Genomic DNA, 48,076 nt, shown 5'->3' with positions numbered 1-48,076 from the left:
CCTCCGGGCTGAGGGGCGCTTGGCGCGCCTGACTGGATTCGAACCAGTGACCGTCCGCTTAGAAGGCGGGTGCTCTATCCAACTGAGCTACAGGCGCTGAGGCGGGAGATCTTAACAACCTGTCACACACAAGTCAAAATCCGCGTGGCAATTCCGTCGATTTGTTTTTTCAGGCTGTAAATAAGGGTTTCGGTCCGGGAAATTCCCCGCTAGTCTGCCGGGCATGCGCACCGCGGTTTACGCCGGCTCCTTTGATCCACCGACCAACGGCCATCTTTGGATGATCGAACGGGGGCTGGAAATGTTCGACCGCTTGATTGTCGCGATCGGCAGCAATCCGTCAAAAAGCTATTCGTTCTCGGTCGAGGAGCGGCTGGAGCTGCTCCATGCCTCCATCGAAAGCCGCGACCACTTGGTCATCACCCATTTCAACAACCGCTACCTCGTGGACTACGCGAAAAAGATGGGTGCCAAATACGTCCTGCGTGGCATCCGCTCGCCGAACGACTATGAATATGAGCGGGTGATGCGCCACATCAACGCCGACATGGCTCCGGAAATCACCACGGTTTTCCTGATGCCGCCGCGCGATATCGCCGAGCTCTCATCAAGCATGATCAAGAGTCTGACCGGGCCGACCGGCTGGGAGGAAACCGTCCGCCGCTATGTGCCGGAGCCGGTTTTCAAGGCTCTGGCAGCACGCGGCGGCGCGATCTGAGACAGTGGCTCAGATGCCGGCTTTCTTGAGAAGCGCCTGAATGTCGAATTCCGCGCGGCGCGGGGTGCGGGTGCGCAGCGCGTTCGCCTCGTCGTCGCCGATGAAGGATTCGCTGGCCACGTCCCAGTTGAGTTTGCGCCCGAGTTTCATGCCGATCCATGCGACGCAGCAGGTGGACACGCTGCGGGCCGCTTCTTCGACGGGGGCGATCGGATCGCGGTTGGCGATGATCGACTCGATCCAGTTGAGCTTGTGGTCCTTGCTGCCCGCCAAGCGTTTGGCATCGGCGCCCAGAGGCGCAAGCAGGCTTGGCTTGCTGGCACGCAGCGCGCTTTTGCCGTTGCCCTTCGCATTGCCGTCACTGGCAGTGACTTTGACCGCGCCGCGGGTACAGAAGATCGAGCCTTCCTCGCCTTCGAATTGCAAACCGTTCTCGAACTTGTCGTCGAGAATGACCTGGACGTTGTCCGGATAGAGCATTTCCACATGATAGCCGTGGTGGACGGTCCAGACATCGTCGGTCATGAAATCCGCCTTCGCCTCGACGAGCGACGGTCCGCCTAACTGCTGGCCCATCGCCCACTGCGCGATGTCGATGTGGTGGGCGCCCCAGTTGGTGATCATGCCGAGGCCGAAGTCCTCGGTGGTGATCCAGCCCGGTCGGCCGCCGAAGTTGTCCTGCGGGTGGCAGCGGCCTTCCATGTATTTCTGCTGCGGCGCAGGGCCCAGCCATTGGTCGTAGTTGAAAGTCGGAGGGACCGGCATCGGCGCGGGCTTTTTACCGCTGAGTTTGTCGATCCCCACGCCGATCTTGACGGTTTTGAGCTTGCCGAGACGGCCGTTCATCACGGCCTCGACGGCGGGACGGAAGGCGGTGAACGGGCTCTCCGAGCGCTGCTGGGAACCGGTTTGCAAGATCACCTTCTTGGCGCGCACGGCGGTGCGCAGGGCAACCGCCTCAGCGATGTTATAAGTGAGCGGCTTTTGCACATACATGTGCTTGCCGGCCAAGGCGGCCTCGACGGCGATCAGGCCATGCCAATGATCCGGCGTGCTGATGACGACGGCATCGATTTGCGGGTCGGCGAGGAGTTCCCGGTAGTCGCTGTAAACCTTGACCTCGACAGCGGCCTCGCCCTTCTTCTTGTAGAATTCCTCGATACGGCGTTTGCCTTCCGCGGCACGCTTGGTGTCGAGTTCACAAACGGCGACGACTCGTGCGAGCGGAACGCTGAGCACATTGGCCATGTCTTCGAGCCCCATCCGGCCGCAGCCGATCTGGGCGACTTGGATGCGCTTGTTCGGCGAATCCGCGGCAAAGAGCGAGCCGGAGAAGATGTTAGGAAGAGCGATCAGCCCGGCGGTGCCACCGAGGGTGGTTTTCAGGAAATGACGACGGTGGTGCATGGCTGTTTTGTTAAACGGGTTGATTATTTTTTCGAAAAATCGCGGATCTTGATGTTTCGATAGAACACCTGGTTGCCGTGATCCTGGAGCAGGATGTGGCCTTCCGCGAGTTCACCGAAGTTCGGCCAGATCTTGTATTTGCTGATCGCCACGAGATCGCGCCACTCCTTGCCGCCGCGTTCGATATCGATGGTTTTTTCGCCGTTGAGCCAATAGGTGAGGCGCTTGTTGTCCGACAGGATGCGGGCGTGGTTCCATTCACCGACGGGCATGAGCTTCTTGGTGGCCGGCGCGGTTTTCATGTCGTAAAGCGAGCCGATCGTGCGATTGCCGTCGCGGCCGAGCTTGGCGTCCGGGTGGCGCTCGTCGTCGAGGATTTGGAATTCCGGCCCGATGGCGGATCCGGGGCCCTTGTTCAGCTCGGGATCGACGAAAGTCTTGATTCCGCTGTTCGCGCCGGGGGTGATCTTGAAGTCCAGCTGTAGCTCGAAGTTCGAATACTTGGCCTTGGTGATGATGTCGCCTGCGGAGGCTGATTCGGCGCCGCCGGTCTCGTTGATGATCAGCACGCCATCCTTGATCTCCCAGCCGCCGGTGGGGAATTCAGGACGACGGACACTGCGCCAGCCTTCGCTGGATTTACCATCCCAAAGCAGACTCCAGCCCGCCGCCATTTCCTCGGCTGAAAGGGTGTTGGCAGCAGGTGCCGCCACTTCCTGGATGCGCAGATTGCGCCAGCGGACTTGAGTGCCGTCCTTGTCCTTCTCCTTACCGATCGAATGGACCTGAAGCCCGATGAATCCGGATTTCGTCAAAGAATCCTTGATCGAGGCGCAAGGCGTGCCGTTGAGGGTGGTTTTGAGGGAATCCCCGATAGCTTCGACGCGGACCTTGTTCCAATCGCCCTGTTTGAAAATCTTGCGGCCCTGATCGGTGAATTGCTTGGCCTCGCCGCCAAGCGCACCGGGATAGAGCCAGCCGCGGCGGGCCTCGTCAAAGATTCCGGCGCTCCACCAGCGGTCCTTTTTCGGCTCGGGGTCGATTTCGATCTGATAGCCATGAACGCGGCCTGGCTCGATGGTGGTTTTCTTGCCCTGCCAGGTCAGCTCGGTCTTTTCATCGAAGCTGTTGCTGCGGATCTGCACGCCGGAGTTGAGCAAAGAATCGACCTTGAATTCGTACTCCAGGATGAAATCCGAATAATCGCGGCCGGTGCAAAGGAAGGTGTTCGGGGTGTTCAGCGCCGAGGTACCGACGATCGCACCGTCTTCGATCTTGTATTCCGCCTTGCCGCCGCGCTTGACCCAGCCGTCCAGGTCTTTGCCGTTGAACAAGTCAGTCCAGCTTTCGGCAGCCAGGGCAGAACCGCAAGTCGCGATGATCACAAATGAGTTTAAGAGATATTTCATAGGGTTCGTTGTTTTAGGATCGAATCAAAATTTGAGATACGAAGTGATCTCCGTGATCTTGCACCTTTGGTCGAAATTGGCGTTGCCCACGACCCCCATCAGCGGCGAATCGGAACATCGTCATTTCCGTGGGAAACCTGTTTCAAAGAACTTTTCCGGTCCAGAACGAATCGCGGGTTGACGTAGATTCCGGCACCGGCGTTTGACACGAAAAGCCCCGCACGAGCCGGACTCGGGCGGGGCTTTGGTGATGAATCGGGACGTCAGACTCCGGCTTCGCTGACTTCCTGCTCCGGTTCGGGGCGGGTGGAGACGAAATCGAGTTCCTCGCTATCTGCTTTTTTGACGACGTTGACGGCGTCTCCGGGTTTCACGTCGCCGCGCAGGAGAGACTCGGCGAGCGGGTCTTCCAGGAATCGCTCGACGGCCCGGCGCATCGGCCGGGCACCGTAGGCGGGATCGAAGCCTTTGACGGCCAGCAGATCGCGCGCTTCATCGGTGAGCGTGAGGGCGATGTCCTTGTCCTTGAGACGCTTGACCAGCTTGGCGACTTCGAGATCCACGATCTGGTTGAGATCGGCTTTTTCCAGCATGTGGAAAACGACGAGGCTATCGAGACGGTTGAGAAACTCCGGTTTGAAGTAGCGTTTCGATTCCTCGATGATCTTGTCCTTCATGCCGTCATGATCGGCCTCGTCCGCAGTCATGGCACCGAAACCGAGCGTGGTTTGACGCTTGATGGTGGAGGCACCGACGTTGGAAGTCATGATGATGATCGTGTTACGGAAGTCGATCTTGCGGCCGAGCGAGTCGGTGACGGTGCCTTCCTCCAAAATCTGGAGCAGCAGGTTCATGACGTCCGGATGCGCTTTTTCAACTTCGTCGAAAAGGACGACCGAGTAGGGACGACGGCGAACGGCTTCGGAAAGCTGGCCGCCTTCCTCGTAGCCGACGTAACCCGGAGGCGAACCGATCAGACGGCTGGCCGTGAACTTCTCCATGTATTCCGACATGTCGATTTGGATCAGCGCGTCCGCGTCGCCGAACATGAATTCGGCGAGATTGCGGGCGAGGTAGGTCTTTCCGACACCGGTCGGGCCGAGGAAAAGGAACGAACCGATCGGGCGGCGCGGATCCTTGAGGTCGGCACGGGAGCGGCGAAGAGCCTTGGAAATGGCGATCACCGCTTCGTTCTGACCGATGACGCGGCTCTTGAGCTCGTCCTCCATCTTGAGAAGTTTTTCGGTTTCCTTCTCCTCCATGCGGCGGAGCGGAACCCCGGTCCACTTGGAAACGACGGCCATGATGTCGTCATCGGTGACGGTGACGACGGTCTCTTCCGAGGAGGAGCGCCAGGTTTTCAGGGCGTCTTCGAGACCCTTCTTGGCGTGCTTTTCGTCGTCGCGGAGTGAGGCGGCTTTTTCGAAATTCTGCTCGGCGATGGCGGCCACCTTGTCGCGGTTGATCTGCACGATCGCGGCTTCGAGTTCCTTGATAGAAGGCGGACGGGTCATCGTGCCGATGCGTGCGCGGGCGCCGGCTTCGTCGAGAACGTCGATGGCTTTGTCCGGCAGGAAACGAGCGGTCAGGTAGCGCGCGGTCAGCTTGACCGCGGCCTCGATGGCTTCCGGAGTGAACTTGGCCTTGTGGTGGGATTCATATTTCTCCTGGAGACCTTGGAGAATCTTGATCGCGTCATCGACGGACGGTTCGTCCACTTTCACCTGTTGGAAACGGCGTTCGAGCGCGGAGTCCTTTTCGATGTATTTGCGATACTCGTTGAGCGTGGTGGCGCCGACGCATTGCAACTCGGCTCGGCTGAGAGCGGGCTTGATGATGTTGGAAGCATCCATCGCGCCTTCCGCTGAACCGGCCCCGACGATGGTGTGAAGCTCGTCGATGAAGAGGATGACGTTCTTCACCTTGCGGATCTCGTCCATGACCGCCTTGATGCGCTCTTCGAACTGGCCGCGGTATTTCGTGCCGGCGACCATCAACGCGAGGTCGAGGGTGATGACTTTCTTGTCGCGGAGGATTTCCGGGACGTTGCCGGTGGCGATTTCCTGGGCGAGTCCTTCGACGATGGCGGTCTTGCCGACACCCGCTTCCCCGATGAGAACCGGATTGTTTTTGGTGCGGCGGCAGAGGATTTGAATGACGCGTTCGATTTCGCTCTCGCGGCCGATCACCGGATCGAGTCCGCCTTCACGGGCGACTTTGGTGAGATCGCGGCCGAAAGCCTTGAGAGCGGGAGTCTTGGATTTCGCTTCAGCAGCGGCGGTCGGAGCTTGGGCTTGCTCTTCCTCGAAGGGGCCTTCGCCTTCTTCCATTTCGTCATCGTCGTCCTCGTCATCTTCCTGATCGTCAGGCGAGAAATTCGGGTCGATTTCCGCGAGGATTTCGTTGCGGGTGCGTTGGATATCGACGTCGAGGCGCTTGAGCACACGGGCGGCGACTCCTTCGCCTTCGCGCAGGAGGCCGAGGAGAAGGTGCTCGGTTCCGACGTAGGAATGGTTGAGCGCCTTCGCTTCCTTGTTGGCGAGCGCCAAAACTTTTTTCACCCGCGGGGTGTAGGGAATATTTCCCACGGATTTCTGAGGAGGGCCGGAGCCGACTTCTTTTTCCACTTCCATGCGGACAGCTTCGAGCTCGAGGCCCATGCGCTCGAGGACGTTGACGGCAACGCCTTGGCCGAGCTTGATCAGGCCGAGAAGCAGGTGCTCGGTGCCGACATAAGAGTGGTTGAATCGGTCCGCCTCTTTGCGGGCGAGAGCGAGAACTTGTTGAGCGCGTGGGGTGAAGTTGTTCATAAGTCGCCTGGATTAGAAGGTTCGGATGAGTTCTTTTCGTCTTTTGATGACATACGATTATCAGGTGATTCGAGAGAATGCAAACGGGAGCGCACGATTTCTGCGCGAATTGAGTCTCTTTCTTCCGGAGAAAGTTTCCGGCCCGAGTGGAGCTGGAGATGCGCCGGCTGGATATCCATCAGCAAGGAGTCACAAAGCATCACCGTTTCCGGCGCGAAAAACCCGAGAGTGCCGCCGAGACGCAGCAGCGAGAGGTGGTTGAGAGCCTCCTTGGAATCGATGATGTGGGAGTAGCGGAGGACTCCGTAAGCGCGGCCAATTTTGTCGGCGACCATCTCCGGATCGTCTTCAAGCAGCTTTTCGCGGGCGTTCTGTTCGTGGTTCGAAACCTGGGAAATGACCCGCTCCAGGCGGCGGATGATGGTTTCCTCGCTCTCGCCAAGCGTCGATTGGTTGGAAATTTGGTAGAGATTTCCGAGCGATTCGGTCCCCTCCCCGTAGAGCCCGCGGACGGCGAGGCCGATCTTGTTGACCGCTTGGAGGACTTGGCCGATCTGGTCGCTGAGCACCAAGCCAGGCAGGTGCAACATGGCGGAGGCACGCAGGCCGGTGCCGAGATTCGTCGGGCACGTCGTCAGGTAGCCGAGCGTCGGGTCGAAGGCGAATTCGAGCGAGGTTTCCAGCTCGGTATCGAGTTCGGAAAGCGCGGCAAAAGCGGCGGAAAGCTGCAATCCGGGACGGATCGCCTGCATCCGGAGATGATCCTCCTCGTTGAGCATCAGGCTGAAAGTCTGGCGGCGCTCGATGACCGCGGCCGAGCCGTCACCGCGGGCGGCGTGCTCGCGGGAAATCAGGTGGCGCTCAACGAGAACCTGCTTTTGCACCGATGTCAGGTCGCCGAGTTCGTGGGAAAAAGCGCCTTTCATCGCCGGCAGCGCCTCCACCGCCGGGCGCATCAGATCGAGGGCCGCGGCGCGTTGGTCACGCTTCGCCCAACCGGGGAACGGATGGCGGCGCAGGTTCCGCGCGAGGCGGATCCGGGAAGTCAGCACGGCGCCATGCTCCCCCTGCCCGCCTGTCATCCAGTCGGCGGGATGTTTGATGAGAGTGCTGAAACGCATCATGGCTTGGTTTCGCTGAGGTTGTGGATTTCGTCGCGGATGCCGGCGGCTTCCTCGTAGCTTTCGGAAGTGATCGCCTGGTCGAGACGCGAGCGGAGCTCCTCGATCCGCTGGTTGCGGAACTGGATCGCCATCAAGCCTTCCGGCACTTTCCCGATGTGCGAGGTGCCCTTGTGCATGCCGCGGACCATCTGCCCGACTTCCTCGCTGAAGGTGGCGTAGCAATCGCTGCAGCCGAAACGCCGGACCCGTTTCAAATCATCGAGCGTAAATCCGCAGGTGGCGCACTTTTTGCCGTTCCCCGGTGTGGCCTGCGAGGTGCCGGCGCTGACCGTGCCCGGACCGCCCGGCAGGCCGCCGAGTAACAGGTCTGCCAGCGAAAATCCGGTCGGGTCGGTGACTCCGCGCTCCTTGGCGCAGTGGTCGCAAAGGCACACTTTCTTCATCTGCCCCTCGACGAGTTGCGTGAGGAAGACGGTGGCCTTTTGATCGCAGAAATCACACTTCATGTTTTCGGGAACTTATCAATTAAGCAAAAGGAGTGCCAGTGCTCATTGCGAGCTCATGGAACGCCTTGTGAAAGAGAGCGGTGAACGGTCCGGGCTTGCCGGTGCCGATGGTCCGGCGGTCGAGCGCCACCACTGGAATCACTTCCGCGGCGGTGCCGGTTAGAAAACACTCGTCCGCCGTGAAAATGTCGTAACGCGTCAGCGAGCACTCCTTGAAGGGCACGCCGAGCGACTCCGCAATCTCGATGATGACCGCGCGGGTGATCCCGTCGAGCGCGCCGTCGCAAATCAGCGGCGTGAGCAGCGTGCCGTTCTTCAGGAGGAACAAATTATCCCCCGTGCACTCGGCCACGTAGCCTTGCTCGTTGAGCATCACGGCTTCGAGCGCGTTCGCCTGGATCGCCTCGACCTTCGCCATGATGTTGTTCAAATAGTTGAGCGATTTCACCTGCGGCATCAAGGCGCCGGGCGCCGGACGACGGGTCGCGCAGGTGATGATCGAGAGCCCCTCGATGTAGGTCTCCTCCGGATAGAGCTGGATTGTCGAGGCGATGATGAACATCGACGGCGCGGGGCAAAGATAAGGATTCAGCCCGAGACCGCCCTTCCCGCGGGTGACCACGAGGCGGATGTAGCCGTCCGTCAGACCGTTCGCGGCCACCGTGTCGCAGGTGAACTTGCAGACTTCCTCCTGCGTCCACGGCAGATCCAGGATGATCGCGCGCGCCGAATCGAAGAGCCGGCGGATGTGTTCCTCCAAGCGGAAGATACGTCCGTTATAAAATCGAATGCCTTCAAAAACACCGTCTCCGTAGAGAAGGCCGTGGTCAAAGACCGACACCTTCGCTTCAGATTCGTCCACCAATTTACCGTCGAGCCAGATTTTCATGTGAGATTCTGGGGCAAGGGTAAGTGGATGAACGCCGCTGGCAAGCGGGAGATTGAAGATTATCCACTCTCTCTGGGAAACCAGTCATTTCCTGAACGGCAGCGCCGCCAGACAGGAGCTGAAATAGCGCGCGTCAGACGAGACCTCCGCATCCTCATGCGGGCCTACCGTTGAGACGTTAGGCGACAGGGTCCAATGTCGCCCTATAATGCCATGTCCCTTTTTCGGGCCGGGCTTCCAGGAGGCTGCGGAGCCGGGATCGGAGGGGGTGCAAGGTGAACTCGCTACCGGAACCGCTTTCGGAGCCGCGCCCGGAACCCAGGACGGTCACCTCGTCAATCCAGTCTCCAAGCCCTTCCGTCCTGAAGTCGTAGGACCGGCCGCCGGAGTGGAAGGTAATTCGGCAGGCCCCGTCGTCGCCGGGCAGGACTTCGCTCTTGATGTCCTCCGGTGTGATTTGCCCACCGGAAATTCCCGCGAGTTCCTCGATCAGGTCGGGGTAATTCGGCGGGACCTCGTCGGTTTCCAGATCGAACTCGATGAGGCAGCCGCCCGTGTGGAGGATGGCGGCAGCGAGATCGTCGAGGTTCTCGGGCTCTTCGCAAAGCTTTTCCGCCGCCTTGAGTTGAGCCGGCGTCGGGGTGGACGCGAGTAGGCCGCAATCCGCCGCAAGAGTTCCGAGGCGTTCCGCGCTCCAGCCTTCCGACTTGCCGAGAATCCGCAGAACGAGGCCCGGGGCCTTTTCCCCGAGCACAGCACGGACAAGGTCATGCGCCTTCGGGTGGCCACAGTCCCTGATGAGCTCCATGAATTGTTCAAAGTAGCTGCCATAACAGCGGCGGGAGGCTTCGATCAACTTGTCGAGCAGGGCGTCATCAGGCGGTCCCGAGAGCTGCGCCACAAGCGCGCGAGCGGCATGATAGGAAACCGCGGGATTCTCGAGCTTTGCCTCGAGATCAGGAACCGATGGCTCCTCCTCGAGGCGGGCGCGAGCTTCGATCGCTCGCCCTTCGATCACCGTATCGCGTCCGCCGTAGTGGTCCTGAAGCTTGCGGATCGCGGGGAGCGCTTCAGCGGATTTCGCACTATCCAGAAAAGCGAGAGCGGTGGACTGCTCCATGCAAAAGCCGGCTTGGTCGAGGAACGTTTCAATGGTTCGCGAAACGAAGGTCTCGGCCTGTCTCGGCCTGTCTCGCGAGATCGCGAGATCGCGAGATCGCGAGATCGCGACTCTCCGACGCCAGGTGCGCGGCGATGGCATTCCGAACCTTGAAGTGACAATCCTGCGGTGGGTGTTCCTCGGCTTCGGCGAGAATCGCCTCCCAGGCGGCGGCGTGATCCGTATCAGCTCCGAGAATCAGTGCGATCGACAACCGGCGATGACAGGAGGCGGATGCGAACTCATTCTCAAGGAATTGGCGGGAATCAGGATCGCCGATCTTTTTGAGAAGGAGCAGGGCGTGTTTGAGGACATTCCCGTCCGACTTGACAATGTTTTGCTTGAGGGCCGAAGCGACTGCCTCGGTCCGAAGATTCCCAACCAGGCTCTTATCGCACATGGAACTCCAACTGATATTCTCCAACAGTGCCGTGAGAATGGCGTCCCCGGTATTCCCGGTGAGTAGATCCTTGAAACCCTCGGCGAAGGCCTCATCACCGGCCTGGAAAAGGAGAAGGGTCGCATTGGCTCGCTCCTTCGGTGCTCGTTCAGGCGCCAAGAACGCCACGAGAGCCTCGCGGGACGCATTCCAATCCTTGCGAAGGAGCTTCAGCGGCTGGTCATCCGAGAGCGCAATTGTCAGCTCTCCCAGTTTCCCAATGACCTCCGATGCATTCTTCATGGTTTGAGATGATTTGTTCCGGGACCAAGAGTCAATCCACCAATCCCGGCAGCCAGAATGATTATTTGTCTGTCACTTTGTAACGTGGCGGCTCAATGGAAAGAGGAGTTGAAATGACCTCTGATCGAGCCTAGACTCCTTGGGTGTCATGAACGCGGAGATTCCAAATTCCGGGATCGCAACTGGCTCGCCTTCCGCGCTGGTCGGGCTGGGTTTGATAGGTGCCGGAGGATTCGGGCGATTTTGTCTGGATCAATACCGGGGGTTGGAAGGTGTCCGGGCAGTGGCGGTGGCGGATGTGGTGGATGAGGCGGCGGCAGCCGCTGCGGAGGAGTTCGGCATTTCCCATGTGTCCACGCCGGAGGAGCTGATTCAGCGGCAGGAGGTGGACATCATTCACATCGCCACGCCACCGTCCACGCACATGGAGCTGGCGGTGGCCGCGCTGAATGCGGGCAAGCACGTGCTGACGGAGAAGCCGCTCGCGACGCGGCTGGAGGATGGCCGGGCAATGCTGGAGGCGGCGTCCGCAAACGAACGGGTCCTCGGGGTGAACCTGATCATGCGCTACAACCCGCTGTGCCAGTGTGCCCGCAAGATCCTCGAGCAGGGGTTGCTGGGACCGCCGATCCATGCGTTTCACGAAAACTATGCGAGTGATGATACTCTTCCGCCGGAGCATTGGTTCTGGAACCTGAAGACGAGCGGGGGAATCTTCATCGAGCACGTGGTTCATTTTTTTGATTTGTTCGAAATGTTCTTCGGCGAGGGCGAGGTGGTGTCCGCTCAGGAAGGAGTCCGCCCTGGCGGCACGGGGGCTGCCGAAGTGATCGAGCAGGTCCAGTGCGCGGTCCGCTACGGGGACGGGGTGCTCGCCAATTTCTATCATGGATTCCACCAGTGCGGGCAGTTGGACAGGCAGGAAATCCGGATCGTCTGCGAGCGCGGCGACATCCGGTTGTTCGGCTGGGTTCCCACGAGCCTGGTGGTCAACGCGATCGCCTCCACCGATGAACGCGAGATGCTGGAGGATCTGATCCCAAACGTCGAGACCACCACGTTTGAGATGCTATGGAATGAACACACGATCACGAATCGGCATGGTTCGCACGAGGTGGACGGGATTTTCCGTCTCCACGGTGACTTGGAAATGGAGAAACGGGAAGTCTATGGATTCGTGCTTCGTGAATTGCTGAAGGATCAGATCGCCTCGATCCGGGATCCCGCCCACATCAGGATCGTTGATCAAGGAAATGGATACCGGTCGTTGGCAATGGCAGTGGCTGCCGACCGGAAAGCTCGACAGTCCCGCCTGGAGACGGCGCGATGAAACGCACACCATCTCTACCGACCCCACTGATAAAGTTCTCCGCTCGATGGGAATGGCTCTCCAATACGCTGCAACTGGTAGCCGAATTCCTGTTATTTGGTAATGCCGCTGAGGCAGACCCCGAGGCATCCTGTAGCGGCGGCCTGCGACCGTGGATGCCGTTGAGATGAGAACTGAAGCAACCGACCCGCGATTCCACCAAAAATCCGCCTTCTTCGTCATCTCAATCAAAATGGTGCTTGATGTTGGTTAGTAGGACCCCGCCGAGTCGGGGCAGAGGAAGCGGAGGAAGTTGCGGACGGCGGCGACGACGTTGGGGCGGAGCGGGCCGAGGGCGGGGCGGAGCGGGCGCCGGTATGGGATTTAATGGGCTGGGGGAACGTGGGTTGGCTCACGGCAATCTCTATTACGTCCCGGAAATATCCGCCGCGATCACGCTACCCCCACCGCGTGTAAGGCAGCGCCGCCAGGCAGGAGTTGAAATAGCGCGCGTCCGACGAAACCTCCGCCCCCGCCCACGGTGGCAGTTCGGGGCAAATCGACTCGTCGTCGAGCTCGACCTCCGCGATGACAAGGCCTTCGTTATCACCGTGGAAAACATCGATTTCCCAGAGATGTCCGCCGTAGGAAACCTCGTGCCGCGTCTTGTCGATCACCGAGGGCAGGCACATTTCCAACAGCACCTGCGCATCATCCGCCGGAATCACGTATTCAAACTCCGCCCGCGTGATGCCCTCGGTGCGGCCCTTGATCGTGAGCCACGCGTTCTCCCCGGCGAGCCGCACCCGCACCGTGCGATCCGGATCTAGCGAGAGATAGCCTTGGGCGATCCTCACGCCGGCAGTCCCGTCGCGCCACGAATCATCCGCGACCAGGAATTTGCGCTCGATTTCAGCAGCCACAGTGGAAATCCCGGTTCAAGGTTTCTTCCCGGCCGGGTCGGTGATCGATGCCCAATCCACCGCTCCGTGATCGAGTCGCTGGACCTCGCTGGCGTAAACGGCATCCTCGTTTTTAGGGTCCATCTCGGCGGCGAGCTGGATGAAAAACCGCGCCAGCCGCTGGTTTTCCTCACCGCCTTGTTTCAGAAGCAGCTGCCCGCGGGTCAGGATCAGCCGCGCCAACACCGGCTGGCTGTAACTGCTCTCGACGACTTCAGGCAGAATCCCCTTGGAAAGCTGAAAATTCACCACCACCGCCCGTTTGTTGCGCGGCGAAAGCTGGAGCGCCAGCGCGAGCAACCGCCGCGCGTCCGTCAGCGACGCGGGCGATGCCTTGGCCGCCGCCACCTGGTTGGAAGCCAACGTCGCGAGATTCGTGGCGTATTCCTCCCGTTCGGAATCGAGCATCCCGAGATCCGCCGTGAACACGCTGGCCACGACTTTGGGCGCGTCCCAAGCGAACGACCTCTTCGGGTCCTCCGCGCCGAGAAACGAAGCCGTCGCACAAAAAACTGCCGCTACTTGCCAAAAACGCATCATCGGGCGTAAGGATGGGAAAAGTCCGATTGTTGGCAAGTGGCAATTCCCGAATCAGCTCCTGACAAAGCCCAGCTCCGCAACACCATGCGGCGGCTCCTGCGCGAGCGCCAACCCGCTTCCGACAAAGCCCGCGCGGCCTTGCAAACCTGGCTGCTCGCCCACCCCGCGCTCCGCACCATCGCCGTCTATTCGCCACTCCCCGGCGAGGTCGATCTATCGCCCACCCTCCTGCGGCGCGCCGAAACCCGCTGGGTCTTCCCGAAAATCCGCGGCACCGACCTCACCTTCCACACCGGAGCGAATCTCGTTTCCGGCGCATTCGGCATCCTCGAACCCGCCGCCAGCTCGCCCGAAGTCGCGTTGGCTGAAATCGACGCATTCATCTGCCCCGGCCTCGCCTTCGACTCGCGCGGCGGCCGCCTCGGCCGCGGCCGCGGATTCTACGACCGGATGCTCGCCAACGCCCGCCCCGACGCAATCAAACTGGGAATCTGCTTCGAAATCCAGTTAGTAACCGACACTTTCCCCGAACCCCACGACGTCCTGATGGACCACGTCATTTCGGGCTGAGGAAACCTGAGCTCAAGCCCAGTTCGGCACGTCCAGCCGGAACTCCGGAATCCGCGCGAAGATCCAATCGCCCCCGGCGGTTTCGCCGAAAAACGCGCCGGAAACCCGCGCCCCGCGACCGACCACGTGGTAGCTGTTGTAGGAAAAATGTCCGCCCGGCTCGATCGTTGGAGTCTGCCCGACCACCCCGTCGCCCTCGACCACGGTGATTTCCCCCTCGTCCTCCTGGACCACCCACTTGCGGCCGCGGATCGTCACCGGCACCTCCGTCTCGTTGTGGATCGAGATGAAATAGACGAACGGATGCGGCTTCTCCGGCGGCGCGTCGAGGCTGGGCATATACACCACGTCGTCCACCTTCACGCGAAGGCCTTCAAGTTCCCGGATCACACCTGCCATGGCGGCCATCGTTCCGCGAGTTGCGGAAACTGCCAAGCACGAAAGATCGCGGGATTTCCCGACCGGGACAGCCGGGATACCGTCAGGATTCCAGCCAGCCGCACGCTTGCTTCGCGAAATAGGTGAGAATCATGTCCGCACCGGCCCGCTTGATGGCGAGCAGGGACTCGAGGACGATCGCCTTTTCATCGAGCCAGCCACCGGCGGCGGCGCTCTTGAGCATCAGATACTCGCCGCTTACCTGATAGGCGGCGACCGGCAGTGTGGTGGTCTCGCGGACTTTCGCGATGATGTCCAGATAGAGGCCGGCCGGCTTGACCATCAGCATGTCCGCGCCCTCGGCTTCGTCGAGCAGGGTCTCGCGGACGGCTTCGCGCGCGTTCGCCGGGTCCATCTGGTAGGTCTTCTTGTCGCCGTCCTTGGGCGCGGAATCGAGCGCGCCGCGGAACGGACCGTAAAAGGCGGACGCGTATTTCGCGGTGTAGCTCAGGATGGAGACTTGGGTGAAGCCCTCGCTGTCGAGCGCGTCGCGGATGGCGGCCACGCGGCCGTCCATCATGTCGGACGGGGCGACGATGTCCGCTCCGGCGCGGGCGTGGCAAAGCGCCTGCTGGCAGAGGACCTCGACGGTTTCGTCGTTGAGGATCTCCAACTCCCCTCGCCCGTCGCGCCGGACGATGCCGTCGTGGCCGTCGGAGTTGTAGGGATCGAGCGCGACATCGGTGATGACGCAGAGCGTGGGATGCGCGGCCTTGAGCGCGCGGATGGCGCGGGGGACGAGACCGTCGTCGTTGTGGGATTCCCCGGCGAGCGGCGTCTTGAGCGCTTCCTCGATTTTCGGAAAAAGCACGATGGCGGGAATTCCGAGCGCGTGGGCCTCCCCGGCCTCGCGGACCAGGCTGGCCAACGACCAGCGCGTGACGCCGGGCATCGAGGCGATGGCCGTGTCTTCCGCGTCCTCGTGGAAAAACAGCGGCAGGATGAAGTCGCCGGGACTCAGCGTGGTTTCACGAACCATCGAGCGGATGGCAGGCGTGCGGCGGTTGCGGCGAGGGCGGTTCATGGGAGGAGGATGAACACTGAACATTGAACTTCAAACATTGAACGTCGAAGGGAAGAAATTGAAATTCACCTCTTTACTTCAATGTTCGATGTTGGGCGTTCGATGTTCGATGTTCGAAATAGCAATCGCGTTCGCGGCGGCGTAGTCGCGGGCGTGGGTGAGGCTGATCTGGATTTCGGTGATGCCGTTTTGTTTGGCGAACTCGGCGGCGTTTCCTTGGAGTAGAAGCTTCGGCGCGCCCGACGGATCGCGAGTGATTTCAAGTTCCAGCCACCCGGCCTGGCCGCCGATGCCGGTGCCGAGCGCTTTGGAAACCGCTTCTTTCGCGGCGAAACGGGCGGCGTAGTTGAGCGCGGATTTCTTCTGCGCCTCACAGTAAGCGCGCTCGTCCGCGGTGAACAATTTCGCCAGGAACGACTCACCATGGCGCTCGATGGCCGAGGCGATCCGCTCCACCTCGACCACGTCGATACCGATTCCGAAAATACGCATGATCAGGCTTGGTAAGCTGCCATCAGCTCCTTCATTTCCCGCACCGCGGCGGTCAGGCCGACACGGGTGGAGCGGGCGATGATGCTGTGGCCGATGTTGAGCTCGGCGAGGTGGGGAATCGTGAGGATCTGTTGGATATTCGTGTAGTTGATGCCGTGGCCGGCGTTCACCTGGAGGCTGAGATGACCTTCCTTGGCGGCGGCGATAAGGCGGTCCAGCTCGGTTTGCACGGCATCGCCGGTGGCGTTGGCGAACGCTCCGGTGTGGAGCTCGATCATGTCGGCGCAGGCCTCGCCGGCGGCTTCGACTTGTTTCAGATCCGGATCGATGAAAACGCTCACGCGGATGCCGGCGTCCTGCAGGCGGGCGATGACCATGCGGGTCTTGTCGAAACTCGCGAGCACGTTGAGGCCACCTTCGGTGGTGATTTCCAACCGGTTTTCAGGCACGAGACAAACGAACTCCGGCTTCAGTTTGAGCGCGAGTCCGACCATTTCCTCGGTCACTCCCATTTCGAGATTCAAGGGCAACTTGATTTCTTCACGGATTCGATAGGCGTCGGCGTCCTGCATGTGGCGGCGGTCGCCGCGGACATGGATGGTGAGGGAATCCGCGCCGCCGGCGAGGGCGTCGTGGCCGGCGATGACCGGGCAGGGCTCTGCGTTCGGCGAGTCCGGCGTTTTCGCGTAGCGGGCCTGACGCAGGGTGGCGATGTGGTCGATGTTGACTCCGAGAAGCAATGGCATGAGCGGAAATAGACGTTGGCCACGCCGTCGGCAAGACTCACTTGCGGTGCGAAATCACGGCGGCGCGAGCAGCGTGAATGGCCAGCACGGGATATTCCGCAGAATCCAGAACGCGACCACGATCCACACGATGGCCCAGGCTCCGGCCGCGCCCACATTCAGGCGGAATGGCAGCGGCTTGCCCCGGACCCAGCCGAGGATTTCGATCCCGATGCCGACGCACGCCAGCGGCAGCAGGACCATGCCGACCGGATTGAATCGGAACCCCTCGCCGATCCGGCCGTGCAGCGTGGCATGCGCGGCGCGGGTCATCCCGCAGCCCGCGCAATGCAGGCCGGTGAGCTGGTGGAAGGTGCAATCGGGCAGCCAAGGCAAGCCATACGGCCCCCGCTCGCGGAGGAAAAACGCCCCGCAAGCCAGGACCAGAAGCCCCAGCGCCACCCACCCTGCCCGGTCGCCACGCATCGCGATTTAACGGGAAAACACCGTCGCAACGCCCGCAAACAAGATCCACACGACAATCAACCCCAGCCAGATTCCCGCTGAGACGATGCACCAGGTTTTCGCGCTCGAAGAGGCCGCCATCGCACCCGCGATGTCACCGCGGGCTCTCAGGCCATCGACCTTCGCCGCGTAAACGATGGCCGGAATCCCGAGCGGCCAGCAGCAGAAAATCGTCACCACGATCGACTGCCACAAGTAGTTGGGAATGCTCGCCCCGCCGAGCATCGGAGCGGACGAAAACGTTGGCGGTGCGTAAGGTGAATTCACCACCGGCGGAATCACCCGAAGAGAAGCGAGCTCCGCGACATTTCCCGCCGGCCGCCAGTCCGCCATGCCATCCTTCCAAACCAAGTCCGCGGCGGAAACCTCGCCGGAAGCCAGTTTCGCGACAAGCTCCCCTTCCGAGACCGGACCGAGCTGGGTGCCGTTTTTAGAGTAATACCACTGCATGCGGGGAAATTCGTAACAGCTTGTGGCGGACTGACCATCGCAAAAACAGTTGCCACCCCGCCCCGCGCCGATACCCTCCGCCCCCATATGATCATTGCACCGAAGATCCGTGGATTCATTTGCACCACCGCCCACCCGGAGGGCTGCGCCAAACACGTCGCCGAACAGATCGCCGTCGTCAAAAGCCGCGGCCTCATCGAGAACGGCCCCAAGCGCGTGCTCGTGATCGGCTCCTCCACCGGCTACGGCCTCTCCTCGCGGATCGCCGCCGCCTTCGGTGCGAATGCCGCCACCATCGGTGTCGCCTTCGAACGCCCCGGTTCCGCCGACAGCACCGCCACCGCCGGCTGGTATAACACCCGCGCCTTCGAACTCGAAGCCGCCAAGGCCGGTCTCTACGCCCGCTCCTTCAATGGCGACGCCTTCTCGGACGCCGTGAAAAAGGAAGTCATCGACGCCGTCAAGGCGGACCTCGGCCAAGTCGATCTCGTCATTTACAGCCTCGCCTCCCCGCGCCGCACCGACCCGAAAACCGGCGAGGTTTACAAATCCGTGCTCAAGCCCGTCGGCGAGAGCTACAGCAACAAGAACCTCAATACCACCACCGGCGTCGTCAACGAGATCACCATCGAGCCCGCCGAGGGCGATGACGTCGCCAACACCATCGCCGTCATGGGCGGCCAGGATTGGGAACTCTGGACCGACGCGCTGCTCGAAGCCGGCGTCCTCGCCGAGGGCTGCCAGACCGTCGCCTACTCCTACATCGGGCCCTCCATGACCTGGCCGATTTACAAAAACGGCACCATCGGCAAAGCCAAGGAAGACCTCGAACGCGTCCAACGCCTGCTCGACGAAAAACTCGCCCCGCTCCACGGCAAAGCCTGGGTCTCCGTCAACAAGGCGCTCGTCACCCAGGCCAGCTCCGCCATCCCCGTCGTGCCGCTTTACATCTCGCTGCTCTACAAGGTGATGAAAGACGAGGGCACTCACGAGGATACCATCGAGCAGATGGACCGCATGCTCCGCGACCGCCTCTATAACGGAAACCCGCAGCCCGACGAAGCCGGCCGCATCCGCGTGGACGACTGGGAAATGGCCTCGCAAGTCCAGGACGTCGTCGCCGAGCGCTGGGAACAAGTGAACACCGAGAACTTCCAACAGCTCGGAGATTTCTCCGGCTACCAATCCAGCTTCCTCCGCCTCTTCGGCTTCGGCCTCGCAGGCGTGGACTACAGCGCCGACACCGACCCAAGCGTCGGCATCCCATCGCTGGAGAAATAACAGGACTGTCGGACGCCCTGCTCCGCGTGGCCGTGCCACGTGCCTGCCACGTGCCTGCCACGTGCCTGCCACGTGCCTGCCACGCGCTCCAAGTGTCACCCCGCTAGGGCTGGACGACCTTGGCCCGCCCATTTGTCCGCCCGGATGGGCGGTGCGGATGAAGCGGAGATGAGAAGATGAAGAGAAGCCTCCGGCGGGGCTTCCATCCAAGTCGCCCGCCGCGTCCCTGCCGGGTGCACGCGCCGTCGGATGGCGTCGGAGCGGGACGCTCCGGAGACGGTCTGGCGCGGGACGCGCCAGCCACGTTCAATCGCCCGCCGCCGCAGGCCGCCGCGCTTTCAAACGTCGAAGCCGAAATGGCGCTTGGCGTTGCCGAAGCAGACCGCGCGGATGAGGCCGGAGAGCGCCTCGAAATCATCGGGCAGCTCGCCGCGGTCGGCCTCGCCGCCGATGAGGTTGCAGAGGATGCGGCGGAAATACTCGTGGCGCGGGAACGACAGGAACGAGCGCGAATCCGTGAGCATGCCGACGAAGCGCGACAGCAAGCCGGTGGCGGACAGGGCGTCGAGCTGGAGCTCCATCCCGTTCTTCTGGTCGAGGAACCACCAGCCCGAACCGAACTGGATCTTGCCGGCGACCGTGCCGTCCTGAAAGGCTCCGGTGAGACAGGCAAACAGATAGTTGTCCCGCGGGTTGAGATTATAGAGGACCATCTTCGGCATCGCCCCGGCGCTCGTCAGCGCGTCGAGATACATGACGAGTGCCGCGCCCTGGGTCGTGTCGCCGATGGTGTCGTAGCCGGTGTCGGGTCCGAGCTTGCCGGCCATCTGCGAGTTGACGTTGCGGAACGCGCCGAGGTGGAGCTGCTTGGTCCAGCCCTTGGCCGCGTCGAGCTGGCCGAAGAAGACCATCAGGTAGAACGAGAATTTTTCCTTCTCCTCCGGGGTGGCGGCTTTGCCGGCGCGGGCCCGGTTGAAGATCATCGCCGCGTCCTCGTCGGTGCAGCGCAGCGCGGGGAGACGGTCGAGCCCGTGGTCCGACAAGCGTCCGCCGGCCGCGTGGAAATCGTCATGGCGTTTTTGCAAGGCGGCCAGCAGGTCGGAGAAATGGATGATGGCCATGTCCGAAGTGGCTTCGAGTTTTTCCAACCACGGGGCGAGCAGGTCGGGGCGGTCCACCAGCAGGGCCTTATCCGGGCGGAAGGTCGGCAGGACTTGGGTGACCAGGTCCGAGGCGGCGATCCGGTGGTGGTCGTCGAGCGGATCGGCGGGATCATCGGTCGTGCCGACAACGCGCACGTCGAACTTTTTCAACAGGCCGTGGACGGAGAAGTCCGGCTCGGCGAGTTTGGCGTTGGTGCGCTCCCAGATCTCGTCGGCGGTGTCCGGGGTGAGCAGGAGGTCGATGCCGAAATAGCGCTGCAGCTCGATGTGGGTCCAGTGGTGGATCGGGTTGCGCAGGGTGTAGGGTACGGTTTCAGCCCAGGCCTGGAATTTCTCGCGCGGCGAGGAGTCGCCGGTGATCATGTTTTCGTCGATGCCGTTGGCCCGCATCAAGCGCCACTTGTAATGGTCGCCGCCGAGCCAGATGTCGGAGATGTTTTCCCAGCGGTGGTTGGTCGCGATCTCGCGGGGCGAGAGATGGCAGTGGTAGTCGATGATCGGCTGGTCTTTGGCGACTTCATGGAAGAGCCGGCGCGCGGTGGGAGAGTAGAGCAGGAAGTTTTCGTCGAGGTAAGCCATAACGGCAGCATTCCACCGTGAGAAGCGCCGCCGGCCAAGCGGGAAAACACGCTATTTCACCGATCACCGCCCCTCCCAACTTTCCTCGTGGTGCTCGGCAGACTTGGGTTCGAGATGGGAAATCACGCGGCCGTCGGGGCGCAGCAGTTCGGCGACGCTGGCCTCGATTTCCGTGGCGGCTTCGTGCGCCTCGCCCACGGTGAGATCGTCGTCGAAAACCAAGTGGAACTCGATCCAGTGGGTTCTTCCCGAGTGGCGGTGGCGCAGGTTGTGATAGGAAAGCCCGCGCCTGGCCACCTCGGCGTCGAGCAGATCGCGGATGCGCTTCTCGAGGACGGGGTCGCTCTCGTCGAGCAGGCCGCCGAGGCTCTCGCGGATCAACTTGTAACCGACGCGCAGGATGTTGATGGCGGCGAGCATCGCGGCGAGCGGATCCCACCAGACCCAGCCGGTGGATTTGTAAAGGCCGAGGGCGACGAGCACCGCGACGCTCGACCAGACATCGGTGAGCACGTGCATGCCATTGGCGCGGAGCAGCGGCGAACCACTGCGTTTGCCCAGAGCGACGAGCGAAAGCCCGAGGACCAGATTGATGCCCGCGGCCCCCGCGGTGACAGCCAGCCCGAAGCCGAGGTTCTCGATCCGCACGCCGAAAATCATCTGCCGCACCGCCTCGTAGAAAATCAGCAGCGCCGCCGCCGAAATCATCGCGCCCTCGAAGCCCGCCGAAAGAAACGACACCTTGTCATGCCCGAAATGGTGCGTCTCGTCCGCCGGCTTGTGGGCGAGCCGCAGCGCCCAAACCGCGAAACACACCGCGAGGAAATGCACCACCGACTCCGCCGCGTCCGAGTAAATGGCAGAAGATCCGGTCACCACCGCGGCAGTCACCTTCGCCCCGAGCAGCACCACGGCCGCCGCCAGCGAGAAGTTCATCATCCGTTTTTGATCGTCGTAACTCGCCACGCAGGCAGTTTGCACGCCGGCCGGGGCATGGCAATCCCCACGAATCCTCTAATCTTTCACATCCGTGCTTGTTTTCGTTCAAAAACCAGCCATAGCCTCGCCGCCCGGCAAGTCAGATGATCTGCGAGTCCGGAATATTGACTCATATTTGCTCATGGATACGCCTCCTTTTTCTGAACTCGGGTTGCCCGATACTCTGCTCGCCGCCATTGAAACCCTCGGTTACGAGCGTCCCTCGCCGATTCAGGCCATGAGCATCCCCCCTGCCCTGCTGGGCAAGGACCTGGTCGGCCTGTCCGCCACCGGCTCCGGGAAAACCGCCGCTTTCACGCTACCCGCCCTCGCGAAACTCGACGTCAAGGAAGGCTACCCGCAAGTGCTGATTCTCTGCCCCACCCGCGAGCTCGCGGTCCAGGTTTGCGAGGAAGTTCACCGCCTCGGCGCGAAAATGAAGGGGCTCCACGCCACTCCGGTTTATGGCGGCGCGCCGATCGACCGCCAGCTCCGCGCGCTGCGCTCCGGCGCGCAACTCGTCGTCGGAACTCCCGGCCGCCTGCTCGACCACCTCCGCCGCGGCAGTTTCGACGCCTCCCGCATCAAGATGGCCATCCTCGACGAGGCCGACCGCATGCTCGACATGGGCTTCAAGGATGAAATGGACGAGCTGCTCGCCGCGCTCCCTCCTGACCGCCAGACGCTGTTCTTCTCCGCGACGATGAATCCGGGCGTATCCCGCCTGATCCAGAAATTCGGCAACAGCCCGGAAGTCATCCAGATCGAGCAAAAAGCCCGCACCGTTTCCACGGTCGAACAATCCTATTTCGAAGTCCGCCAGCGCTCCAAAGTCGAGGTACTTTCCCGCATCCTCGACATGAACCCGCCGCGCCTCGGCATCGTGTTCTGTAACACCAAGCGCTCGGTCGATGAATGCACCGAGGACCTGGTCAACCGGGGCTACGCCGCCGACCGCCTCCACGGCGACATCACCCAGCAAATGCGCGAGCGCGTCCTCAAGCGCTTCCGCGACGGAGCGGTGGAAATCCTCGTCGCCACTGACGTCGCCGCCCGCGGACTCGACATCGAGGAAATCGACATCGTCTTCAACTACGACCTGCCGACCGATCCGGAAGACTACGTCCACCGCATCGGCCGGACCGGCCGCGCCGGCCGCTCGGGCCGCGCCGTGAGCTTCGTTTACGGCCGTGAGATCTATCGGCTCCAGTCGATCGAGCGCTACACCCGCTCGGTCATCAAGCGCGAGCGGATTCCGTCCGTCGAGCAAGTCGAAGGCCGCCGCGCGGACCTGATTTTCGACGACCTCAAGGAGCGCCTGGAAACCGGCAAGTTCGATACCTATCAGGACAACATCGACCGACTGCTCGAACAAGGCCACACTCCTACCGACATCGCCGGCGCGCTCGTCACGATGATCCGCGAAGCCAGCGGCCGCGAAGGTTCCGCAATCGAGGAAGACCGCGAACCGGAACGCCGCGAACGCCGTGAGGCTCCCCGCCGCGATGACCGCCCGCAACGTGACGATCGTCCGCAGCGCGACGACCGCCCGCAACGCGATGAACGCGGACCCCGCCACGACGGTCCGCGCGACATCATTCCTCAGGAAAGCGGAATGACCCGCCTGTTCCTCTCGCTCGGCAAAACCCACGGCGTCATGGCCAAGGAAATCGTCGGCATGCTCTACCGCGAAGCCGGATTGCCGGACGGCTGCCTCGGCCGCATCACCTTGTTCCCGAAACACTCGCTGGTCGATGTGCCGGAGCAATTCGTCGGCCAGGTCATCGACCGCACCCGCAACGCCCGCCTCCGCGGCCGCCCGTTCCGCATGGACGTGGACCGCGGCCCCGCTTGATCGAGGCGACTAAAACAGTCCGGACTGCGGCACGCTCTGCTGCCGCCTGAGACGGATGGAAGCTCTGCTCCATGCGGTGCTGAGCTCTTCCTCAAGGAGCGGCGATCTCCGAATCGCCGTGCCCATGGAAAGCCAATGATTCCTGGCATTCGCTCATCCCATTGTCATCTCATGGGCTTGGGCGGATCGGAGTCCGCCCCTCCTTGTTTTTTCGACACTTCCACCCGGTTCGCGCAGCTTGGAAGTTCTCCAATCCTTAAAGGCATTGGACTGGAGTCCTCATTACGCCTTGGCAGCGTATTTCGCGAGGAGCTCCTCGGCTTTGCCGGGGGCGATTCCTTCGTGGAAATCGTCGTTCACCATGCAGACCGGCGCACTGCCGCAGGACGCCAGGCACTCGGCGAACTCGACAGAAAACTTCCCGCACGGGGAAACCGTGACCGGGTGGTGATGAGAGTCGCTGGCCGAGCGGTCGATGCCGGTCAGTTCGCAGAGACGCTCCATCAGCTCGTAGCTGCCGCCCATCGCGCAGGAAAGCGTGCGGCAGACGCGGATGTGGAACCTGCCCGGAGCGGACTGACGGAAGCCCGGATAGAAAGTGACCACTTCGAGCACCTTGATCGGCTCGATCGATAGCTTGTTAGCGACCCACTCGATGGAAGGCGCGGAGATGTAACCGAAGTGGTGCTGGACGATGTGCAGCAGCGGCAAGGTCGCGGCGCGCTTGCTCTCCGGGTAGTGCGAGATGCGCTCGTCCGCCTCGGCCTCAAGCGCGGGAGTGACGACGAACGGCGGATAGAACTTGCTGCCGGGCGTCTCGTGCGAGGCGACGTTTTCTTCGAGAGTGGAGTGGGACATCGGGAGATCGTATTAAGATTTTACAGCCTTAAAGAGGCGCAAGAAGAGCGCAAAAAAAATTAAGATTCAGAGTCGAGGTCTTGGGAGAGCGCGTATTTTTTAATCTGAAGGATCGGGGAACCGAAATTGATGAGGAGGCCGTGTTCCTTGCGGGAGGCGCGAAGGTAGCCGAGGAGCTGGGCGATATGCTCGTTGAGAATGGTTTTAACGGCTTTCAGTTCGATGACCAATTCGCCAACGACAAGCATATCAATATCGAGATCACCGAGTAATGTTCCATCATCATCAAAGACTGAAAGCGATGGCTGTTGGACAACCTCGATGCCTCGGCGGCGAAGGCGATTGGCCAAGCCATTTTCATAAATCTTCTCCTTGTGGCCATGACGCAGGAATTTGTGATGCGCGAAGGAACATTCCCTCACCTCGTCACAAACCTGGAATATGAAATCTTTTTGGGCCATTTTTTCGCCTTTTTGCGGCTAAAACTCTTCGTTCTTCACCGGTCGCACTCGCCCATCACGAAGTCCAGCGAGCCGAGGATGGCCGGAATATCGGACACCATGTGGCCCGGCAGGAGCTTGGAGGTGATGGAGAGATTGCAGAACGAGGGGCTGCGGATTTTCAGGCGATACGGCACGCCGCCGCCCTTGGAATGAATGAAGAACCCGAGCTCGCCCTTGGGGTTTTCCGCGGCGAAATAGACTTCGCCGGCGGGGGCGTTGATGCCCTGGGTGGAGACGATGAAATGATGGATGAGCTCCTCCATCGACATCAACACGCGCTCCTTGTCGGGCAGCATGCTCTTGGAATCCGCGAGATTCACCGGACCGTCCGGCATGGTGTCGAGGACCTGACGGCAGATGCGGATGGACTGGCGCATTTCCTCCATCCGGACCTGATAGCGGGCGTAGCAGTCGCCTTCCTCGGCGATCGGGACGTCGAAATCGTATTTCTCGTAGCCGAGGTAGGGGCTGTCCTTGCGGAGGTCGCGGGGGACGCCGGAGGCGCGGAGGTTCGGGCCGGTCATGCCATAGGCGATGGCGGACTCGCGGCTGATCACGCCGACATCGACCATGCGGTCGAGGAAGATCTTGTTTTTATCGAGCAGCTTGGAGATCTCGCCGATGGTGACGAGGCACTCGTCGAGGAACTGGCGGACGGATTCCTCGAAGCCCGGCGGCATGTCGCGGAGCTGGCCGCCGACGCGGGTGTAGGAGGTGGTGAAGCGGGCGCCGGTGAGCTGTTCGCAGAGGTTATAGACCTTTTCCCGCTCGGTGAAAGTGTAGAGGAAAACGGTCATCGCGCCGACGTCCATGGCGCAGACGCCGACTCCGAGCATGTGCGAGGAAAGCCGGGCAAGCTCGCAGCAAAGCACTCGCAAAGCCTGGCCGCGTGGTGGCAGCGTCCAGCCCATCAGTTTCTCCACGGCGCAGGCGTAGGCGACGTTGTTCGCCAGCGGGGCGAGATAATCCAGACGGTCCGTGTAAGGCACGAACTGGTTGTAGTGCATGTTTTCCGCGATCTTCTCGTCGCCGCGATGCAGGAAACCGACGTCCGGATCGGCGGAATCAATGATTTCGCCGTTGAGTTCGAGAATGAGGCGCAACACGCCGTGGGTCGCCGGGTGGGACGGGCCCATGTTCAGCACCATCCGCTCGCCGACGAGATCATCCGTTTCCGCATGATAGTGGTCCGCGGCGCGGGCGGCGCGGGCGATGGTGTCGGGGGCCTCGATTTCTTGGGTAGTGTTGCTCATGCCGGATTTGCCGGCGAAATAAGCGCCCAAAACGGGTCGATTCGCAAGGGGTTTGTGAAAATTTTCACAAGCTTCCGCGACCGTAGCGCTCGCGGAATTGGCGGAGCAAGTCATCAACGCGATCGGTGTCGGCGGCCGCCGCAACGGCGGACTCGGCCACCGGGGAAAGAACCGGCTCAGGGGCGGGTTCCGTCACTGGCGGCGCCACTGCGGCCGGCTGCGGGACAAACGCCGGACGAGGTCTTTGGAAAGGAGCGTCCACCAGCGGTTGGGAAATGACGGGCTCGGGTGCAGTGACGGCAGGCTCGGTTTGAAGCGGCGAGTCCACCGGCGCCTGATAGGTCGGAGGTTCGGAAGGAATCGTCACGGGCGCGTGCTCGGGCGCGGCCGGGACAAACTCGGGAGCGGGCCATGATTCGGCTTCTTTCGTTGGAGCCGGAGCTGGATCCGGCACTTCCACAGCGGCCGCGACAGGCGGCGCGGCATCCATCGCCGTCGCCTTGAGCCATGCGATGCCCGCCGCACGGATGAGACCGCGGGCGTGCGTGCCCGCCGAACCGACGTCGATATGGTCGAGAACACTACGACCCAGTCCGGGGACGCGGGAATCGAGAAGAGCCTCCATTTCCGCCTCCTTGAGAGGTTCAAGCTCCACCACCACTTCGGATAGACGGTCGGCCAGTCCGCCGCTGAGGCGAGGCAGGAAGGCGCTCTCCCAGATGTCCTGGTTGAGCGAGAGAATGACATCGAGCCGGTCCACCGATTGGCGCAGCGCGCCGAGGAAGGCCGCCAGCCTGAGAGCTGCGGATTCGTCCGCGGAAAACCCCTCCAAGTCGTCGGCGACGAGCACGACGCGAATCTGCAAGGTGAGCAAACCAAGCAAGGCTTCCAGCCGCTCCATCGCGACATCGGTTCCGCGGTGGACACTTTCCGCCAGAATCTTCACCCTCTCGGGATTTTCCGACGGCGCGGCAGCGAAGCGGAACAACGCGTCCACCCAGAAGGCGATTTCGCGAACCGGCAGGTCGCAGCGATGCGCGAGTTCGAGGCTGAGCCGCTGGCCGAGCACCTCGAAATTTTCCCGCGCCCAATGTGCGGTGATCGCGTTGGGATGGTGGAAATCGAAGGTCTCCACCGGCCGCGTGCGCAGCGCCGTCAGCGCGCCTTCGCGATCCTGGCACGGCACTTCGCCCGAGCCGACCAGCGGCTGCAAGGCGGCTGCAAACAAGCGGCGCGTCACCAGATCGAGCACGCAGAGCCCGCCGGCCGCCGGCAATTGGCGGACGAGCCGCCGCAAGGTATCGTCGATAACCGTCGTCGCGTCGATCCGGCTGCCGAAAGCCGCATGCAGCGGGATGAATTCATGGTTAGCGCCAAGCTGGTGCTGGATGCGGGACAGCAAATGGGTCTTCCCATGGCCGGCGCGAGGCGCACGCAGCAGGATACAGCGGCCCGGTTTTTCAAGCGGCACCGAGAGAATGTCGGATAGAACCTGATAAGCCTGGCGGTTCACCGAGTCCGCATGAGCGGCTGGCACGCGGCCGAGGGTTTCGAAAAGAAGTTGGAACGGATGCTCGTTGGCCATGGGGGTATTCATTCGAGTTGGATGGAGCCTGAGGGGATTTTCTTCATTCCACAAGACCGGAGGGAATAAAATCCCGCCGCACGAAAAGCCCGGGACTCACCGAAAACCATTGGCATTTCAAGACCACTCTGCTTGCCTCCATTCCATGAAATCCTATCTCGTCATGACGGTGCTCGGCAATGACCGCCCCGGACTCGTCAGTTCGCTCGCCGGCACCGTGGCCAGCCATGGCGGCAACTGGCTCGAAAGCCGGATGGCCCGGCTCGCCGGACAATTCGCCGGCATCGTGCGCATCGAATGCCCGTCGGAAACCGCGGACGCGCTGATCAACGAACTCCAAACGCCCGGCAACTCCGGACTCACCATCCTCGCGGTCCGCCAGCACGCACAGGAACCCCTGCCCCGCCGGACCCTCGTCGTGGAAGTCGTCGGCAACGACCGCCCGGGCATCGTCCGCGAGCTATCCGCCGCCGTCGCCAGCGCCGGCGGCAACATCGAGGAACTCACCACCGGACTCGAAAGCGCGCCGATGAGCGGCCACGAGATGTTCCGCGCCCACGGCGTCATTTCCATCCCTGAAAACGCGGAGCCCGCCGCACTCACCGCCGCCATCGAAAGCCTCGGCAACGACCTGACCGTCGATATCACCGTGTGAAGTTCTTTCCCCCTGATAGCGGGGACCGAGACCTACTCGAAATCAAACGTCTTGCGCCGCGCGGGCAGGAGCCGGAATCGGCCGCCGTTCATCTGGCGGATGGGATCGAAAACCGAGTCCATGCCGACGGATTTGATCTCGCAAACCTGCGCCATCAGCTCGCCGAGGCGGCCCTTGGGAAAGCCGCGTTCCTGGAACCAACAGAGATATTCCGGCGGGAGGTCCATGATGGGAACCCCGGCGGGCGGATAGGACTTGATCCCGAACTTGCCGAAAGGAATCCGTGTCTTGCCGATCTCGATGAGGAGGTTGCGGAAATCCTCGCGGTCGATTTCGGTAATGTCAGCCACGAGGGATGATCAGTTCTTCGCGGTGGCCGGAGTCTTCGGGCTGTTCGCCTTCAACGCGGCCTCGGTCTGACTCTTATACCAAGTGTCGTATTGGTCCTTGGGGACCACTTCCATGGAGCCGACCATGTTGGCATGACCCTCTCCACAAAGCTGGCCACAAACGACGAAGGTTTCGAGAGGTCGGATCGGCGTGAACCACATCGGGATTTCCCGTCCGGGAATGGCGTCCTGCTGGATGCGCATCGGGACGATGGAATAGTTGTGGATCACGTCCTTGGTGCCAATGTTAAGCACGGCAGGCTGGTTGACCGGGAGCTTGAGGATCGGGCTGGTGAAATCGTCCAAGGCGTTAGGATCGGTGTAGTCGATGCCGAGGTCGTTGGAGCCGGAGATGAGATTCGGATCAACACGGCCGAACTTGTTGTCGGCACCCGCGTAGTGATAGGTCCAGCCGAACTGCCATCCAACCACTCGGACCCGCACCGGGTTGAGGTTTTGCACATCCTTCCAGCTGTCCACGCGCTCGGCCCACAGCGGGAAGGCGAAACCGAGAAGCAACACGGCTTCCACGATGATCACGCCGACTTCGAGGTGGCTGGAGAGGTGGCTGCGCACGCCTTCATAGGAAGCCTTCGGGTTGTTCTTATGCCAGAAGCGGAAGATGCAGTAGAAGAAGAACAGCGTCCACCCCACGAACAAGGCAATCATGAACCAGTGGACGACGTCCATCATGTGATCGACCTGACCGCCGTGGGCGGAAAAGTTTTCGGGAATGCCTAGAAACTTGGAAGGACTCATAGTGCTGGAAATTCTAAATCTTAAATTCTAAATCTGAAACGGAGCGGTCAATGCAAACTCGTCGGGGCCACATAGTCATCCGAGAGCGTGGGATCGAAGTGCTCTCTCTGACGCCGGGCGATGCGGATCATGAAGAAACCGATGCAGCCCAACATCGCGAGGATGACGAAAAGCAAAAAGAAGATCGACCAACCGGCCGCATCTCCGCCACCGGCGACCATCGTGACACGGCAACTGGAGCAAGCGAGGAAGTGGGAGATGGGGTTCATGGAATCTTACCGGTTGAGGGGCATCAGATGTGGATGCGGGTGATTTTTCGATAGAAGCAGACGCCATAGACAGGCATCAGCAAGGCCCCGGCGATCCCCACAATCCCAAGCGCCATGGTCATCCCCGACCACTCGGGAGCGAGCAAGAAGGACCACAAGGCCAGAAACACGCAAAGCAGGGTGCTGACTGTCACGAAGACGATGTGAAATCCTTTGAGGGACATGGGATAGTTGGTTTTGGTTTTAAAAGACTAGAAGGACATCAACGGAGCGATGGCGAGGCCAGAATTTTCGGGGTCGTGGATTCCTTGCCGAAAAAAAGCGGATCATGGATCGGATCAAAGATCGCAAGGGCGGTGAGCCCGGCAAGACTGCATACCATGCAAAGCCCGGAGGCGAAGAGCCAGTAAACCGCCTTCTTCTCATGATTGAGGTGCATGAAGATAAACGCAACCAGGGACGCCTTGATCGTCGCGATGGCGAGACCGAGGATACAGTCCCATTTATCGAAGCCGTGTTGACCGACGTCGAGAGCCTCCACCGATGCGACGAGGACGGTGATGATGGTTCCGAGGAACAGAATCCCACCGACGAACATGTAGGTGCGGACGGACTTCTTGATTGCTTCCGGGGTGTCAGCCATTTGATTTGGAATTTGGAATTGGGAGATTGAGGTTTGAACCTTACATCAAATACAGGATCGGGAAAACGAAGATCCATACAAGGTCCACGAAGTGCCAGAACAGGCCGCCGATTTCGACGCGGTTGGCAAGCCACTCGGGATTCTCGAGGTACATCTTCCGGCCGAAGAAGAGGTAGTAGGCGAGGACCAGCGCGCCGCCGATGACGTGCAAGCCGTGAAGGCCGGTGATGGTGAAATAGATGGCGTAGTAGGTGTTCCATGCCGGCGTGAACTTGGCGGCGAAACCGACCTGCTCGCGCGGCAGCGAGAAGTGCGGGAACGTCTCCTTGACATGTTCGCCCTCGGCGTGGGGTTGGTCGCCATGAGGATTCCGGGCGTCGTAGTTCGGCCCCATGAACTCCTCTTTCAAGGCATCCATGGTGGAAAGCTTGATGCCGTGCTGTTGCTCCGCCTTCTTGGCGAAATCCTTCCAGCCGATTCGATAGAGCTCCTTGTGAGTCGGCACGCGTTTCGGTTTGCCGCTCTTGTCGAGGCCGTATTCCTTGATCAGGCGCTCCTCGAGTTTGGCGACCTCGCCCTGGTGCCACTCCCAGGCTTCCTTGGCGAACGGACTGTTCTTGATGAGCCAGGAATTCTCGATCGCCACCTCAGGATCGATCCCCTTCTCCTTCGCCTTCATCACGAGATGCTGGAAGTCGATCGCATCGACGTTGTGGAAAACCATCGGACTGGCGAGCAGCTTGCCGTCAACCACGGTATCGTCGCGGAGGCGGGATTGGCCGTCGGCTTCCTTGATGTCGCGGGGGTGGAAATCCAGCTTTGCCGGCGGTTCGACATTGAAGGCGACGGTGGAAACCTCGGTGAGCAACTTGGGCGCGAGCGCGGCCGTGTCGATGTTGACGCCGGAAGCGATCTGCCAGTCCTTCTTGCCGGGATTGGCGGCGTGGGCTTTGACCCATTCCTCACGCAATGATGCGGTGCGCAGGGCGGAATTGTGACTGCTGGCAGCCAGGCGGGTTTTCTCGATCCGGCGGAGCAACTCCGCGGAGAGAGGCTCGCCGGCCTTGGCGATCACCTCGGCGGGCTGACCCTCTTTAGTGACGACCGCGACATCCGCGGCCAGGACCACCTTCGAGTCGTGATGACCGGCCTGTGTCAGGATTTCCTCAACCCATGGCTGGTTAAAACGGCGGGTGCTGAAAGTGAGCTTTGCAGTCTCGATGAATATGAGGTTCTCCTCGACCTTGTTGCCATTATGGTCGAGTTCCTTTTCATAACCCAAGTGACCTTCCATCACGGTGTAGTCCTTGAGGCGCACCGCTTGGTGATGGAACTTCACGTTATACTCGATGCCTTTGAGCACCATGAAGATCAGCGCGCAGAACACCGTGATGCCCATGAAGAGTTGAAACATCCTCCAGTTCCGCAATTTCAAGGATGCCCATGCGAACACGACGGTCACCGAGGAACCGATGAGGACGAAGGTGTTGATCAGGCCCGGCAGCACCGGAAGCGTCCGCTCCGGCCATGGATAATCCGCGCCGAGGCGGAGGAAGACGTAGGCCGAGAAGAAGCCGCCGAAGAGCATGACTTCGGAAGCAAGGAACAACCAGATCGCGATCTTCGAGTTGAAGAGGCCGGTGTCCTTTCGGGGAGTGACGACGTAGGGAATTTCCATTTGAGAAAGGGAATGCTGTGAGGAGGTGAACCGCGGAGACGGGGTTGAAATTGGGAAGCTTAGTGCTTGTCTGCCGGCTTGTTCGAAGAGTCGAGGTGCTTCGGCTCGATCCACTGCGGAAGGAAATCCGAATCATCGCCCGGGCGGCTGTATTCGTATGGGCCCCGATAGGTCACGGGATCCTTGAGGAAATTGCCATGGCCCGGAGGCGTCGGAGTCGCCCACTCCAGCGTGGTGGCATTCCAAGGATTATCGCTTTCGGCTTTTTTCCCGAACTTCCATGCGAACAGAAGATTGATGATGAAAGGAATTTGGAACAAGGCCATGGTCCAAGCTCCCATCGACATGACGATGTTCATGTCGATATACTCAGCGACGGTGTTGCCGAAAACGTTGACGCTGTCAGCGGCCTTTGCGAGATAGGCGTCGCCCCCGTTATACCAACGGCGGTGGAAGCCGGCCATACCCTGCACGAGCATCGGGAAGAAGATCAGGTTCATGCAGATCAGGCTGGGCCAGAAGTGCAGGTGGTTGAGCGTCTTGCTCATGAAACGGCCGGTGATTTTCGGATACCAGTGGAGAATTCCGGCGAAGAAGCCGAAGAGAATCCCGGGCGCCACGACATAGTGGAAATGGCCGATCACATAGTAGGTGTCGTGCAGGTGAAGGTCGGCCAGGTTGAAGGCCAGCGGCAGTCCGGTGAGGCCACCGATGCCGAACATCGGGATGAAGGCGCACGCCCACATCATCGGTGGGGTGAAGCGGATCGAACCACCCCAAAGCGAGATCAGCATCGCAGTGATGATGACCACTGAAGGAACCGAGATCAGAACCGTCGTCGTTTGGAAGAAGGTGGAAACCGCAGCGCCCATGCCGGTCATATACATGTGGTGAGCCCACACGACGAAGGAGAGAAAGCCGAGCACCAGCACGGAATACACCATCGACTTGTAACCCCAGAGTGGCTTGCGGGTGTTAGCCGGAATGATTTCACTGACACAGGCGAACGCGGGAAGCAGAAGCACGTAAACTTCCGGGTGGCCGAGGAACCAGAACAAGTGCTGGTACAACAGTGGTGAACCACCGCCGGATAGATCGGCCAGCCCCTCGCTCTTGGTGAAGAGTCCGGAAGGCATGAAGAACGAGGAATGCGCGACGCGGTCCATCAGCTGCATGATGCCGGCGGCCTCAAGCGGCGGGAAGGCGAGGAGCAGCAGGAAACCGGTCACCAGCATGGACCAGACAAAGAACGGCATCCGCATCCAGGTCATGCCACGCACCCGCAGGTTGATGATGGTGGTGATGAAATTGACCGAACCGAGAAGTGACGAGGTGATAAGACAGACCAATCCGATCAGCCATTGCGTCTGACCTGCCAGCCATTGGTTGACGACTTGGCCGTCCGCGAAACCGGCGAGCGGCGAGTAGTTCGTCCAACCGGACTTGGCGGACCCGGACTCCAGGAAGAACGAGGCGCACATGATCAGGCCGCCGACCAGATAGACCCAGTAGCTGGCCATGTTCAAACGCGGGAACGCCATGTCCGGCGCGCCAATCTGGAGCGGCGTCACATAGTTGCCGAAGGCACCGAAGCCGAGCGGCACGATGCCGAGGAACACCATGATCGTCCCGTGCATGGCGCCGAACATGTTATAAGTCTCCCCTGTCACCTTGCCGTCCTGCAACCAGCGGGCCTTCCAGCCGTCAGTGAACACCCAGCTCATCCATTCCGGAAGCGGTTGGTGCGGGTAGGCGATGCTCCAGCGCATCACCATCATCAGATAGAATCCAAAGGCCAGGAAGGCCAGGGCCGTGATCCCATACTGGAGGCCGATCATCTTGTGATCAGTGGAAAAGATCCATTTCCGGATGAATCCCGGTTCGTGATGATGGTCTTCGTGGTGGGCGTCGTGCCCGGCGTGTGAGGTAGCGTGAGAGCTCATAATTCCGTCTTGCGGCGTGTGTGGAGTCTGAAAAAAGGTGGTTTGAAAATGGAGTCTGAAGAACCGGCTCAGGGAGCCTTGGCAGGGGCCAAGGTGATTGGATCCAGCAAAGTTTTCGGATCGAGCACGTCGCCCGGCAGCGCCTTGACGTGATCGGCGGTGAGTTCCGCGCTGATCACCGACTTGCCGGCGTTCTTGCGGGCGGCGGAAATTTCAAGGGCGGCCTTGGCCATGTCGATGGTGACGACATCGCCCGTGGCATTGCCGAAGTTGTTGCGGACGTAGGTCATGATACCCGCGAGATCTTCGGCAGCCATGCCGATTCCCTGCGGAGGCATGACCCCATACGTCTTGCCGTCGCTGACAGGTCCCTCAAGACCATTGAGAATGATCATCGCGAAGAGATCGGTCTCGCCGGTCACCCAAGTCGAACCGACCAGCGAAGGGAAAGTCGAACCGTTGCCCTTGGCATCGGATCCGTGGCAGCCGTTGCACTTGGCGGAATAGATCTTCGCACCTTTCGACATGTAGGCGGCAAGAGCTTCCTTGGGCACCGGACCGGCATCCGCGGCACCGGGAGCGGGAGTCCGGATATAGCCCTCGCGGAAAATGCTTCCGTAGGAAAACAAACGTCCGCCAGTGCCGAGAATTCCGCCCGCGACGAGCAGCACCACGCCGCAAGCGACGAAGGCCCACAACGAAATCGGTTCGATGCCATTGTCAACGATCCGCTTTTCGCGGGCGCACGCGGCGGCTTCGCGGACCACTCGCCCGTGGGCCTCGGTCACATTGATCGAGTCCTCGAGGTCTGGTGTTTGGTTAGGCAGGGACATGTGTGAACTTAGGTATTAGGTAAATGATTTCAAGGGGCGGTCTTGGTTTTCGCAGGCGCGAAATTCAGCACCGCCGGGACGGCTTGGTCCTTCTTGAGCGAGAGCAGGTAAGAGACCAGAGCCTTCGCCTCGGAGCTGGGGACCAGTTCGGTATCGCCGTGTTTGCCGAAGGACAGCGTGTCAGACGGATTCCCCGTGACCTTGCGCTTTTCAAACAGAAACTTGTGAGGCGGGCAGGTCGATTTCCAACGCTGCGGATCCCGGCGCGGATTGTAGAGATGGGCGAACAACCACTGCTCCGGATCGCCGCCGGCCGCATACTCGGTCTCCACGCGGCGGCCCAGATTGGAAAGGTCAGGACCCATCCGCGAAACGCCGATCTGCGCGAACTTCTCGCCGAAGAAATCATAGGCGTTGGTCTCACGCCGGGTATCGCCGCGATCCGGATCGGCCTTCAAGCCGCCCCAATCAGACCGATAGAGATCGTTGCCGGCATAGGTCGGACGAATGACCTGCGTGTGGCAGAGGTAGCAGCCGTTTTCCGCATAGACTTGCGCGCCGTCGGCAATCCGGCCGGTGCGTTTGGGGAAGAAAATGCCGGTGCTGCCATCGGTCGCTTCGGAAAGCTGGATGGGCGCGAGGTTGCGCATCTTGATGAAGGGCACGACGACGACCGCCAGCCAAGCGACGCCGAAGCTGGCGGATAAACCGAGAATGAATGTGCGGAGGCTCATTAGGAAAATTGCTGGAAGTTGAACTCTGAAACCCGATGTCAGTGGGCGGGCATGTGGCCCGGACCGGCATTGTCGATATCGCCCTCTTCACCATGCGGGCTGGGGCCGTGGCCGTGCTCGGAAACGAGCAAGGTCGGATGCGAACTGCGGCGGCCGAGGCGCAGCCACATCAGGGTCAGGTGGATGAAGAAGAACACGTTGGAAAACAGGATGAAGCACCAGGCAATGGTGGTCGCCACCGCATACGGATAGGCGCGGGTCGCGGCGCCTTGCCATGGCTGCTGCCATTCTTCCTGACCGATCCCCTGCTGAAGCCCGCCAAACAGAGCGACCAACGCCACCGTGACGATGCCATAGACGGAGAACAGGAAGTGAATCTTGATCAGGCGGCGGGAAAGCCACTCGCGGCGCGTCACCCGCGGCACGATGAAGTAAACCGCGCCGAACATCACGAAACTGAAGAATCCATAGAGTGCGAGAATTTCAAACCCATAACCGGAGAGCGAGAACTGCGTCAGCGGAAGAGTGGAACCCGGCAGGTTCAGCACGACCGCGGAGAATGCCAGAAGCATCAAGCCGCCGATGCCGGCGATGGTGAACCGGAGCGCCGGGCTGCTGGCCACAACTTCCGGAGAAGCGAGCGTCGTGCGGAGAAGATTGATGGCGGCAGCGATCGCAGGCACGAACAGCAACACCGTGGCTGCCGCGCCCACGTAGGGCAGGAAATAAGGAATCGGCGCGCCCGCGAGCTTTTGCATCCCCGCCCATGGAGCGATGATCGCGAGCGACCAGAACCCGAGTTTCGCCAGCGAGTAGCTGTAAACCGGGTGACCGGTCACCTTGGGAGCCAGGTAGTAAGCGGTCCCGAGAGCGACCGGTGTGAAGAAGAGGAAGATCAAAGCCGACTTGTACCAGGCGTTGATTCCAGCAGCCATCACCGGATGGCCCGGAATGCAGTGCAGCAAGGTGTTCGCCGTGATGAAGATCCATGGGAACCAAACCATCGCGGCGAGCAGATACCATTGGGAGATATAGACATGGCCCTCGGGGCGCACGCGGAACTGGATGAACGACCAGATCAGGATCGCGAAATAGCTGAAGAGCAGCACCGGCCAGGTGAAGAAAGGAAACTCCATCCATGGCATTCCCGTGCCGTTGCCCGAGAGGATTCCGACCAATCCGAGAATGACACCGAGATTCCAGATGTGCCCGGCGGTGAGAATGAGTCCGGCCGCCGTGCATTCCTTGCGGGAAAGCCGCGCCATCATCCAGATGATCACCGCGAAAGCCGCCTGGAATCCCCAACCGTAAACGAGCGCGTTGATATGAGCGGGGAAAACCCGTCCATAGGAAAGGTAGGAACAACTCGCTAGAAACTCGGGACTGTGCACCTTGGCGGAAGCGATGATTCCAAGAACGATCGAAACCGCGAGCCACGCGGCGCCGCTGGTCAGGAAGAACATCACCGGGTGACGCAGCGAGCGATCGATGCCCGCGCGAAGCAAGGCGTCCTGGGCAGTGGAAGTTTGGATGGCGGATGACATCGGCTTTGAAGATGAAAAAGGGAAACGAAATTAAGGCTTGGTGAGTTCCGCGGCGGTGACTTGTGGCTTGCCCACTTCACTGCGCAATGCGGCGACCTGTTCGGGCTTCACGGCGGACGCCTTGTTGCCGAAGCTGTTGCGGATATAGGTGAGCACGCCGGCGATCTGCTCGTCGGTCTGATAGCTGAGAGCCGCCATGCCGCCCGGCATGTTGTATTCCTTGCCGGCCACCGTGATCGCGCCCTGCAGGCCGCGCAGCTGGATGCGGATGAGGTTGGAAACCGGGCCGGTCACCCACTCCGAACCCGCAAGCGGCGGAGCGATCGGACCACCCTCGCCATTCTGGCCGTGGCAGGCGCCGCAAATCATGAACGAGGCCTTGCCGACAGCCATCACCACGGGATCGATGGGCTCATCGGTCGCTGCTGGAGCGTCAATCGCCGAGGTGTCCACCGCGGGAGCGGCGGCGAGTTTCTTGGCCGTCGCCGAACCGGGAACGACCTGCGCCGGCGTCTCGACAGCCGCAGGCTTTGAAGCGGCGAGCTGCTTGCCGACCACCCGCGTGGCGGCCTTGATCGCGTCAGGAGAGAGACTCGCAGCCTGCGCGGCGTCGATCTTCGCCTTGGTCTCATAGCGAGGTTTCGCGGCGGCGTCTTCAAGCGTCGTCGGCTCGGACCGGGCGAAAAGCCAGATCACCGCCAGCAGCAGGGCGAAGATGAAGAAGGTGCCGATGCCCCACCAGAAAGTGGTGAAGCGGATGATCGGATTGTCGCGGGATGGGTCCATGTGCAGAAGGAAAGGAAGATCAGTTGGAGACGTTCGCGGATTCGAGGATGCGCGGGTCGCGGTTCGGATAGAGCGAGTGCTGGCCGAGGGCGCGGATGAGGATGAAGATGAAGGCAGCGCCGATGGTCACGAAGGCGAGGATGTCGCCCCAGAACGCACCCGGGATGGCAACCTGGATGTCACCGAAGACTTCCGGCTTGATCTTGCCGAGGGAGACACCGCGCTCGGGAATGACGATCAGGTAGTGATCCAGCGCGTGCATGCACAAGGTGTAAACCGCGACGATCGAGAGCAACTTGGGATTCTTCTTCAGCCAGGCCTGGAGCAGGACGACGAAGGGAACCACGAAGTGACCGAAGACGAGGAAATACATCGCGGTGTTCCAGTTGCCGGTGTTGCGGATGAGGAAGTAGGAGGTTTCCTCGGTGATGTTCGCATACCAGATGAGGAAGAACTGCGAGAACGCGATGTAGGCCCAGAAGGTCGTGAAGGCGAACATCAGCTTGCCCATGATGTGGAAATGCTCGGGTCCGGTGACGTGCTTGAGGTGGCCCATGCTCTTCAACCAGGTGCAGACGAGCACGATGACCGCCATCGAGTTGAGCGCGGCGCCGGCGAACAGATAGACACCCCACATCGTGGAGAACCACTTGTAATCCAGCCCCATCGCGAAATCGAAACCGGTAAACGTGATGGTGAGGGCGAAGATGATCAGCGGGTAGTTCGAGTGGTAGCGGGCTTTCAGCAAGCGGGCAGTTCCGGGATTCGGATCGGTGTCCTGGTCGGTGGAAAGCTTGCGCAGTCCGTAGATGACCGCGCCGAGAGCGACGAGATAGAACGCCGCCCGCCCGTACCAGAACGGCAGGTTCATGAACCAATACTTGTTATACAGCAGGTGGTCCACGTGGTGGAGGTGCTCCTTCACGTTGCCGTGGGCACCGCGGTGGATGTTCATCCACTCGTAGAGATACTGCTGCACTTGCGGGCAGAGCAGCGGGATTCCGAAAAGGAAAACCCACGGGAAGGTCGAACCGAGGTTCTCGAAGGTCCGGCGCACCGAAGTGCCCCAACCGGAGTTGGAAACGTTGTGTAACAGCGTCCAGAACACCCCGCCGATGGAGAGGGTCAGGAAAAAGTAGAACGCGAACACCCACGAGTAGGCGAAGGGACCGCGGATCTTCTCCGGGGCGAAAAACAGGAGATACAGGCTGATGACGGTGCCGAGAACGGCCACGCCCAGGGCGATGCTCTTCACTTTCGCCACCTTGGAGGTGTCGAGGTGATCGCCGTTGATCGCGATGTCTGCGGAGGTGACGTGGTGGTGGGCCATTTCGATAGAATCAGGAAAAAGTTATTTAGCCTCTTTGGCGGTCTGCAAGGTGCGGACGTAGGCGATGATCGCCCAGCGGTCGCCTACGGAAATGTTATAACCGTAGGCGCCCATCATGCCCTTGCCGTTGGTGATGGTTTCAAACATCCGGCCGTCGGGATAGGACGCGGTCTTGAAGGTATCGAGGTGGAAGTTGGCGATGCCGGGGACGCCATACTGGCCGGTGATCCCCTGCCCGTCGCCGGACACGCCGTGACAGACGGCGCAGTAAATTCCGTAACGCTCCTTGCCGCGCTCGATCAGTGACAAGGCGGATTCTTCGGTCAATGTCAGCTCCTCGGGCATTCCCGACCCGAAGTAGTCGCCGACGTGGCCGGTGTAATAGTAACCGCTCTGGCCGCCGAACTCATATTCGGGGATTCCGCCAATGGAGGACGCGCCCGCTTCGTTGAGGCCGCGCGGCTGGGTCTGGGTCACCGGAAGACGGGAACCATGACCGTCGGCGAAGAACGGATCCGGCTTCTGGGCCTTCACCTTGTCCTGGTTGTCCATGTCCGGGAAAATCCGGATCGGCGGCTTGGAAAACTTCTGGCCGCGGATTCCGAGGAGGCCGACGACGGTCAACGCGACGAGCGCGTAGGCGAGGAAAAAGTAGCGCATCTTGAATTTGAAATTTGAAATTTGAGACAGGAGATCGGCTCTCAGTCCTCTTCTTCGACAAGTTCGATGTTGGAGCCGCCGATGTCGGAGAGTAAGTCGCGGGTTCCGTTGGGGCTGAATTGCGGGTCACGCGCCTCGATGGCGATGAAGAACCCGTCGTCCGTGGCGCGGTGGAACTGGCGGCTTGCGAACAACGGGTGGTTGAGGCGCGGAAGCTGGATCAGGGCGAGAAGGCCGAACAAAACGGTGAAGCCCGAGAACAAGATCGTGAGCTCGAACATGATCGGGAAGAACGCGGGCACAGTGAAGATGTTCGCCGGTTTCGCCTGGACGATGGTCGGATAGATCACCACCTGTGTCGAGTAGGCCAGGGCGAACGCGGTGGCCGTGCCGGTCATGCCGCCGAAGAACACGAACCATGGCAGGATCGAGCGCTTCATGCCCATCGCGCCATCGAGTCCGTGGATCGGATAGGGCGAGTAGCAGTCCCATTTCTTGAAGCCGGCGTCGCGGATTTTCTCCGCGCCCTTGTAAAGAGCGGATGCGCTCTTGAACTCGGCTAAGTAGCCATAAACGCGTTTGCGGGTGGTGCTCACGGTGAAAGTTGAAAGTTATTCGTTAAGAGTTATTTGGAAGACGCGAGCTCCTTCTGATAAGCGGGCTCGGAGACCACGCCGTGGTCCGGGTGGTGTTCCTTGTCGTCGAAGTGCGGATCGGACTCCAGCAGGGTCCACTTCACTTCGGCGATGTTGATGCAGGGCAGGAAGCGGAGGAACATCAGAAACAGCGCGAGGAACAGGCCGATCGTGCCGACGAAAGTCATCAGCTCGACGCCGCTCGGCGAGTAGGTTTTCCAGTCACCTGGCAGCCACATCCGGGCGAGCGTGGTGCAGATGATGACGAAGCGCTCGAACCACATGCCGACGTTGACACACATCGCAACGATCATGATGACCCAGAGATTTTCGCGGCAGGCCTTGAACCAGAAGACTTGGGGCGAAAGCACGTTGCAGCTCATCATCGCGGCGTAGGCCCACCAGTAAGGACCGGCGATCCGGAACTTGAAGGCGTCCATTTCATAAATCGCGCCGGAGTAGAAGGCTACGAACAACTCCATCAGGTAGGCGTAGCCGACGATCGTGCCAGTCAGCAGGATGATTTTCGCCATGTTGTCGATGTGCTTCATGGTGATGAGATCCTGCAAGCCATAGATGAAACGCGCGGGAACCATGATCGTGAGCACCATCGCGAAACCACCGAAGATGGCGCCGGCGACGAAGTAAGGCGGGAAGATGGTGGTGTGCCAACCGGGGACCACCGAGGTCGCGAAGTCGAAGGAAACGACCGAGTGCACCGAGAGCACGAGCGGCGTGGAGAGAGCCGCGAGAAGCAGATAGGCCATTTCATAGTGGCTCCACTGGCGGTTGCCGCCGCGCCAGCCGAGCGAGAAGATTCCGTAGAGGATCTTGCGGATGCCGGGCTTGCAACGGTCGCGGATGGTCGCGAGGTCGGGAACCATGCCGAGATACCAGAAGATCAGCGAGATGGTGAAATAGGTGGAAACCGCGAACACGTCCCACAGCAGCGGCGACTTGAAGTTCTGCCAGATCGCGTTGGCGTTGGGCACCGGCGCGAGGAACCAGGCGAACCACACGCGACCGACGTGGAAGGCGGGGAAAATACCCGCGCAGATCACGGCGAAGATGGTCATCGCTTCCGCCGCGCGGTTGATCGAGGTCCGCCAGTTCTGTCGGGTGAGGAAAAGCACCGCGGAGATCAGGGTTCCGGCGTGGCCGATACCGATCCAGAACACGAAGTTGGTGATGTCGAAGCCCCAGAACACCCGGTTGGACATGCCCCAGACGCCGACGCCGGTGGAGACTAGATACGTCAAACCACCACCGACGCCGATGAGGGCGATGAGCGCGGACGGGATGAACAACAGCCACCAGAGAAATGGCTGGCGGTTTTCGACAACGCCGCAGATGCGCTCGGTGATCCAGTGATAAGAACGCCCGCTGAGAATGAGCTTTTCGCGCTCAAGCACCGGGAGTTTCACTCCGGTGTGCGTCTCAGGTGCGGTTTGGGTGGTGGAAGCCATGGTGGGGTAAATGCTGAAATGCTGAAATACTGAAATCAGACCATATGGACGGTCGCCTTGCCGATGAACTTGGCGTCCGGCATCTTCGGATTCGGGTTCTTGACGCGTGCCAGATAACTGGTCCGCGGACGGGTGCCGATGTAGTTGAGGAGATCGTAGTTCCGGTCAATGCGCTTGCTGCGACCGAGCGCGGATTTCTCCTCGTCGAGAAGGTTGCCGAAGGTGATGGCGCTGGCCGGGCAGGCGTCTTGGCAGGCGGTCTTCACCGAGTCCACCGGGATGCGGAGAGTGTGGATGTTGACTTCCATCTCGGTGGATGGCTTACCGGCGACGAGCGCTTCCTGCTTCTGGCCGCGCTTCTGGCGGATCACGGAATCCTTCAGGCGCTGCACGCAGTAGGTGCACTTTTCCATCACGCCACGCATGCGGACGGTGACGTTAGGGTTCTTCTGAAGGTGGGCCGCCTCGCCGACCTGCTTCTCGCCGAACGGACCTTTGTAAAGGTTGTGGGCGATGAGCGGGTTGCGTTTGTTATAATCGAAGTAGTTGAAGCGGCGGGCCTTGTAAGGGCAGTTGTTCGCGCAATAACGGGTGCCGATGCACCGGTTGTAAGCCATCGCGTTGAGACCGTCTTCCGTGTGGATGGTGGCGTTGACCGGGCAAACCGTTTCGCAGGGAGCGGACTCGCACTGGACGCAAGCGACCGGCTGCGGGACGAGCTCCGGATTGTCCTCGTCGAAGGTGTTGTCCTTCTGCGCGGCGAAGTAACGGTCCATGCGGATCCAGTGCATCTCGCGACCCATGGCGACTTGCTTCTTGCCGACGATCGGAATGTTGTTCTCGGATTGGCAGGCGACGAGGCAGGAGTTGCAACCCATGCAGGAGGAAAGGTCGATCGACATGCCCCACTGGTGCAGCGGGTCGTTGATCAGCGGCTGGGCCTTGCCGTCCTTGCCGGGGTGGAATGCCGAGGAGCTTTCCGGCTTGTAGAGTGAAATGTTAGGCGGTGCGTGGGAATCGTTGCCTTGCTTCGGCACGTTTGCCAGCTGGGCGGAGAACGAACCTTTTACCTCATCCTCGAGAGTGGAAACCTCGCGGGCAAGGGCGCGGCCATACATGGCGCTGTGCTCCTGGGTGAGGGCCACCGAGTAGCGACGGTCAGTCGGGGTTGCCTTCGCGCCGGTGGCGAAATAGGCGGTGGCGGCGGTGCGCAGCGGATAGGCGTTGAAGCCGCGGTTCACGCCGACGAGGCCGACGTGGGATGCGTTTTTCGGTCCGCGTCCGAGTTCGTCGTGCTCGTCGAAGCCCTGACCATAGCCGAGCGGGATGACGATGGTGTTTTCGGCCTGGCCGAAGGAAACGAGAACCGGGATTTCAAGAGTCTGGCCGTTGACCACGACGTTGATCATCGGCGAAGTTCGGTTTTGCGCCTCGTCGTCGGGCGAGCGCGAGCCGAAGGGAGTTTCGAGCTGGATGATCTGGTCGTAGATGCCGAGCTCCTTGGCGGTTTTCGGCGCGACGAGCGCGACGTTGTCCCAAGTGAGTTTGGAAATCGGATCGGGCGCTTCCTGGAGCCAGCCGTTGTCGATCCAGCGGCCGTCGAAGATCGAGGAATCGGTGACGAAAATCACTTCGAGCGAATCCTTGGTCGGCGCGGTGGCGACGAACGGCGCGGACATGTCAGCGCGGGGAGCCGGACTAACCAATGGATAGGCGGCGCCTTCGAAGAAACCGTCGCGCAGGAGCTTTTTCCATGCGGCATCCCCTTCCCCGCCGACAGCGGAGAACGTGGCGCGCACGGCGGTGTAGGCCGGGGAAGCGGCGCCCTTTTCGCCTTCGCCGTTGAGGAGTTTTCCATCAGCGGAAAGCAAGGCGAGAAGGAGTTCGAGCTCGGAAACGCAGTCTTGATAGAGCGGCAGGATCATCGGCTGCACCACCGTGTAGGTGCCGCGAGCGCTGCGGGCGTCCGACCAGGATTCGAGGTAATGGGCGGCTGGCAGATGCCAGGTCGAGGCATGCGCGGTCGCGTCGGTGCGGATGCCGAGGTGGATGCTGGTCTTGAGCTTGGCGAACGACTCGGCGAACTTGAGATCCGCAGGCGCGTCGAAAACCGGATTGGAAGGAGTGAGGACGACAAGCGTTTCGACAGCAGCGGAGTCGATGTCGGCCTTGAGCGCGGCGAGATTTCCGAGGCCGGCCGTTTCGGTTTGCACCGCGACGAGCGGCTTGCCTTCGCCGATGTTACCGAGCGCGACGTTGATCGCGTGGGCTAGCAGGTGGACGGAAAGGGATTGGCGGGAACCCGCGAGAACGGCCGATTTTCCGGCGTGTTCCTTGAGGTCATCGACGAGAGCGGCGACCCAGGCGACGTGCTTCGGATCGGAGAGTTCGGGCGAGACGATGGCCGCGCCAGCATTCACGCCGAGGCCGCGGGCGATTTGTGCCGCCACGGCGTTGACTTGGCTGGGAGCGATCCGCAGGCGGTGATCCGCCATGCCGCCGGTGAGGGTGAACGCGGCTTCCACCGCGTAAAGACGGTTCATTTTCGACGCGTCCGGCACGTCGGTGTAGGCTTTGCCCTCCGGCTTGCGGCGGTCGAAAAACGGGGTGACCGGACCTTGGTTGTCGGTGCCGGCGAAGTCGCAGTCGAGCGAGAGGATACGGTCGGCCTTGGCGAAATCGGCAACCAGTTTCACGCCGTCGCCCAGTGCGATGTTGGACGCGTCTCCGGTGAGCGCTTCGTATTGATAGAATTTCGCGTCGGAGAATTTCTCGGCCAGCTCCTTGGTCAGGCGGGCGCGGGTCGGGCTGTCATCGGCACCGAAGAGAAAACCGACTTTTGAATATTCATCCGCGGAGACGGCGGCAAGCACCGCTTCCAACTCGGCACGCGAGCCGGGTTTCCCGGCCTTGAGGATTTTCCTCGAGCGCGATGGAGAATAGAGATCCAACACCGAAGCCTGGGCGAAGGCGTCCGTTCCCTCGGCGTCAGGGTGAAGCTTGTTAGGGGCGAGCTTGGTCGGGCGGCCTTCGAAGGTCGTCACCACCAGCGGCGTGGCGCCGTGGGCACGCGGCATCGAGGAAGCGTAGTAAGTCGCCTTGCCGGGAATCACCCACTCGGGAGCCTTGGTGTAAGGAACGATGTAGCTTTCCGGGCGGCGGCAGGCGGCCATGCCGAAACCGGCCAGAGCGGTGGAGGCGCCCATCAGCTTCAGGAACGAGCGGCGGGAATTCTCAGCATCCTCCTCGCTGGCCATTTCCGCGGCTCCCTGGGGGAACTCGCGGTCGAGCCACTGGCGGAATTCCGCGGTGTCTTCTAGCTGACCCGCACTGCGCCAGGCGACGGTGGTTTCGCCGACGGGAACTTCAGGGTGATGCCAAATACGCTTGCTCATGTTAAACTGCAGGAAAGTTGGAAATTGGGAAAACGGACTTGAGGATCAATGGTGGCAGGTGGCGCAAGTTTCCTTGGGCTTGACCATGAATTGCTCCTTCAGCTTGAGGCCGAGCTCCTCGGTCGTCTTGACGCCGAGATGCGGGTTGTTGGAAATGTAGGTTTCCGCGTTGTAGCTGAAGTTGTAGACCTCTTCGAGCGGGCGCAGGTTCTTCTCGGGCGCGCGATGGCAATCGAGGCACCAACCCATCGAGTGCGGCTGCGCTTGATAGACGACCTCCATCTTGTTGACGTCGCCGTGGCAGCTCTGGCAGGAAATCCCGCGGTTCACGTGGGCCGAGTGGTTGAAATAGACGTAGTCGGGAGACTTGTGCACCCGCACCCACTCGATCGGCTTGCCGTCGTAGCCAGGGTAGTTGACATCCATCGACTTGTGAAGCGGAGCGAGCTTCGGGCTGTCGCGCTGGACGTGTTGGTGGCAGTTCCAGCAGGTGCTGCCGGTCGGGACGTTCGAGTGGCCGGAGACGTCCACGAACGAGTGGCAGTAGCGGCAATCCAGGCCCAGCTGGTCGACGTGGATCTTATGGGAAAACGGGATGGGCTGGGACGGCTGATACCCGACCACCATCGCCTTGGGCGTGGCGTAATAGGCAAATGCAAGTGCCACGCCGGCCGCTGCGGTTCCCGCGCAGACAGCGATTTTGAGGGGCAGTAGATTGGACCAACGGGGAAAAATATTTGCCATGAGAAGGGCGATGCTGTGCTCGGAGAATGGAGCTTGTGAAATTTTTCACAAGCCGTGTCCCAAAAACCACGGGGAAGTTAAGGACGGGCGGAGGATGCAAACGAACCGACGTGATGCAATGCCAAAAAAGAAATTTTCAAGGAATTTGTAACCGGGCGCCGGGGAACCGTTCGTTTCCCTATCAGCCTCACGAATTCGACCAATTCAGGCCTTTTTCCTGCCTCCATCGGCGGTAAGCGCTGAACTGCTCGCCCTTGGCCAGCTCGCGGCGGCTCGGGTCCTCGCTGAGAAACGCCTCGAAGGCCCCGCCGGGCGATGTTTCCGCCGCCGAGGGCGCGGACCCGGACGATTCCGGGTGGCTGCCCTTCCGGGCAAGCAGGCTTTCAATCCGCGACAATCGCCCGTAAATCCGGAAAATCAGAAACAGCACCAGGACGAGCAGCCCGGCACAAGAGGCGAGCAGGATAACGAGTGCGGACGCTTCGGATTCTGGCATGCCCGAGTCTTGCGAAACCCCGGCGGACTTGAGAAGTCCCAAATCCACGGACTATGTCTCACCGGCCATCGCCCTGACATGCGCCAGCGCGGCGGACGCCAGACCTGGCGGATTGTAGCCGCCTTCCAGTGACGAGACGATCCGCCCGGCGCTCCATTTTTCCGCCAGCACCACGCAACGCCGGGTCATTTCCGCGAACGTCTCGTCCGTCCATTGAAGGCCGCCGATCGGGTCGTCCACCCGCGCGTCGAAGCCGGCGGAAATCAACAGGAAGTCCGGCTGGAAGGCGTTCACCGCCGGCTCCAGCTGCGCGTGCCATTCCCGCAGCGCGAGATTGCCGTCCGAGTTGGCGGGCAGCGGGATATTCAGGTTCCCGCCCTCGCCCGCTCCCTGTCCGTGCTCCGAGGCGTCGCCGGTGTATGGATAGATATTCTCCTCGTGCAGCGAAATGTAGAGCACCGTGGGGTCTTCGAGGAAAATCGCCTCGGTCCCGTTGCCGTGGTGCACGTCCCAATCAATGATCGCGATCCTCCGCAGCCCGTGGCGCGACTGGAGATAGCACGCGGCGACGGCCACATGGTTGAAAATGCAGAACCCCATCCCGCGCGTCGCCGTGGCGTGGTGGCCCGGCGGACGCACCGCGCAGAACGCCGATGACACGTCCCCCCGCATCACCGAGTCCACCGCTTCCAACACCGCACCGGTCGCCTCCAGCGCGACATCGTAGCTCTCCTCGCAGATCGCCGTGTCGCCCGTGCGCAGGCGGTCCGCGAACGTCTCCACGTCTCGATAGACCAGATCGTGATAGTTGTGATCATGGGCCAGCAACACCTCGGAGACCAAGGCCCGCCGCCGCGGCAGCCTGACAAACTCCGGCGGCAAGGTCGCCAGCGCGGCCTCCAGCACCCGGTAGCGCTCCGCCGATTCCGGGTGGCCTGGGCCGGTGTCGTGCCGCTCGTAACAAGGGTCGTAATGAACGCCCACCGTCTTGTTGCCCCGTATCATCATTTGGTCTTCTGGCCGTTTTCCGCAATCCCGGGATTTGAGTCAACCCACATTCCAGAATCAGAGTCAACGTGTCAAACTTGGTGGTGCCCTTGCGGCCAAGTTTTGTCGGTGCGGGCCATCCCCACACGGGTGGGGAAATCGTAAGTAGTCCAGCCCTTTAGCGCGTCTTCGTCGGCATCCCCGCGTGAGGGGGAAATTTTTCTTTCCGTTAAATTGTTAAAATCTCAGCGGGCTGGCTGATGGACATTTGATACGAGAACTTGATCTCCCCAGCAAGCTCGGATTGCTCTTTCGCGCTGGGACGGGCCGGTGGAG

General features: G+C 61.0%; 47 protein-coding genes and 1 tRNA gene. 6 read left to right on the top strand and 42 right to left on the bottom strand.

Annotation, left to right across the window (positions count from 1 at the left end; translation table 11 throughout):
* Positions 1-20: 20 nt before the first annotated feature.
* A tRNA-Arg gene (locus AC4DF4_RS02930) sits at positions 21-97 on the bottom strand.
* A 126-nt stretch (positions 98-223) separates the two neighbouring features.
* Between AC4DF4_RS02930 and coaD the strand changes: the two genes are divergently transcribed.
* Positions 224-718: a pantetheine-phosphate adenylyltransferase gene (coaD, locus tag AC4DF4_RS02925; RefSeq protein ID WP_490046617.1), complete on the top strand. Its 495-nt coding sequence runs from the start codon at positions 224-226 to the stop codon at positions 716-718.
* 9 nt (positions 719-727) lie between these two features.
* Here coaD and AC4DF4_RS02920 read toward each other — a convergent pair whose 3' ends face one another.
* The 8 genes from AC4DF4_RS02920 to AC4DF4_RS02885 form a co-directional block, all read right to left on the bottom strand.
* On the bottom strand, positions 728-2,125 hold the full coding sequence (locus tag AC4DF4_RS02920; protein WP_490046616.1) for a Gfo/Idh/MocA family protein: 1,398 nt from the start codon (positions 2,123-2,125) through the stop codon (positions 728-730).
* A gap of 23 nt (positions 2,126-2,148) precedes the next feature.
* The gene (locus AC4DF4_RS02915; RefSeq protein ID WP_490046615.1) at positions 2,149-3,534 is read right to left on the bottom strand and encodes a 3-keto-disaccharide hydrolase; all 1,386 of its coding nucleotides are present in this window, start codon (positions 3,532-3,534) and stop codon (positions 2,149-2,151) included.
* Positions 3,535-3,797: 263 nt separating this feature from the next.
* On the bottom strand, positions 3,798-6,344 hold the full coding sequence (locus AC4DF4_RS02910; RefSeq protein WP_490046614.1) for an ATP-dependent Clp protease ATP-binding subunit: 2,547 nt from the start codon (positions 6,342-6,344) through the stop codon (positions 3,798-3,800).
* Entirely contained in the window at positions 6,341-7,468 is a 1,128-nt protein-coding gene (locus AC4DF4_RS02905) for a protein arginine kinase (protein ID WP_490046613.1), read from the bottom strand. Before AC4DF4_RS02905 ends, AC4DF4_RS02910 begins: the two co-directional genes overlap by 4 nt.
* The gene (locus AC4DF4_RS02900) at positions 7,465-7,974 is read right to left on the bottom strand and encodes a UvrB/UvrC motif-containing protein (RefSeq protein ID WP_490046612.1); all 510 of its coding nucleotides are present in this window, start codon (positions 7,972-7,974) and stop codon (positions 7,465-7,467) included. Before AC4DF4_RS02900 ends, AC4DF4_RS02905 begins: the two co-directional genes overlap by 4 nt.
* 19 nt (positions 7,975-7,993) lie before the next feature.
* Positions 7,994-8,863: a branched-chain-amino-acid transaminase gene (gene ilvE / locus AC4DF4_RS02895; RefSeq protein ID WP_490046611.1), complete on the bottom strand. Its 870-nt coding sequence runs from the start codon at positions 8,861-8,863 to the stop codon at positions 7,994-7,996.
* 178 nt (positions 8,864-9,041) lie between these two features.
* The gene (locus AC4DF4_RS02890; protein WP_490046610.1) at positions 9,042-9,983 is read right to left on the bottom strand and encodes a hypothetical protein; all 942 of its coding nucleotides are present in this window, start codon (positions 9,981-9,983) and stop codon (positions 9,042-9,044) included.
* Positions 9,984-10,011: 28 nt separating this feature from the next.
* Positions 10,012-10,704 carry a hypothetical protein gene (locus tag AC4DF4_RS02885; RefSeq protein WP_490046609.1) on the bottom strand — a complete coding sequence of 231 codons (693 nt, stop codon included), beginning with the start codon at positions 10,702-10,704 and terminating at the stop codon, positions 10,012-10,014.
* 148 nt (positions 10,705-10,852) lie between these two features.
* On the opposite strand from AC4DF4_RS02885, the gene AC4DF4_RS02880 reads away from it, so the two are divergent.
* On the top strand, positions 10,853-12,034 hold the full coding sequence (locus AC4DF4_RS02880) for a Gfo/Idh/MocA family protein (RefSeq protein ID WP_490046608.1): 1,182 nt from the start codon (positions 10,853-10,855) through the stop codon (positions 12,032-12,034).
* A 437-nt stretch (positions 12,035-12,471) separates the two neighbouring features.
* Here AC4DF4_RS02880 and AC4DF4_RS02875 read toward each other — a convergent pair whose 3' ends face one another.
* Entirely contained in the window at positions 12,472-12,936 is a 465-nt protein-coding gene (locus tag AC4DF4_RS02875; protein ID WP_490046607.1) for a CYTH domain-containing protein, read from the bottom strand.
* A 15-nt stretch (positions 12,937-12,951) separates the two neighbouring features.
* On the bottom strand, positions 12,952-13,413 hold the full coding sequence (locus tag AC4DF4_RS02870; RefSeq protein WP_490046606.1) for a hypothetical protein: 462 nt from the start codon (positions 13,411-13,413) through the stop codon (positions 12,952-12,954).
* Between the two features lie 138 nt (positions 13,414-13,551).
* On the opposite strand from AC4DF4_RS02870, the gene AC4DF4_RS02865 reads away from it, so the two are divergent.
* Positions 13,552-14,085 carry a 5-formyltetrahydrofolate cyclo-ligase gene (locus AC4DF4_RS02865; RefSeq protein ID WP_490046605.1) on the top strand — a complete coding sequence of 178 codons (534 nt, stop codon included), beginning with the start codon at positions 13,552-13,554 and terminating at the stop codon, positions 14,083-14,085.
* Positions 14,086-14,097: 12 nt separating this feature from the next.
* Here the strand turns inward: AC4DF4_RS02865 and AC4DF4_RS02860 are convergent, their stop codons facing one another.
* The 6 genes from AC4DF4_RS02860 to AC4DF4_RS02835 form a co-directional block, all read right to left on the bottom strand.
* A complete protein-coding gene (locus tag AC4DF4_RS02860) occupies positions 14,098-14,493 on the bottom strand; it encodes an ApaG domain-containing protein (protein ID WP_490046604.1) in 396 nt (131 codons plus the stop codon).
* A gap of 73 nt (positions 14,494-14,566) precedes the next feature.
* Positions 14,567-15,547, bottom strand: a complete 981-nt coding sequence (hemB, locus tag AC4DF4_RS02855; RefSeq protein ID WP_490046603.1) for a porphobilinogen synthase — start codon at positions 15,545-15,547, stop codon at positions 14,567-14,569.
* A 78-nt stretch (positions 15,548-15,625) separates the two neighbouring features.
* Complete coding sequence (gene acpS / locus AC4DF4_RS02850) at positions 15,626-16,039, bottom strand: holo-ACP synthase (RefSeq protein ID WP_490046602.1); 414 nt, start codon at positions 16,037-16,039, stop codon at positions 15,626-15,628.
* Positions 16,040-16,041: 2 nt separating this feature from the next.
* Positions 16,042-16,785 (bottom strand): pyridoxine 5'-phosphate synthase, encoded by a 744-nt coding sequence (locus AC4DF4_RS02845; RefSeq protein ID WP_490046601.1) that lies wholly within the window; start codon positions 16,783-16,785, stop codon positions 16,042-16,044.
* 54 nt (positions 16,786-16,839) lie between these two features.
* A complete protein-coding gene (locus AC4DF4_RS02840; RefSeq protein ID WP_490046600.1) occupies positions 16,840-17,250 on the bottom strand; it encodes a DUF2752 domain-containing protein in 411 nt (136 codons plus the stop codon).
* A 6-nt stretch (positions 17,251-17,256) separates the two neighbouring features.
* Positions 17,257-17,739, bottom strand: coding sequence for a CD225/dispanin family protein (locus AC4DF4_RS02835; RefSeq protein WP_490046599.1), 483 nt, complete (start codon positions 17,737-17,739; stop codon positions 17,257-17,259).
* Positions 17,740-17,826: 87 nt separating this feature from the next.
* Here AC4DF4_RS02835 and fabV point away from each other — a divergent pair, with 87 nt between their 5' ends.
* Positions 17,827-19,020, top strand: coding sequence for an enoyl-ACP reductase FabV (gene fabV / locus AC4DF4_RS02830; RefSeq protein WP_490046598.1), 1,194 nt, complete (start codon positions 17,827-17,829; stop codon positions 19,018-19,020).
* Between the two features lie 338 nt (positions 19,021-19,358).
* Here fabV and uxaC read toward each other — a convergent pair whose 3' ends face one another.
* Entirely contained in the window at positions 19,359-20,762 is a 1,404-nt protein-coding gene (gene uxaC / locus AC4DF4_RS02825) for a glucuronate isomerase (protein WP_490046597.1), read from the bottom strand.
* Positions 20,763-20,825: 63 nt separating this feature from the next.
* The gene (locus tag AC4DF4_RS02820; protein ID WP_490046596.1) at positions 20,826-21,743 is read right to left on the bottom strand and encodes a cation diffusion facilitator family transporter; all 918 of its coding nucleotides are present in this window, start codon (positions 21,741-21,743) and stop codon (positions 20,826-20,828) included.
* Between the two features lie 139 nt (positions 21,744-21,882).
* On the opposite strand from AC4DF4_RS02820, the gene AC4DF4_RS02815 reads away from it, so the two are divergent.
* Complete coding sequence (locus AC4DF4_RS02815) at positions 21,883-23,595, top strand: DEAD/DEAH box helicase (RefSeq protein WP_490046595.1); 1,713 nt, start codon at positions 21,883-21,885, stop codon at positions 23,593-23,595.
* Between the two features lie 282 nt (positions 23,596-23,877).
* On the opposite strand, the gene AC4DF4_RS02810 is transcribed toward AC4DF4_RS02815, so the two are convergent.
* The 4 genes from AC4DF4_RS02810 to AC4DF4_RS02795 form a co-directional block, all read right to left on the bottom strand.
* Positions 23,878-24,453, bottom strand: coding sequence for an NADH-quinone oxidoreductase subunit NuoE family protein (locus AC4DF4_RS02810; RefSeq protein ID WP_490046594.1), 576 nt, complete (start codon positions 24,451-24,453; stop codon positions 23,878-23,880).
* Between the two features lie 59 nt (positions 24,454-24,512).
* Positions 24,513-24,914, bottom strand: a complete 402-nt coding sequence (locus AC4DF4_RS02805; RefSeq protein ID WP_490046593.1) for a GxxExxY protein — start codon at positions 24,912-24,914, stop codon at positions 24,513-24,515.
* A 35-nt stretch (positions 24,915-24,949) separates the two neighbouring features.
* Positions 24,950-26,209, bottom strand: a complete 1,260-nt coding sequence (gene nuoD / locus AC4DF4_RS02800) for an NADH dehydrogenase (quinone) subunit D (protein WP_490046592.1) — start codon at positions 26,207-26,209, stop codon at positions 24,950-24,952.
* Positions 26,210-26,273: 64 nt separating this feature from the next.
* Positions 26,274-27,806, bottom strand: coding sequence for a hypothetical protein (locus tag AC4DF4_RS02795; RefSeq protein ID WP_490046591.1), 1,533 nt, complete (start codon positions 27,804-27,806; stop codon positions 26,274-26,276).
* 133 nt (positions 27,807-27,939) lie between these two features.
* Between AC4DF4_RS02795 and AC4DF4_RS02790 the strand changes: the two genes are divergently transcribed.
* A complete protein-coding gene (locus AC4DF4_RS02790) occupies positions 27,940-28,449 on the top strand; it encodes a glycine cleavage system transcriptional repressor (protein WP_490046590.1) in 510 nt (169 codons plus the stop codon).
* A 32-nt stretch (positions 28,450-28,481) separates the two neighbouring features.
* On the opposite strand, the gene AC4DF4_RS02785 is transcribed toward AC4DF4_RS02790, so the two are convergent.
* From AC4DF4_RS02785 to AC4DF4_RS02695, 19 genes are all read right to left on the bottom strand, one after another.
* On the bottom strand, positions 28,482-28,799 hold the full coding sequence (locus AC4DF4_RS02785) for a DUF3820 family protein (RefSeq protein ID WP_490046589.1): 318 nt from the start codon (positions 28,797-28,799) through the stop codon (positions 28,482-28,484).
* 9 nt (positions 28,800-28,808) lie between these two features.
* Positions 28,809-29,597 carry a cytochrome c oxidase subunit II gene (locus tag AC4DF4_RS02780; RefSeq protein ID WP_490046588.1) on the bottom strand — a complete coding sequence of 263 codons (789 nt, stop codon included), beginning with the start codon at positions 29,595-29,597 and terminating at the stop codon, positions 28,809-28,811.
* Between the two features lie 47 nt (positions 29,598-29,644).
* Positions 29,645-29,866, bottom strand: a complete 222-nt coding sequence (locus tag AC4DF4_RS02775; protein ID WP_488258557.1) for a hypothetical protein — start codon at positions 29,864-29,866, stop codon at positions 29,645-29,647.
* Between the two features lie 23 nt (positions 29,867-29,889).
* Positions 29,890-30,090: a hypothetical protein gene (locus AC4DF4_RS02770; protein WP_490046587.1), complete on the bottom strand. Its 201-nt coding sequence runs from the start codon at positions 30,088-30,090 to the stop codon at positions 29,890-29,892.
* A 38-nt stretch (positions 30,091-30,128) separates the two neighbouring features.
* Entirely contained in the window at positions 30,129-30,509 is a 381-nt protein-coding gene (locus AC4DF4_RS02765; RefSeq protein ID WP_488258561.1) for a cytochrome C oxidase subunit IV family protein, read from the bottom strand.
* Positions 30,510-30,549: 40 nt separating this feature from the next.
* Positions 30,550-32,187, bottom strand: coding sequence for a cytochrome c oxidase subunit 3 (locus tag AC4DF4_RS02760; RefSeq protein WP_490046586.1), 1,638 nt, complete (start codon positions 32,185-32,187; stop codon positions 30,550-30,552).
* 59 nt (positions 32,188-32,246) lie between these two features.
* A complete protein-coding gene (locus tag AC4DF4_RS02755) occupies positions 32,247-34,130 on the bottom strand; it encodes a cytochrome c oxidase subunit I (RefSeq protein ID WP_490046585.1) in 1,884 nt (627 codons plus the stop codon).
* A 68-nt stretch (positions 34,131-34,198) separates the two neighbouring features.
* Positions 34,199-34,963 (bottom strand): c-type cytochrome, encoded by a 765-nt coding sequence (locus AC4DF4_RS02750; RefSeq protein ID WP_490046584.1) that lies wholly within the window; start codon positions 34,961-34,963, stop codon positions 34,199-34,201.
* A 29-nt stretch (positions 34,964-34,992) separates the two neighbouring features.
* Entirely contained in the window at positions 34,993-35,697 is a 705-nt protein-coding gene (locus AC4DF4_RS02745) for a cbb3-type cytochrome c oxidase subunit II (RefSeq protein ID WP_490046583.1), read from the bottom strand.
* A gap of 38 nt (positions 35,698-35,735) precedes the next feature.
* A complete protein-coding gene (locus AC4DF4_RS02740; protein ID WP_490046582.1) occupies positions 35,736-37,241 on the bottom strand; it encodes a cbb3-type cytochrome c oxidase subunit I in 1,506 nt (501 codons plus the stop codon).
* A 30-nt stretch (positions 37,242-37,271) separates the two neighbouring features.
* A complete protein-coding gene (locus AC4DF4_RS02735; protein ID WP_490046581.1) occupies positions 37,272-38,027 on the bottom strand; it encodes a c-type cytochrome in 756 nt (251 codons plus the stop codon).
* A 19-nt stretch (positions 38,028-38,046) separates the two neighbouring features.
* On the bottom strand, positions 38,047-39,357 hold the full coding sequence (locus AC4DF4_RS02730; protein WP_490046580.1) for a hypothetical protein: 1,311 nt from the start codon (positions 39,355-39,357) through the stop codon (positions 38,047-38,049).
* Between the two features lie 21 nt (positions 39,358-39,378).
* Positions 39,379-40,017, bottom strand: a complete 639-nt coding sequence (locus AC4DF4_RS02725) for a c-type cytochrome (RefSeq protein ID WP_490046579.1) — start codon at positions 40,015-40,017, stop codon at positions 39,379-39,381.
* Between the two features lie 41 nt (positions 40,018-40,058).
* Complete coding sequence (locus AC4DF4_RS02720) at positions 40,059-40,613, bottom strand: DUF3341 domain-containing protein (RefSeq protein ID WP_490046578.1); 555 nt, start codon at positions 40,611-40,613, stop codon at positions 40,059-40,061.
* A 29-nt stretch (positions 40,614-40,642) separates the two neighbouring features.
* Positions 40,643-42,118 (bottom strand): NrfD/PsrC family molybdoenzyme membrane anchor subunit, encoded by a 1,476-nt coding sequence (gene nrfD / locus AC4DF4_RS02715; RefSeq protein WP_490046577.1) that lies wholly within the window; start codon positions 42,116-42,118, stop codon positions 40,643-40,645.
* A 35-nt stretch (positions 42,119-42,153) separates the two neighbouring features.
* On the bottom strand, positions 42,154-45,513 hold the full coding sequence (locus AC4DF4_RS02710) for a TAT-variant-translocated molybdopterin oxidoreductase (RefSeq protein ID WP_490046576.1): 3,360 nt from the start codon (positions 45,511-45,513) through the stop codon (positions 42,154-42,156).
* A gap of 45 nt (positions 45,514-45,558) precedes the next feature.
* Positions 45,559-46,179, bottom strand: coding sequence for a cytochrome c3 family protein (locus AC4DF4_RS02705; RefSeq protein ID WP_490046575.1), 621 nt, complete (start codon positions 46,177-46,179; stop codon positions 45,559-45,561).
* Positions 46,180-46,444: 265 nt separating this feature from the next.
* Entirely contained in the window at positions 46,445-46,753 is a 309-nt protein-coding gene (locus AC4DF4_RS02700) for a hypothetical protein (RefSeq protein ID WP_490046574.1), read from the bottom strand.
* A 51-nt stretch (positions 46,754-46,804) separates the two neighbouring features.
* Positions 46,805-47,761 (bottom strand): histone deacetylase family protein, encoded by a 957-nt coding sequence (locus tag AC4DF4_RS02695; protein WP_490046573.1) that lies wholly within the window; start codon positions 47,759-47,761, stop codon positions 46,805-46,807.
* Positions 47,762-48,076 lie beyond the last annotated feature (315 nt).

This window comes from Luteolibacter sp. (assembly GCF_058122085.1).
This window is presented reverse-complemented; position numbering and strand designations above follow the sequence as displayed.

Excerpts from the sequence above, each read along its gene's own strand:
- AC4DF4_RS02885 (WP_490046609.1), bottom strand. The coding sequence starts at position 10,704 with ATGAAGAATGCATCGGAGGTCATTGGGAAACTGGGAGAGCTGACAATT.
- AC4DF4_RS02780 (WP_490046588.1), bottom strand. The coding sequence starts at position 29,597 with ATGAGTCCTTCCAAGTTTCTAGGCATTCCCGAAAACTTTTCCGCCCAC.
- AC4DF4_RS02915 (WP_490046615.1), bottom strand. The coding sequence starts at position 3,534 with ATGAAATATCTCTTAAACTCATTTGTGATCATCGCGACTTGCGGTTCT.
- AC4DF4_RS02735 (WP_490046581.1), bottom strand. The coding sequence starts at position 38,027 with ATGGACCCATCCCGCGACAATCCGATCATCCGCTTCACCACTTTCTGG.
- AC4DF4_RS02765 (WP_488258561.1), bottom strand. The coding sequence starts at position 30,509 with ATGGCTGACACCCCGGAAGCAATCAAGAAGTCCGTCCGCACCTACATG.
- coaD (WP_490046617.1), top strand. The coding sequence starts at position 224 with ATGCGCACCGCGGTTTACGCCGGCTCCTTTGATCCACCGACCAACGGC.
- AC4DF4_RS02710 (WP_490046576.1), bottom strand. The coding sequence starts at position 45,513 with ATGAGCAAGCGTATTTGGCATCACCCTGAAGTTCCCGTCGGCGAAACC.
- ilvE (WP_490046611.1), bottom strand. The coding sequence starts at position 8,863 with ATGAAAATCTGGCTCGACGGTAAATTGGTGGACGAATCTGAAGCGAAG.
- uxaC (WP_490046597.1), bottom strand. The coding sequence starts at position 20,762 with ATGGCTTACCTCGACGAAAACTTCCTGCTCTACTCTCCCACCGCGCGC.
- AC4DF4_RS02920 (WP_490046616.1), bottom strand. The coding sequence starts at position 2,125 with ATGCACCACCGTCGTCATTTCCTGAAAACCACCCTCGGTGGCACCGCC.
- acpS (WP_490046602.1), bottom strand. The coding sequence starts at position 16,039 with ATGCGTATTTTCGGAATCGGTATCGACGTGGTCGAGGTGGAGCGGATC.
- AC4DF4_RS02775 (WP_488258557.1), bottom strand. The coding sequence starts at position 29,866 with ATGAACCCCATCTCCCACTTCCTCGCTTGCTCCAGTTGCCGTGTCACG.
- AC4DF4_RS02770 (WP_490046587.1), bottom strand. The coding sequence starts at position 30,090 with ATGTCCCTCAAAGGATTTCACATCGTCTTCGTGACAGTCAGCACCCTG.
- AC4DF4_RS02860 (WP_490046604.1), bottom strand. The coding sequence starts at position 14,493 with ATGGCCGCCATGGCAGGTGTGATCCGGGAACTTGAAGGCCTTCGCGTG.
- AC4DF4_RS02880 (WP_490046608.1), top strand. The coding sequence starts at position 10,853 with ATGAACGCGGAGATTCCAAATTCCGGGATCGCAACTGGCTCGCCTTCC.
- AC4DF4_RS02795 (WP_490046591.1), bottom strand. The coding sequence starts at position 27,806 with ATGAATACCCCCATGGCCAACGAGCATCCGTTCCAACTTCTTTTCGAA.
- AC4DF4_RS02760 (WP_490046586.1), bottom strand. The coding sequence starts at position 32,187 with ATGGAAATTCCCTACGTCGTCACTCCCCGAAAGGACACCGGCCTCTTC.
- AC4DF4_RS02755 (WP_490046585.1), bottom strand. The coding sequence starts at position 34,130 with ATGAGCTCTCACGCTACCTCACACGCCGGGCACGACGCCCACCACGAA.
- AC4DF4_RS02725 (WP_490046579.1), bottom strand. The coding sequence starts at position 40,017 with ATGCGCTACTTTTTCCTCGCCTACGCGCTCGTCGCGTTGACCGTCGTC.
- AC4DF4_RS02815 (WP_490046595.1), top strand. The coding sequence starts at position 21,883 with ATGGATACGCCTCCTTTTTCTGAACTCGGGTTGCCCGATACTCTGCTC.
- AC4DF4_RS02910 (WP_490046614.1), bottom strand. The coding sequence starts at position 6,344 with ATGAACAACTTCACCCCACGCGCTCAACAAGTTCTCGCTCTCGCCCGC.
- AC4DF4_RS02805 (WP_490046593.1), bottom strand. The coding sequence starts at position 24,914 with ATGGCCCAAAAAGATTTCATATTCCAGGTTTGTGACGAGGTGAGGGAA.
- AC4DF4_RS02845 (WP_490046601.1), bottom strand. The coding sequence starts at position 16,785 with ATGCCATTGCTTCTCGGAGTCAACATCGACCACATCGCCACCCTGCGT.
- AC4DF4_RS02695 (WP_490046573.1), bottom strand. The coding sequence starts at position 47,761 with ATGATGATACGGGGCAACAAGACGGTGGGCGTTCATTACGACCCTTGT.
- AC4DF4_RS02905 (WP_490046613.1), bottom strand. The coding sequence starts at position 7,468 with ATGATGCGTTTCAGCACTCTCATCAAACATCCCGCCGACTGGATGACA.
- fabV (WP_490046598.1), top strand. The coding sequence starts at position 17,827 with ATGATCATTGCACCGAAGATCCGTGGATTCATTTGCACCACCGCCCAC.
- AC4DF4_RS02700 (WP_490046574.1), bottom strand. The coding sequence starts at position 46,753 with ATGCCAGAATCCGAAGCGTCCGCACTCGTTATCCTGCTCGCCTCTTGT.
- AC4DF4_RS02890 (WP_490046610.1), bottom strand. The coding sequence starts at position 9,983 with ATGGAGCAGTCCACCGCTCTCGCTTTTCTGGATAGTGCGAAATCCGCT.
- nuoD (WP_490046592.1), bottom strand. The coding sequence starts at position 26,209 with ATGAGCAACACTACCCAAGAAATCGAGGCCCCCGACACCATCGCCCGC.
- AC4DF4_RS02740 (WP_490046582.1), bottom strand. The coding sequence starts at position 37,241 with ATGTCATCCGCCATCCAAACTTCCACTGCCCAGGACGCCTTGCTTCGC.
- nrfD (WP_490046577.1), bottom strand. The coding sequence starts at position 42,118 with ATGGCTTCCACCACCCAAACCGCACCTGAGACGCACACCGGAGTGAAA.
- AC4DF4_RS02745 (WP_490046583.1), bottom strand. The coding sequence starts at position 35,697 with ATGAGCCTCCGCACATTCATTCTCGGTTTATCCGCCAGCTTCGGCGTC.
- AC4DF4_RS02835 (WP_490046599.1), bottom strand. The coding sequence starts at position 17,739 with ATGCAGTGGTATTACTCTAAAAACGGCACCCAGCTCGGTCCGGTCTCG.
- AC4DF4_RS02750 (WP_490046584.1), bottom strand. The coding sequence starts at position 34,963 with ATGTCCCTGCCTAACCAAACACCAGACCTCGAGGACTCGATCAATGTG.
- AC4DF4_RS02900 (WP_490046612.1), bottom strand. The coding sequence starts at position 7,974 with ATGAAGTGTGATTTCTGCGATCAAAAGGCCACCGTCTTCCTCACGCAA.
- AC4DF4_RS02790 (WP_490046590.1), top strand. The coding sequence starts at position 27,940 with ATGAAATCCTATCTCGTCATGACGGTGCTCGGCAATGACCGCCCCGGA.
- hemB (WP_490046603.1), bottom strand. The coding sequence starts at position 15,547 with ATGAACCGCCCTCGCCGCAACCGCCGCACGCCTGCCATCCGCTCGATG.
- AC4DF4_RS02840 (WP_490046600.1), bottom strand. The coding sequence starts at position 17,250 with ATGCGTGGCGACCGGGCAGGGTGGGTGGCGCTGGGGCTTCTGGTCCTG.
- AC4DF4_RS02730 (WP_490046580.1), bottom strand. The coding sequence starts at position 39,357 with ATGGCCCACCACCACGTCACCTCCGCAGACATCGCGATCAACGGCGAT.
- AC4DF4_RS02810 (WP_490046594.1), bottom strand. The coding sequence starts at position 24,453 with ATGTCCCACTCCACTCTCGAAGAAAACGTCGCCTCGCACGAGACGCCC.